The 57,671-nt window shown below is 50.0% G+C and carries 49 protein-coding genes and 1 pseudogene (2 of these 50 cut by a window edge); 45 read left to right on the top strand and 5 right to left on the bottom strand.

The genetic code is table 11. The features are described from left to right. The 11 genes from JFN88_RS23295 to JFN88_RS23250 all read left to right on the top strand — a co-directional run. Nucleotides 1–2,976, top strand: the 3' portion of a protein-coding gene (locus JFN88_RS23295) for a phage tail tape measure protein (protein WP_199021746.1). It extends 1,194 nt beyond the left edge of the window; only the last 2,976 of its 4,170 coding nucleotides appear in the window; the start codon falls outside the window, past its left edge; it ends in the stop codon at nt 2,974–2,976. After that, nucleotides 2,973–3,527, top strand: coding sequence for a distal tail protein Dit (locus JFN88_RS23290; RefSeq protein WP_199021745.1), 555 nt, complete (start codon nt 2,973–2,975; stop codon nt 3,525–3,527). The genes JFN88_RS23295 and JFN88_RS23290 overlap by 4 nt, the downstream gene beginning before the upstream one ends. 3 nt (nt 3,528–3,530) lie before the next feature. Next, complete coding sequence (locus tag JFN88_RS23285; RefSeq protein ID WP_199021744.1) at nt 3,531–3,929, top strand: phage tail fiber protein; 399 nt, start codon at nt 3,531–3,533, stop codon at nt 3,927–3,929. Nucleotides 3,930–3,942: 13 nt separating this feature from the next. Further along, nucleotides 3,943–7,188: a hypothetical protein gene (locus JFN88_RS23280; RefSeq protein ID WP_199021743.1), complete on the top strand. Its 3,246-nt coding sequence runs from the start codon at nt 3,943–3,945 to the stop codon at nt 7,186–7,188. Continuing rightward, entirely contained in the window at nt 7,188–7,505 is a 318-nt protein-coding gene (locus tag JFN88_RS23275; protein ID WP_199021742.1) for a hypothetical protein, read from the top strand. The genes JFN88_RS23280 and JFN88_RS23275 overlap by 1 nt, the downstream gene beginning before the upstream one ends. A 34-nt stretch (nt 7,506–7,539) precedes the next feature. After that, on the top strand, nt 7,540–8,052 hold the full coding sequence (locus tag JFN88_RS23270; protein ID WP_199021741.1) for a phage distal tail protein: 513 nt from the start codon (nt 7,540–7,542) through the stop codon (nt 8,050–8,052). A 17-nt stretch (nt 8,053–8,069) separates the two neighbouring features. Beyond that, a complete protein-coding gene (locus JFN88_RS23265) occupies nt 8,070–9,899 on the top strand; it encodes a phage tail protein (RefSeq protein ID WP_199021740.1) in 1,830 nt (609 codons plus the stop codon). Nucleotides 9,900–9,948: 49 nt separating this feature from the next. Further along, entirely contained in the window at nt 9,949–10,455 is a 507-nt protein-coding gene (locus tag JFN88_RS23260; RefSeq protein ID WP_199021739.1) for a hypothetical protein, read from the top strand. Nucleotides 10,456–10,537: 82 nt separating this feature from the next. After that, nucleotides 10,538–10,780, top strand: coding sequence for a hypothetical protein (locus JFN88_RS23255; protein ID WP_199021738.1), 243 nt, complete (start codon nt 10,538–10,540; stop codon nt 10,778–10,780). Nucleotides 10,781–10,782: 2 nt separating this feature from the next. Further along, on the top strand, nt 10,783–10,911 hold the full coding sequence (locus JFN88_RS24900) for a hypothetical protein (RefSeq protein ID WP_269846593.1): 129 nt from the start codon (nt 10,783–10,785) through the stop codon (nt 10,909–10,911). A 23-nt stretch (nt 10,912–10,934) separates the two neighbouring features. Next, entirely contained in the window at nt 10,935–11,222 is a 288-nt protein-coding gene (locus JFN88_RS23250; RefSeq protein ID WP_199021737.1) for a hypothetical protein, read from the top strand. Here the strand turns inward: JFN88_RS23250 and JFN88_RS23245 are convergent. Next, the gene (locus JFN88_RS23245) at nt 11,219–11,593 is read right to left on the bottom strand and encodes a DUF2513 domain-containing protein (RefSeq protein ID WP_199021736.1); all 375 of its coding nucleotides are present in this window, start codon (nt 11,591–11,593) and stop codon (nt 11,219–11,221) included. The genes JFN88_RS23250 and JFN88_RS23245 overlap by 4 nt on opposite strands. Nucleotides 11,594–11,701: 108 nt before the next feature. On the opposite strand from JFN88_RS23245, the gene JFN88_RS23240 reads away from it, so the two are divergent. Genes JFN88_RS23240 through JFN88_RS23230 form a run of 3 tightly spaced genes read left to right on the top strand, consistent with a single transcriptional unit; the run spans nt 11,702 to nt 13,001 of the window. After that, the gene (locus tag JFN88_RS23240; protein WP_199021735.1) at nt 11,702–11,893 is read left to right on the top strand and encodes a hypothetical protein; all 192 of its coding nucleotides are present in this window, start codon (nt 11,702–11,704) and stop codon (nt 11,891–11,893) included. Beyond that, nucleotides 11,893–12,306: a phage holin family protein gene (locus tag JFN88_RS23235; protein ID WP_199021734.1), complete on the top strand. Its 414-nt coding sequence runs from the start codon at nt 11,893–11,895 to the stop codon at nt 12,304–12,306. The genes JFN88_RS23240 and JFN88_RS23235 overlap by 1 nt, the downstream gene beginning before the upstream one ends. Next, entirely contained in the window at nt 12,303–13,001 is a 699-nt protein-coding gene (locus JFN88_RS23230) for an N-acetylmuramoyl-L-alanine amidase (protein ID WP_233168351.1), read from the top strand. The genes JFN88_RS23235 and JFN88_RS23230 overlap by 4 nt, the downstream gene beginning before the upstream one ends. Nucleotides 13,002–13,061: 60 nt before the next feature. On the opposite strand, the gene JFN88_RS23225 is transcribed toward JFN88_RS23230, so the two are convergent. Further along, nucleotides 13,062–14,096 carry a tyrosine-type recombinase/integrase gene (locus JFN88_RS23225; RefSeq protein ID WP_199021733.1) on the bottom strand — a complete coding sequence of 345 codons (1,035 nt, stop codon included), beginning with the start codon at nt 14,094–14,096 and terminating at the stop codon, nt 13,062–13,064. Nucleotides 14,097–14,221: 125 nt separating this feature from the next. Between JFN88_RS23225 and JFN88_RS23220 the strand changes: the two are divergent. After that, a pseudogene (locus JFN88_RS23220) lies at nt 14,222–14,389 on the top strand (sporulation initiation factor Spo0A C-terminal domain-containing protein); the annotation flags it as partial. Nucleotides 14,390–14,636: 247 nt separating this feature from the next. On the opposite strand, the gene JFN88_RS23215 reads toward JFN88_RS23220, so the two are convergent. Beyond that, entirely contained in the window at nt 14,637–14,936 is a 300-nt protein-coding gene (locus JFN88_RS23215; RefSeq protein ID WP_199021732.1) for a DUF2627 domain-containing protein, read from the bottom strand. Nucleotides 14,937–15,114: 178 nt separating this feature from the next. Between JFN88_RS23215 and lpdA the strand changes: the two genes are divergently transcribed. After that, a complete protein-coding gene (lpdA, locus tag JFN88_RS23210) occupies nt 15,115–16,539 on the top strand; it encodes a dihydrolipoyl dehydrogenase (RefSeq protein ID WP_199021731.1) in 1,425 nt (474 codons plus the stop codon). Nucleotides 16,540–16,696: 157 nt separating this feature from the next. On the opposite strand, the gene JFN88_RS23205 is transcribed toward lpdA, so the two are convergent. Further along, a complete protein-coding gene (locus JFN88_RS23205) occupies nt 16,697–16,870 on the bottom strand; it encodes a hypothetical protein (RefSeq protein WP_199021730.1) in 174 nt (57 codons plus the stop codon). Between the two features lie 184 nt (nt 16,871–17,054). Here JFN88_RS23205 and JFN88_RS23200 point away from each other — a divergent pair, with 184 nt between their 5' ends. The 4 genes from JFN88_RS23200 to lipB all read left to right on the top strand — a co-directional run bounded on the left by JFN88_RS23200 (nt 17,055) and on the right by lipB (nt 21,232). Further along, nucleotides 17,055–18,086: a thiamine pyrophosphate-dependent dehydrogenase E1 component subunit alpha gene (locus JFN88_RS23200; protein ID WP_199021729.1), complete on the top strand. Its 1,032-nt coding sequence runs from the start codon at nt 17,055–17,057 to the stop codon at nt 18,084–18,086. After that, nucleotides 18,087–19,073 (top strand): alpha-ketoacid dehydrogenase subunit beta, encoded by a 987-nt coding sequence (locus tag JFN88_RS23195; protein WP_199021728.1) that lies wholly within the window; start codon nt 18,087–18,089, stop codon nt 19,071–19,073. A gap of 158 nt (nt 19,074–19,231) precedes the next feature. After that, complete coding sequence (locus JFN88_RS23190; protein WP_199021928.1) at nt 19,232–20,512, top strand: dihydrolipoamide acetyltransferase family protein; 1,281 nt, start codon at nt 19,232–19,234, stop codon at nt 20,510–20,512. 27 nt (nt 20,513–20,539) lie between these two features. Continuing rightward, complete coding sequence (gene lipB, locus JFN88_RS23185) at nt 20,540–21,232, top strand: lipoyl(octanoyl) transferase LipB (RefSeq protein WP_199021727.1); 693 nt, start codon at nt 20,540–20,542, stop codon at nt 21,230–21,232. Nucleotides 21,233–21,241: 9 nt separating this feature from the next. On the opposite strand, the gene prli42 is transcribed toward lipB, so the two are convergent. After that, nucleotides 21,242–21,340, bottom strand: a complete 99-nt coding sequence (gene prli42 / locus JFN88_RS23180; protein ID WP_199021726.1) for a stressosome-associated protein Prli42 — start codon at nt 21,338–21,340, stop codon at nt 21,242–21,244. Between the two features lie 79 nt (nt 21,341–21,419). On the opposite strand from prli42, the gene JFN88_RS23175 reads away from it, so the two are divergent. From JFN88_RS23175 to JFN88_RS23055, 25 genes are all read left to right on the top strand, one after another. Then, nucleotides 21,420–22,553: a M20/M25/M40 family metallo-hydrolase gene (locus JFN88_RS23175; RefSeq protein WP_199021725.1), complete on the top strand. Its 1,134-nt coding sequence runs from the start codon at nt 21,420–21,422 to the stop codon at nt 22,551–22,553. Nucleotides 22,554–22,749: 196 nt separating this feature from the next. Continuing rightward, nucleotides 22,750–23,811, top strand: coding sequence for a recombinase RecA (gene recA / locus JFN88_RS23170; RefSeq protein ID WP_199021724.1), 1,062 nt, complete (start codon nt 22,750–22,752; stop codon nt 23,809–23,811). Between the two features lie 159 nt (nt 23,812–23,970). Beyond that, the gene (locus JFN88_RS23165) at nt 23,971–24,672 is read left to right on the top strand and encodes a RecX family transcriptional regulator (RefSeq protein WP_199021723.1); all 702 of its coding nucleotides are present in this window, start codon (nt 23,971–23,973) and stop codon (nt 24,670–24,672) included. Nucleotides 24,673–24,944: 272 nt separating this feature from the next. Then, the gene (rny, locus tag JFN88_RS23160) at nt 24,945–26,489 is read left to right on the top strand and encodes a ribonuclease Y (protein ID WP_199021722.1); all 1,545 of its coding nucleotides are present in this window, start codon (nt 24,945–24,947) and stop codon (nt 26,487–26,489) included. A 446-nt stretch (nt 26,490–26,935) separates the two neighbouring features. After that, the gene (locus JFN88_RS23155; protein ID WP_199021721.1) at nt 26,936–27,730 is read left to right on the top strand and encodes a TIGR00282 family metallophosphoesterase; all 795 of its coding nucleotides are present in this window, start codon (nt 26,936–26,938) and stop codon (nt 27,728–27,730) included. 232 nt (nt 27,731–27,962) lie between these two features. Then, entirely contained in the window at nt 27,963–28,223 is a 261-nt protein-coding gene (locus JFN88_RS23150; RefSeq protein WP_199021720.1) for a stage V sporulation protein S, read from the top strand. A 245-nt stretch (nt 28,224–28,468) separates the two neighbouring features. Next, the gene (locus JFN88_RS23145) at nt 28,469–29,434 is read left to right on the top strand and encodes a dipeptidase (RefSeq protein ID WP_199021719.1); all 966 of its coding nucleotides are present in this window, start codon (nt 28,469–28,471) and stop codon (nt 29,432–29,434) included. Nucleotides 29,435–29,759: 325 nt separating this feature from the next. After that, on the top strand, nt 29,760–31,493 hold the full coding sequence (locus tag JFN88_RS23140) for a 2-oxoacid:acceptor oxidoreductase subunit alpha (RefSeq protein WP_199021718.1): 1,734 nt from the start codon (nt 29,760–29,762) through the stop codon (nt 31,491–31,493). A gap of 1 nt (nt 31,494) precedes the next feature. Continuing rightward, complete coding sequence (locus JFN88_RS23135) at nt 31,495–32,361, top strand: 2-oxoacid:ferredoxin oxidoreductase subunit beta (protein WP_199021717.1); 867 nt, start codon at nt 31,495–31,497, stop codon at nt 32,359–32,361. Nucleotides 32,362–32,491: 130 nt separating this feature from the next. Next, the gene (gene pduL, locus JFN88_RS23130) at nt 32,492–33,061 is read left to right on the top strand and encodes a phosphate propanoyltransferase (protein ID WP_199021716.1); all 570 of its coding nucleotides are present in this window, start codon (nt 32,492–32,494) and stop codon (nt 33,059–33,061) included. A 399-nt stretch (nt 33,062–33,460) separates the two neighbouring features. Next, on the top strand, nt 33,461–35,050 hold the full coding sequence (gene miaB, locus JFN88_RS23125) for a tRNA (N6-isopentenyl adenosine(37)-C2)-methylthiotransferase MiaB (RefSeq protein WP_233168349.1): 1,590 nt from the start codon (nt 33,461–33,463) through the stop codon (nt 35,048–35,050). A gap of 17 nt (nt 35,051–35,067) precedes the next feature. Further along, a complete protein-coding gene (locus JFN88_RS23120; protein ID WP_199021715.1) occupies nt 35,068–35,580 on the top strand; it encodes a YlbF/YmcA family competence regulator in 513 nt (170 codons plus the stop codon). Between the two features lie 697 nt (nt 35,581–36,277). Continuing rightward, nucleotides 36,278–36,556 (top strand): acyl carrier protein, encoded by a 279-nt coding sequence (locus tag JFN88_RS23115; RefSeq protein ID WP_199021714.1) that lies wholly within the window; start codon nt 36,278–36,280, stop codon nt 36,554–36,556. Nucleotides 36,557–36,559: 3 nt separating this feature from the next. Then, nucleotides 36,560–37,756, top strand: a complete 1,197-nt coding sequence (locus JFN88_RS23110) for a beta-ketoacyl-[acyl-carrier-protein] synthase family protein (RefSeq protein WP_199021713.1) — start codon at nt 36,560–36,562, stop codon at nt 37,754–37,756. 75 nt (nt 37,757–37,831) lie between these two features. Then, nucleotides 37,832–38,260, top strand: coding sequence for a 3-hydroxyacyl-ACP dehydratase FabZ (gene fabZ / locus JFN88_RS23105; protein ID WP_199021712.1), 429 nt, complete (start codon nt 37,832–37,834; stop codon nt 38,258–38,260). Nucleotides 38,261–38,288: 28 nt separating this feature from the next. Continuing rightward, nucleotides 38,289–39,467: a beta-ketoacyl synthase N-terminal-like domain-containing protein gene (locus tag JFN88_RS23100; RefSeq protein ID WP_199021711.1), complete on the top strand. Its 1,179-nt coding sequence runs from the start codon at nt 38,289–38,291 to the stop codon at nt 39,465–39,467. Continuing rightward, nucleotides 39,464–40,204, top strand: coding sequence for a 3-oxoacyl-[acyl-carrier-protein] reductase (fabG, locus tag JFN88_RS23095; protein WP_199021710.1), 741 nt, complete (start codon nt 39,464–39,466; stop codon nt 40,202–40,204). Before JFN88_RS23100 ends, fabG begins: the two co-directional genes overlap by 4 nt. Nucleotides 40,205–40,221: 17 nt before the next feature. Beyond that, a complete protein-coding gene (locus tag JFN88_RS23090) occupies nt 40,222–40,491 on the top strand; it encodes a phosphopantetheine-binding protein (RefSeq protein ID WP_199021709.1) in 270 nt (89 codons plus the stop codon). A gap of 59 nt (nt 40,492–40,550) precedes the next feature. Next, entirely contained in the window at nt 40,551–42,335 is a 1,785-nt protein-coding gene (locus JFN88_RS23085) for an ABC transporter ATP-binding protein (RefSeq protein WP_199021708.1), read from the top strand. Nucleotides 42,336–42,338: 3 nt separating this feature from the next. After that, nucleotides 42,339–44,105 (top strand): ABC transporter ATP-binding protein, encoded by a 1,767-nt coding sequence (locus JFN88_RS23080; protein ID WP_199021707.1) that lies wholly within the window; start codon nt 42,339–42,341, stop codon nt 44,103–44,105. Between the two features lie 50 nt (nt 44,106–44,155). Further along, nucleotides 44,156–46,183, top strand: coding sequence for a carbamoyltransferase family protein (locus tag JFN88_RS23075; RefSeq protein WP_199021706.1), 2,028 nt, complete (start codon nt 44,156–44,158; stop codon nt 46,181–46,183). Nucleotides 46,184–46,245: 62 nt separating this feature from the next. Next, nucleotides 46,246–48,270, top strand: a complete 2,025-nt coding sequence (locus JFN88_RS23070; protein ID WP_199021705.1) for a carbamoyltransferase family protein — start codon at nt 46,246–46,248, stop codon at nt 48,268–48,270. Nucleotides 48,271–48,279: 9 nt separating this feature from the next. Beyond that, the gene (locus JFN88_RS23065; RefSeq protein WP_199021704.1) at nt 48,280–48,993 is read left to right on the top strand and encodes a thioesterase II family protein; all 714 of its coding nucleotides are present in this window, start codon (nt 48,280–48,282) and stop codon (nt 48,991–48,993) included. Between the two features lie 60 nt (nt 48,994–49,053). Continuing rightward, the gene (locus tag JFN88_RS23060; protein ID WP_199021703.1) at nt 49,054–51,591 is read left to right on the top strand and encodes a non-ribosomal peptide synthetase; all 2,538 of its coding nucleotides are present in this window, start codon (nt 49,054–49,056) and stop codon (nt 51,589–51,591) included. 21 nt (nt 51,592–51,612) lie between these two features. After that, nucleotides 51,613–57,671: the 5' portion of an SDR family NAD(P)-dependent oxidoreductase gene (locus JFN88_RS23055; protein ID WP_199021702.1), read on the top strand. 1,609 nt of this gene lie beyond the right edge of the window; only the first 6,059 of its 7,668 coding nucleotides appear in the window; its start codon is at nt 51,613–51,615; its stop codon lies off the right edge, out of view.

Raw genomic sequence — 57,671 nt, 5'->3', positions numbered from 1 at the left:
GCCGGATTGCTTACGTTGGTCAACGCGGGGTCCGACAACCTCAACGAATTTGCCGAACAACTCCGTAACGCAGGCGGTACGGCCGAGCAAATTGCGGAAACTCAGATGGATACGTTTAATGGCGCGGTGGTGCAGATGAAATCCGCACTCGAAGCCGTAGGCATTACGGTCGGCAACGATTTTATTCCGATACTTCGGCAGGCGGCGGAGGCCGTTACGCGGGCGCTGCTCGGGTTTAACGAGATGAGCGATGGATCGCGTACGTTTATCATTGCGCTTCTCGGCGTTACCGTTGGACTTGGGGCGTTGTCTACAGCAGCCGCGGGAGCGGTTATCGCGTTTAAAGCACTAGCGGTAGCGGGAGTATCGGCGCAGGCAGCGTTAGGATTTTTCGTCGCGATCCCTGCGGCTATAGGACTTGCGGCAGCCGCGTTTATCTCGTATAAAACCACAGCGGCAGCGGCGGCGGAAGCTCAGGCGGAGTTTAATGCACAACTTGCTAAGTCTCCGCTGGAAAATACGGCGGAGGATGTAGAAACCCTGCGAGGCCGCGTCGAAGAATTGGAAAAAGCGCTGACTCGTCGTAACGAAATCCTTGCAGAACTTAATAACATGTCTGCGCTTAGGGGCGGTTACGGTATGTCCGAAGGGCTTCAGGAGTTGGCGGACAAATCCCGTAAACTAGGCCAAGAGTTGGCGGACCTTAATAACAAACTCGAAGTGTTCGGCGTAAAGACACCCGATGATGCAGCCCGCAGATTAGATGAGATGAACGCGAAGATTGAGGCGTCCATCCCGGCTCTGAACGAGCTACTACGTGAGGAATTGGCGGAGGCGGCCGCGAAACAAGAGCAAATTACGCAATCCGAGAAGCTTCTCGACCGGTACCAGGAGCTGTCGCAGCAGACGTCACTTACGGCGGACGAGAAGTCCGAATTGACTCGCGTAATCCAGCAACTATCCGATCAATACCCGGAACTTAGCGCCAAGTTGGACGAAAACGGGCGGCTCATGATCATGAACGAGGGCAATGTCCGTAACTTGATTCAAGCGGAGAAGGATTCCGTGCAAGCCACGTTGGATAGCGCTACTTCGCGTTCCGATGCCTGGCGGCTGGAGACGGAAAAGAAGCTAGAGTACGCGAAAAAGCAACTCGAAGCTTTGCGAGCTGTTTCGCAGGCGGAATCGTTTGACGGTAGCGGCACGAATCCGTATGGATTTACGGGTTCCGGTGCTTTCGGACTTAGCGGCACTGTTAAGCAGATGCTCGAAGATGACCGTAAAAAGCTCGAAGCCGAGGTAGGTACGTATACCAAAACAATAAACGATATGGACCTGCAATTAGCTAAGATCAGAAACGGCACGTGGAGCGAGAGTGATACGGGCGGCGGTTTAAGTACCGGCACGGGAACACTTAACCTCAAAAAGGACAAAAAAGACAAGAAACCTAAAGATAAAAAGGATAAACCGGCCGAACGGTTGGCGCAGGAAGCGTACCGAGCCTCGTTACAATACATCGAAAAGATGCGTTTGCAGAATCGTATGTCCGAGGAGCAGGAATTGGCGAAGTTGGACGAACTTGCGAAAAAGTACGAAAAGTTCGATGACATTTGGATTGACGCTACGAAACGTCGTAATCAACTATCCGATCAGATGGCGGCAGCCGATAAGAAACGGACGGACGATGAGAAGAAGCAAGCGGAGGAATCGAAGCGGGTCGCGGAGAAACAGGCCCGTGATAAATTCGATGCTTCCGCGGAATGGATCGAAATGGAAACGCGGCGGCTGACGGAAAAAGGCGCATCCGAAAGGGAAATCACCAACATGCAGCTCGCGGCGTGGACGCGGGTCCGTAATCGCTACGAAAAGGATTCGGACTTCTACAAGCGGGCCGATAAGGAAATGTTCAACGCGCGTATGAGTCTCCGTAAACAGGACGAACAGGCCGCGAAAGAAGCCGCCCAAGCTGCTGAAAAGTCTACGAAAGAACTTACGAAGTCCATCGTAGATGCTATCGACAAGCAGCGGAAAGCCGAACTTGACGCGCTGGAGGAACGGAAGCAGGCAATCAAGAACCATTACGACGAGATGCTTCGGATTATCGACGATTTTGAGCGGGGTAAAGACCGTAAGAAAATCGAGGATGAAGCGGATAAATACCGCTACGCTACGTCCGAGAAGGGCCGGAAACGCTACGAAGAGCTTCAAGAGCAGCTTCGCAAAATGGACGTCGACGACAACAAGCGGGCGTTGCAGCAGGAGCGGGACGATAAACTCGCCGCGTTGGATAAACAGAAAGCGGATATCGACTCGTGGTATGCGGACTTAAAGTCGTCCATCGAGAATTTTAACGGGGACTTCATTTCGATTTATAAGCTGACGGACGATGAGCGGTTTAAATCTTTTGTCGATACCAATGAGCGAATAAAAGCGGAAATGGAACGGTTCAAGGCCGAAATGGCCGCAATAAACGCGGGGGCCGGGTCCGGAACCGACCCGTACCAACAATCGATTATCCGTCAAATGCGGGCAAATAGCGAAGCGTGGAAAAGCGCCGACGCAGCCGGGCGGAAACGCTTGGAAGACGAGAATAAGCGGCTCGGGTCGCAAGTTGGCGCAACGTATAACAGCGGAGAGGGCCGTTGGTACAAGGACGGCGCACCGCTTTATCATACGGGTGGAATTGCAGGTGAGCGGCCGTTTTCTTCCGGTCAGCGACTGATGCCGGATGAGTTGACCGCGATACTCCGTAAAGGTGAGGTCACGCTGACTCCGGAGCAGATTTCGCAACTTGTCGGCGGTAATGCGGGGTTGGCTCCGGTAGGCAATATGGTCCACATCGAAACACTTGTCGGCGTGCAGATGAACGAACCGGTTATCGAAGATAACGTAGATATAGCCGCATACAGACGTAACGGAGCCGATGAAGTAGCGGAGCTTTTACGTAAGAAATTAACGGGAGGGGATGGCGGTTGAGAGGTTACGGGTTTACGTATAAGGGGCGGCACAGCAGCACAATGGGCGTTAATCTGCTCAACTATACGCCGAACTCTCCCGAATTACGGGAGTATGAGGACGAAGTCGACGGGCTTCCTGGCGTGATCGATTACGGGACCGAGTACGGTAAGCGGGCCATTGACGTAACGATGGACCTCACCGTAAATGACGATCAGTTTAAGGTAAGACAAAGCCAAATATACCAATGGCTCAAGCCAACGCAGGCGGCCGGGATACTCGTTTTTGACGACGTGCCCGACCGTTTTTATTTTGCCAAATTAACGGGACTCCTTCGGCCGGAGCAGATCGGCCAATACGGGACATTTACGCTGACTTTTAAGTGTACGGACCCGTTTGCTTACGGACCGGAACGGATCGAAGAATACGTTATAACCAAATCACCGGGCACCAAGCGGATAGTTTCGGATGGCACGGAGCCTACGCCGCCAGAAATCATCTTTGTTAACACCGGGACCACTACGGTTCCTAAGATTATTCTCACGAACGAATATCGACTAGAAGGAGGATAAACGATGATTAGCGATTGGTTAGCACAGCAGTTATTAAACGCAACACTACGTAACACGGCGTTCACGACTCCCGCCACGGTATACATCGCTTTATATACGTCAAACCCTACGAAAGCCGATACGGGCACCGAAGTAACCGGAGGCGCGTATGTAAGGCAGGCCGTTACCATGTCGGCACCTACGGTCATTGACGGGAGTTATACAGTACGCAATACGAGTGACGTCCCATTCCCGGTAGCAACCGCAAATTGGGGGACGTTGACCCATTTTGGTATACGGACGGCGGCCACCGGAGGAAATCTCTTATACTTCGCGCCGCTCGAGAATTCACGGAGTATCGTCGCCAATGACCGATTTACTATGGGACAAAACAAGGCGCTTGTACGATTTATTCAACCGTAAGGAGGCGTAAAATTTGAATCTTAAACCGATGTACAAGGCCGTTGCAAATTCGCCCATAACGGAGCTGGCTGCGGCTATTAACGATACAGTGACAACTATTACGCTACTGACAAGTAATTCTTCCGTTATTCCGGACGCGCCAGGCATCGTAACAATTGGTACGGACAGCAACGCGGAAACGATCTATTACGCGGGTAAGTCCGGGAACAGTCTTACGGGAGTGACGCGGGGGTTCAGCGGGACTACGGCGAAAAGCTGGCCGATTAATACAAAAGTGGCGAGATTCGCGACGAGTTACGATCTGAATACGTTGAAGGAAAACGTTGAAGCGCTCGGGGCGCAGGCGACCGAATCCGCTACGCTCCAGGCGCAACTCGTTCGCGGCGTGAATAAAATCGAAACCGACCAAGCCAGCCCGCTCGACGGTACGGTATATGGGCGGACGATGCAAAATATAATTCCGCCGCAGCGCTTCGAAGCGAATAACTCTGCTTGGGCGTTATCAGGCGGTACCGTCCAATATGACAATACGGTCGGCAACTACGAAATCGGTTCTGCTGCCGCAAAGGTGACATTAAGCAGCGATAGTACATCTTTTTTTTATTCCACCGCTTTACCAGTGCTGCACGGCAATAAGTGTTTTATTGCCGTGGCGCGATACAAAAACGGGAACCTTGCTGGCGGTTTAACAATTGGAGTCGCTGGGGCAGGAGATTACTTAGTTACCGAATCAAATTCTCGAGTAAACTCGACATCCTTTACTACCGTTTCAAGGCGGTTTAAAACGTTAAAGGATGTTCCGGCCAACCTGATTCGGATCGGCCCGTACACAGATGGCGGGGAGACCGGGCAGTTCTGCTGGCTGGACGCTATGGCTATCTTCGAAATAAGCGAGGCCGAATACAACATTCCGCGCGCCCAATGGGATGATAACCGGTATCCCTACATCGACGGTATGCAATCCGTTCGGGGAGTGCTTATCGAGCATCCGGGGCGTAACCTTGTACCGCCGTTTTTAAATGGGATGTCGGGAGTTAATTATCGAAGCGGATATGAATTCGATCTTGCAATCAATGGCCTGGTTTATTTTTTACTGCCTGTAATTCCGAATGAGACGTACGCGATCCAATGTGATACGAATCATTCGGACGCTCAGTTTGCAGTGTATGAGGATGCAGCTAATCCAGCCTCTATTATTTCGTATACTCGATCTACGACAACCTTTAACGTAGGCAATAGATCGCTTGTACGCATTTATTTCCGATGCAGGAGTTCTGCGACGGAGGCAGCGTCATTCAAAAATCCTGTGATTGTTCTCGGCGGAATAAGCAAACTGCCACCATCGTTTGTGCCGCGTGAAGATCAGCGGATTATCATTGACGAGGTATTGCGGAGTGTCGGGGGTCTATCCGATCAGGTAAATTTGGCGCGGCATCAGGTTACGCGGCTTGTTGGCGTTTGGAGGCCGGATTCGTCAGGAACTTATACCCTTGACTCATACAGCGGAGTCTATGTACCCAGGATAGCCATTCCTGCCGATGCGAGCAAATCCACTTTACCCGTCATGGTTAGATATGATGGGCTAATGATCAGGATAGGCGCTCCTTCGACAGATGGGCCAAATGTAGTTAGTTCGTATAATTGGGGCCAAGGGACGTTGGCTTTTTCGGTGGCTAATGCTGATTCAGGTTGGTCAGGGACTTTGACGCCTAATCAAAATGCTATCAAGGCTTTGCTAAATGGTTGGCGTGCAGCGGGAAACAGCGGTACAGCCTACAACGCTTGGGTATCGATCCTGGACGGCAGCGCACCGCCGACCAATACGGAGGCTTACGTAGCAGCGAATAAAGCCCCCGGCTGGACAGCGTATGCAACGCTGCAATACCAACTGGTCAATCCTGTAACGTCGGCTGCTCGTATCGAGGGCGTAATTAGCCTCCATTCCGGCGTTAATTCGCTTGAGATGAAAGAGGCGGCGATGCTTCGCGAAAAGGCTAATCCGGCGCTTGACTCAGCTTCCGGGGTATACCGATTAAACTTTACGACTCTTCCGGCATCCGTCTTTAAACGCCCGGCTGAAACTATTTTGGCGATATACAAAGGTACGGATATCGATCGCAAATGGACAATCCTGACCAACGCGACATCAGCAAAAGGCATTACACGAGCGCACATACCAATTGCTGACTACGATTTGTCCGCCGAATACTTTGTCACCTACATCGTCCTTGACCGCTATGCCTACTCAGCCGCGATTAGCGCAGCTACTGCTTTTTACGCTGGCAATCTCGGCTCCGCTGTGTCAGCCAATACGCAGCAGCTTGCGCGTGAGTCGACGCGTAATGACATTCAAGATTGGCGGCAGACGGTAGACGGGGCACACATCGATAACCTACGGCTTGACCTTGACGAGCACAGAGGGAAAGGCGGCTCAACGCATCCATTAGCAACAAAGGACGACGCAGGATTCCTGTCGCCAGCAGGATTCGAGAAACTTCGCGATATTCAAGCAGGGGCACAGGTCAACGTAGTGACGAAAGTTGCCGGGAAGACCGGTGATGTGTCTCTCGTAAAGGCTGATGTCGGCCTTGGCAGCGTAGATAATAATTTAACGGCTACACAGGCAGAGGCAGAGGCGGGTACGGCAACTAACCGGTTTATGACGCCACAGCGGACTAAACAGGCGATTGACACACGGCTGCTCAATAATGTGAGCTTCCGAATGAATAACGGAATGCTTGAGTACAACGATGGAACGGGGTGGAAAAGCGTGGGGGATGTGGATTATACGCCTTATTCGGCCTTTCCCGAGATTACTCTATCGGGATCAGGCCAAGCGTGGCAAACACTTGTAGACATAACCGGAGAAGGAAATATTGAAAGAGCGCTATTAACATCAAATACTTCGGTAGAGCACGAATTCCGCATTACCGTTGACGGTATTGTGAAGCTTTATGTCACATCGTCTGCCTCCAATAGGGTCGTCGGTCAAGCATCGTTAAGTTCGGGGCCAAACCCTGTGGTCGCTGATGGCGTGCCATATTTCGTGGCAATGTCAATTGGCGGCTTTGGGTTTTCCTCGTTCTCTCAGACATTCAACGCCTCCGGCCCCCCTTTGTGGGGAACTACCACTCTGCAAAGTGGTGTATGCTTAACTGCCGCGCCCGTGAAGTTTAAGTCATCACTAAAAATTGAAGTAAGGGGCATAACCACTAGCTCCCTTAAGGTTCGTGCGACTGTCTTTGGAGGTGTAAAGTGATGGATTACATTGTAGATAATAGCCAAGTGTATACCCGTAAGGTAACCGATGGCGGTACGATTATCGTTGTATACCACGATGCGGAGTATCATTTCAAACTTGCGTTAGACGACGACACCGCTACCGCTCAAATCTACGATTACCTTGACGTTGCTCAGGACACTGACGGCGTAGAGGTGACGTTCACGGTAGACGGAGGGCAGCATAAGGTCCAGACGGAGAGGGGCGCTGTATCCATCGCTGTCCCGTCCGGCACAAAAGAGATAACCGTATCTGCTCCAGGATATAGGTCAGATACGATTAGTATAGGCTCCTAACGGGGCCTTTTTATTTTGGGGAGGGAGGCGTAATATGTTCGGACCATTTAACCGGCTGCCGCTCGACCGTGCGCCGGATATGACGTCGAGTATCTTCGGCGGCGGAGTTGTCGAAGTCCAAACGGAAGTGTCCGGTGGGTTTCTCCGGGATATCGTCGGCGGTGGATTGGCGTCCGTGGAGACACAAGCGTGGGCGGAATTCCTTCGTGACATCTTAGGCGGTGGGGCGGTATCCGTTGACACGGAGGTAAAGGCGTCCTTTATCCGGGAAATAAAAGGCGGCGGCCTGGTCGAGGTAAACGTCCAGGTATGGGCGGACGCATACCGTAACAGAGTCGAGCGAATTGAATTAACGGGGCCGTTTGCTCCGGGAGATAAGATCGTGATTGATTCGGCAAAATTGCGGGCTACGAAAAACGGAGCGTTCCTTAATTACGAGGGGGATTTTTTCAATTTCTGGCCGGGTCCGAATGATTTAACGTATACAGATACGGAGACCGGCCGAACGTGGTCTGTACGGGTCACTTATCGAGACCGGTTTATTTAACGTAGGGAGGCGGTACATTGTCAAAATGGCGGTCTAGGCTCGAACTCCATACGGCGGACGGCCGATCTATACTCGCAGCCGCGAAGGATGTCGCCGTAAACGAAACGCTTAACGGAGAGTATTATGTTACATTTACGTATCCTAAAGTCCTCGGCGATGCGGACCGTTACGACGGACTAGTAGAGGGCAACGAAGTCCGATTTCCACAGCGGATCGAGCGGGGCCAGCGGTTTACCATCCGTAAAGTGGACGAATTCCGCCGCGGGCAGCAGATGTATAAGACGGTGGAGGCGCATCACGTAGCGTTTAACCTCGGAAATTACTTTTACGACGGGTATATCGATTTCGCCGCGGCGGAGGACATAGCGGAGATGTTGGCGTTATTAGGCGCTGACACTCCGTTTTCTTTTACCGTGGAGGGCACGTTCGATAAGCAGGATATTTTCGAATGGGGCGAGGCACGGCGGATCGACCTACTGCACAGTTTACGGGATTTGTATGGAGCGGAACTATCATTCAACAATTACGAAATTACGCTGACCACTCGTAAAGGTAATAACTACGGGTCCGAAATCCGGTATCGGAAGAATAGCGCCGGGATCAAGCGGAATTCACATACGATGGAACGTATCACCCGGCTATACGGTTACGGCAAAAACGGATTGACCATCGAGGGGCTGCCGGGACATCCCGTAAAGTATATCGATAGCCAATATTACGATCATGCCGCTCCACTTGAAGGCAAAGTGGAATTCCCGGAAATAGACGATCAATCGAGACTACTGGCAGAAATGCAAAAGTACCTGGCAACCGTCGAGCTTCCGAAGGTGTCCTACGAGGTGGAGTTCGTGCAACTCGAAAAGGTTGACGATGACTTTTACGAAGAGCGAATTCGGGATGTCGGCGACACGGTTACGGTGATTGACGAGCCGATGGGCTATCGCTTTGACGCCCGTGTACACCAATACACGCGATACCCGTTCGAACCGAAGCGGGCGCGGATCGTGCTGGCGAATTTCCGCGAACTTACGGCGACCGACTACCTATTTAAAGCAACGGTAGGTAGCCGGAAAGCCATCGAGTATACGAGCCGTAACGCTGTACTCAAAGGCGTAAAATATGACGACTCGGTTACGGTGGCGGACGGATTCGGAATAACGGTGTCTGACGACTTTAACCGAAAGCGCGTGATTCTCGGACAATATGAGCCGGGCAAATACGGGCTACTCGTGCTAAACAAAGCCGGGACCCGTACGATATGGCTCGATGACTCCACGGGAAACGCCGTATTTGCCGGTACTCTACAGGCTGCGGGCGGTACGTTCAAAGGTACGGTGGAGGCCGGAAGAATCATAGCTTCGGAGATCAACGGGGGCACGATCAACGGTACGTACATCTCTGGAGTATCGGTATTCGGTAGCGTAGTGACCGGATCGCTGATTCAGACGGGGGTTTCGTATCCGCGGATTGAGTTGAATTCTAGTGGAAACCTTCTGAAAGCGGAATCAAGTTCGGGGAATTCATTGGCGATTAGTCCGAATAGAGACGGTGTTCCTGCGGTTTTTTTCACAAGTGGAGGGGCGACTACCGCTTACGTACAATACGTGCAAAATTACGGCATGGTTATGAACGTTTTTGGAGGCACACTAAGCTTACTTCCATCTCGTCACTTGTTCTTAACTCCGGGAAGCGGCTACAATATAAACGTACCTAGTTGGACCCGGTTGGTCGAAGAATTGACGGGTCGTTCGCTCCAACAGGAGTTGACCGGTTTAGGAAATGCATCGTACACACAGTCGGTTCAAATCGCCGATTTGCAACGAAGAGTAGCGGCGCTCGGCGGCTGATGGTATAATTTACGTAAATATACCAATTTAGAACGGAGAGTGCGTTGTTATGAAAAAATTCGTAGTAGGCGTAGTTGTAGGAGCAGCGTTAACATTATCAGTGACGGCCGCAGCCGATTCAATCAGTTTCGTAGGTAAGAAAGTTACCAGTCAAACGGAAGTTTATTTGGACGGAAAGCTTTTCGATTCAGCTCCAGTCATTGACGGAACAAGTCTCGCTCCTTTACGTAAAGCATACGAGACGGCCGGGTATAAAGTGACGTACAAGGACGGTAAGGTGTATTTGGAATCAGACGTAAGTACAACAGAGACAGAAGGTGAAGAATCCGTGAATGAGAATAATCATCCCACAACCCCCGAAGAGGCGGACTTGAAGATAATTGAGGGCCAAATTGACAAGACAGGGTTGGACATCCAAACACAACGAGTTATTTCGAATCCAGAGAACGGCTTCTCCAAAGAAGAACAGGAGGCGGCAAGAGCGAAAATTCCCGAACTCGAAGCGAAGTTAAAGGAACTGAACACAAAATTAACCGCTCTCAACTCGGCCCAATAAAATAGTATCGTATACCAGGTCGTCTACATTACGTAGGCGGCCTTTTTAATTTTACGAAATAAAAATATCGGAGGGATTACGTATGTTAAACGGAAATGACCGCAATTACTCTGTAGGGTTCGTAGATTACACGATCAATCAAGAGAGTTTGTATACCGGTAAACTTACGGTCACGTTCGGATTTGAGATGGAAAATTACGACCTTGACGTATTTACTCCGGAAAAATACGCGGACTTTATGGCGAAGCTGGTCGATGTCATCCGCGAATATAACGGAGAAAGTGTTCCTTACGCGATTCTACGAAATTCAGACGGGGTTTTGTGATCGTGGAGAAGGTAGCCGAGATGTTCCGTCATGTGATCGACCTCACTCCCGGCCAGTTCTTCGTAAAGTATGGTTGGATCGGACTGCTGGCTGCGGGGGTATCTGCGGCAATCTTAAAGTTTCGGAAGTAATCAAACAAACGGAGGGAATACGTGTGCACACTAATAACGAAACAATCGGGTCAATTAACTGGAAAAGCGGAGTTCTGGAAGACAAGGCGCTCGTGTCATTCTCCGGCTACGAGATTACCCAAAAAGGAACGGACGTTGCGCAGATGACAATTACGTTCGACTTTAACGCTTCGGCTCCAGAACTGTCCGCGAGCTTCCCTGCGGAAAAATATGCGGAGTTCCTTCGGGACATCGCGCAAGTAGTTCGAGCATGGTCCGGTTACGGCTCCGTGAGTGACGACGGTTTCGTCTTGACCGGAAAAGTTCGTTAAACTGATTCGGATAATTTGTTCGTAGCAACTTCTACAAGCGTGTTTACCGTAACAAGCCCGATTGCGGCCGCCTTGGTCTTTACTTTTTCCCAAACGGTATCTTTGCGGACTGCATCGATAAAGGCGTGGCCTTCTGGCGTCAGTCCTCTTACGGTGTAATAGTCTTGTCCGGATATCGTGGCAGGTAACTTATTCGTCCAGAGCAGCTTTGCGTCTCTTAATTGATGTATTGAGTAATTAACGTCATCCAATGAATACCCGCTTAAACGCTCATATCCGTGAAGGGTGCCGGTAGTTTTCGCATCTACTGGCCGGAAAGTCTCTTCAATAGTAATTAAAACATCCCGCATACACTCGTGATTCAGTTTCATTAATTAAACGCTCCCTCTGTCATAGTTTTAGTTCGTACGGACTACGTATTCGACGTAGTGGGAGTGTTTTCCTTTTTCAACTATATTTTACGAAAAGGTGGCGTAAACATGGCGCAAATCACGCATAAACTCGAAATCCTCGTCAACGCAGGCGAGCCGGTTTCCGAAATTAAGAACGTAATCAACGGGTTCCTCCAGCTTCATCCGGGCCGCGAATCCGAAATCCTATCCGAGTTGAAAGCGGAAATTGACGCGGCGCTCGCGGTTTTTAACGTAGATGAAACGGGGGCCGCCGAATAATGAATTTTCTTACGGTAAATTCCGGAACGGGCGTGGTGGCAGGCGGAATCGGCGCAGTGATCGGATTCGCTTTCGGCGGCTGGTCGGAGGCACTTACGTTTCTGTTAATCGCGATGGCCGTCGATATCATATCCGGAGTTACGGCGTCGCTTAAGGAGGGCCGCGGGATTAACTCGGCGGTGGCATCCGTGGGCCTGGCGAAAAAGGGGCTTATGCTGCTCGTAATTATCCTGGCGCACCGGATCGACGTATTGATGGAGCTTAACGCGGTGGTTATTACGGCGGCCGCGTATTTTTATATCGCAAATGAACTCGTAAGTATAACCGAGAACATCGGGAGGGCGGGCCTTACGCTGCCGGGAAAACTTACGGATATTATCGAGGTACTAAAGCGTAAAGGAGACGATAAATGATGACGTGCACATACGTAACGAATCATATTCCGAAATCCACCCCGGCAAATAGGCGGCCCGGCCTCGTAATGCAGCCGAATACCATTACGATTCACAACACGGGCAATGCCTCGTCTACGGCCACAAACGAAAGGGCCTGGCTGACCAATCCCGCGAATAGCCGGACGGCCTCATACCACATCGTAATAGATGAGCGAGAGGCCATTGAGTGTCTGCCGCTGGATGAAGCGGCTTGGCATGCTGGAGACGGCAGCGGGGGCAAGTCGGGAAATCGAACGAGCATCGGCATTGAAATCTGCGAGTCCGGTAATTACGCAAAAACGCTGGATAACGCGGCCGAACTCGTGGCCCGGCTGCTCAAGGAACGGGGATGGGGTATAACGCAGTTACGCCGACATTTCGACTGGTCCGGCAAAGTATGCCCGCGGCTCATGTATGATGGCGGTAAATGGACGGGATGGGCTGCGTTTAAGGAGGCGGTCGAAGCGAAAATGAAACCGAAGGAGGAACCGAAAGTGAATGAGAAGAACGGTAGGCTCGAAGCCATCGTAAAGGTGAACGGGAAAGAGTTGGCCGAAAAAGGCTACGTAGAAAAAGGCGTTACCTACGTACCAGTCCGGGCCGTAGCCGAGGCGTTGGGCGCGAAGGTGACGTGGGACGGCGGGACGAAGACGGTGGAGATTACGGTGAAATAGATTCGGATAAACGGAAAATCCCGCTTTGCCTGCGAGGGCTTGGCGGGATTACGCGTGACGTCATTTAAATTTAAGCTTACCGCGTTTCTTTTCGTTTCCTTTCTCGAAAAGGCGGACAACAGGCGATGCCTTGTCGTGCTGTTTACTTATATCTATGCCGGTGTACTTAACGTATATCTGTGTGATTTCTATTGAGGCGTGTCCCAGTATACGAGAAAGAGCAACTAAATCTCCGCCACCCCGAAGGAATGAAACGGCCATGTAATGACGGAAAGTATGCGGACTTACGCGTGCGCTTATCGTTCCCACTCTTTTGGCGTAAATTTTCAAATTTTTACTAAATGTTTCTCCGTAATATCTATGTCCGAATTGGGTTAGCCAAAGGTAATTATTATCATCATCGAGATTCATATACGATATTAGCTTCTCCAATTCTTTCGCGGTTCGTTTGGAGATTGGTACTACTCTAGTCATCTTAGACTTCGATGTCTCCGCACGTATCACTATTTGGAAAAGTCTAAAATCTATATCTGATATAAGTATATTGACTAACTCTCCAACCCGTACCCCAGTATCAAGTAACACCAACATCATACAAAAGTCTCGAAAACCGGTGTATACTCCCCTAACTGGACCCTCAAGGAGTTTCTCAACATCTTCATCAGTAAAGATTTCAAATGTATCTTTGTTTTCTTTTTGCTTTTTAACTCCCTTGAATGGTGATTCTGAGAGCACTCTTTCTGCCAGTAAGTAATTAGTGAAAACCTTTAGATTTCGCGTTATGTTATTTACCGAACGCGCAGTTATACCGACTTGTTCGCTGTTATTAGTGGGGTGGTCATCCCATTTGACCTTTTTGAAAGTCAGGTAATGTGTAAAATTTCGGATAGTCTCACTGGTAAGCCCGGGCTTACCATTTTCATTGTACCACTTAATAAATTGATTAATTGATTGCTTGTACGTCTTAATCGTTCTGTCTGACTTACGTTCAAGCCGTTTGTCCTCTAGAAACATAGATAGTTGCGTTTCCAAGTCGACGCTCCTGTTATATTTCGGCTTTGATGCGAATAAAAACTTAGGGGTTTCATTAGACATTTACCGGTACCCTCCATAGCGCTAAATTTACGCTGATTGCTCCAATAAACTACCGCGGAAAAATACAAAAACTTATAGGCATTGCGATAAACTGACCGTATGAAATTACGTAGGAAAGTGCAAACGAGCGTGCCATCCGTCATGCGATCGAGGTCGCGTGGACGCGCGGCAACATCGACAGCATTTCGCATTTGTTTGGTTACACAATCAATATCAGCAAGTCAAAGCCGACCAACAGTGAATTCATTGCGATGGTTGCGGATAAGTTGCGGATTGAGCACAAGGTGTCGTGAGAGAGTAAGAATTATGAAAAGTAAAAAAAATCGCAGCCAGCATTTTATACCTTATGTACTGGAATAGAGTACATCTTAGATCGCTTCTTTATTAGCCTTTCGCAAGGTGAGTAGAGAAGCGGTCTTTGTTTAATGAGGACTTGCAGGCATCGGTTTATAGATGGTCAATAGTCATACTATTAAAAAAAGATGGATAGCTCCATGAAACAGAAGCCGTCCATCTGTATGTAGCTCTCGGATATGATAATTACTGACTCTTTTGTCTCTCAGGTCTTGTTCTTTTTTTTCGGAAGCGCGGAGCCACATAATTTCGTTTCCGGTCACGAAAGAAAATCCAGCCTCCGATAAAGCTCACTCCAGCAAAAAACAGTATAAATCCAAGTAGAAATTGCCCCCATGCAAATGAATGAATCAGCTTGTCGTCATTCCCGAAACCTGAAAAATAATTAAAAACCGAATCTTTCATTTTCAAAAAGCCAACCGTTGCAGCTGCTCCGGGAATGACAAGCAACAGGACGGCTATAAATCGTGCAATAATAACTCCCATTTTCTACTTCCTCCACCGTAAACAACTTTTGCAATTATAATTATCCCTATGATACCTTGTTCCATTCCGTCTGTCCATGTTGCACATTCGGGATAGAGTTTACGATAGCCAGTAAAAACAGTTACAATAGCAATAAGGAACAGTAAGGAGCAAGGTTATACCAATTGGAGGTTTTCGGATGACGATTGAAGTAGATGTTGCCGTTTTAGGGGGCGGACCCGGGGGATATACTGCGGCGATTCGCGCTGCACAGCTCGGAAAGAAAGTCGCAATCATTGAAATGGACAAGCTTGGCGGAACTTGTCTGCATAAAGGGTGTATACCGAGCAAGGCGCTTTTGCGCAGTGCAGAGGTTTATCATACGGTAAAGGAAGCAGACGCTTATGGCATTACTGCGAGCGATGTTACCCTGCGGTACGAGGCGGTTCAGGAACGAAAACGTAAAACGGTTGAGGATTTGTTCAATGGTTTGCATTATTTAATGCGCAAGCACGGTATTCAAATTATTAATGGCAAAGGCCGGATTATCGGGCCGTCCATATTTTCGCCTCGTAGCGGCGCAGTGGCTGTAGAACTGGCTGATGGTGAAATGGAAACGGTGGTTTCGGCGAACCTTATTATTGCTACCGGCTCCAGAACACGTCATTTGCCTGGGCTTGCGCCGGACGGGAAATCCATTTTGTCAAGTGATGATGCGCTTGAACTGAATGAGCTTCCTGGTTCGCTGCTGATTGTGGGCGGAGGCGTCATCGGTGTGGAGTGGGCTTCGATGATGAACGATTTTGGAGTAGATGTAACGCTGGTGGAAGCCGCTTCGCGCTTACTGCCAGGGGAAGATTTGGACATCTCGGTTGAACTCGAGCGAATTCTCCGCAAGCGCGGGGTGAGAATATTGACGAGTGTCAAACTGGATACAAATTCTTGTCGTTATGCGGATAACGGGACTGTAAGTATTTCTGCCGAAACAGCGGATGGTCATGTTGTTCTTGAAGCGGAAAAAATGCTCGTATCGGTTGGACGGGAAGCAAATGCCGACCAGATCGGGCTTGAAAATACAGATATTCAGCTCGCCAATGGCTTTATCAAAATCAATGGCATGATGCAGACAACAGAGCCTCATATTTATGCGATCGGCGATGTTGTTGGCGGTCTGCAGTTGGCTCATGCGGCAGCACATGAAGGAATTATCGCAGCCGAGCATATATGTGGGCACAAGCCTGCGCCATTAGTAGCAAGCAGAGTGCCGCGTTGTGTATATTCGCGCCCGGAGATTGCCTCTGTCGGATTGACCGAGCACGAAGCCCGCAAGCAGGGACATCATGTCCGCATCGGTAAAATTCCTTTTTCAGCGCTTGGCAAAGCACGGGTGCTTGGTGCGACAGACGGATTCGTAAAGGTTGTGGCGGATGAGGTGACCTGCGATGTACTCGGTGTCCATATGATCGGCCCACATGCTACAGATCTGATAGCCGAGGCTGTGCTGGCTCAAGTGCTGGAAGCTACGCCATGGGAGATCGGGCAGACGATTCACCCGCATCCAACTTTGTCGGAAGCTTTAGGAGAAGCTGCGCTTGCTGTAAATGGCGATTCATTCGTTTTTTAAAAATATAAGCATTTATAAATTGGGCTCAAAAACCAAAATTAGTTTGACCTCTAGGGAGGCGAGGAACGCTACGGAGCAGAGGATTTTTCCGATCGCTGTTAAAGCCGGATTCCTATTTAATGAGGTTTGCAGGGGAATCGGGCTTTAAAGGCGAGCACTATCGTTTCTCCAGAATTCCTCTGCCCTTCGCTGCTTTCTCCTGTTTGTCAAGCACTGATTTTAAGGTTGAGCCATAAATTTGGTTATATTTCACCGAGAAACGAAGTTTTTGCTCGTCAAAGGCGGCAAAGCCGTTTACGCTTAGATCTGCTGGACAAATGGGATCGTTCAACAATATAGTCCTCTCCATGCCGTGCTTAAGTCTATAAAGGCGGCAACAGGCTATGTTTCTTTTTTCCGGCAAACGCGTTATAATTGATACAACCAAGTCTTAGTACCAGGTGATAAACTTGGCGTACAGGACGAATCAGAGACGGTCATGCTTTCGTCTCTTACTACGGATAGGAGGTTGCTCCATGACATATTCCGGATCAGTAGGTCAGACCTTTAAACATCATGAGCTTGGATTAAGCGATTCGCAAGTAATAGAAATGTATACCATGATGCAGATGGCCCGCGTATTCGATGAACGGTGCATGCTGCTGCAACGTGCAGGCAAAATCAATTTCCATGTTTCCGGGATTGGACAGGAAGCGACGCAGGTAGCCGCTGCGTTTGCGCTTGACCGGGAACAGGATTATTTCTTACCTTATTACCGCGATTACGGATTCGTACTTTCCGTTGGCATGACGCTGCGTGAGCTGATGCTCTCTGTATTTGCGAAGGCGGAGGACCCTAATAGCGGGGGACGCCAAATGCCGGGGCACTTTGGAAGCAAGAAGCTGCGTATCGTTACAGGTTCCAGTCCGGTTACGACTCAGGTTCCACATGCAGTGGGGCTGGCGCTTGCGGCGAAGATGAAAAATAAACCGTTTGTATCCTTTGTTACGTTTGGCGATGGTTCGAGCAACCAGGGAGATTTCCATGAAGGCTGTAACTTTGCTGGGGTACATAAGCTCCCGGTTATTTTCATGTGCGAAAATAATCGTTATGCGATCTCCACCCCGTTCCATCAGCAAAGCGCGGGCAAAATCAGCGATCGCGCGCTGGGATACGGCTTCCCTGGCATCGAAGTAGATGGTAACGATGTGCTGGAAGTATACCGTGTTGTCAAAGAAGCGCGCGAGCGCGCCGTTCGCGGTGAGGGTCCAACCTTGATCGATGCGCTGACGTACCGGATATCGCCACATTCTACTTCGGATAATGATTTGGCCTATCGGACGAAAGAGGAAGTGGATGAGCACCGCAACAAAGACGGTATTTTGTTCTTCCAGAATTATTTGATCGATTGCGGTCTGTGGGACGAAGAGAAAAATCAGGCATTATTAAAGCAGCTTCGGGAGCAGCTTGATGATGCCACCTCCTACGGCGATAAGGCCCCGTTTCCTGCTCCTGAGGACACTTTGCTCTATGTATATGCCGACTCTGAAGGCCAGGAGGGAAAGTAAATGCCGGTAATGGAATATATTGATGCCATTCGATTGGCAATGAAGGAAGAAATGCAGCGTGACGAAGACGTCTTTGTACTAGGCGAAGATGTCGGACGCAAAGGCGGCGTCTTCACGACGACCAAGGGTTTAATGGAGCAATTCGGCCAACACCGTGTTCTCGACACGCCACTGGCGGAGTCTGCTATTGCAGGGGTGGCTATCGGCGCGGCGATGTATGGGATGAAGCCGATTGCTGAAATGCAATATTCGGATTTCATGTTCCCGGCCACGAATCAAATCATTAGCGAAGCAGCCAAAATCCGCTATCGCTCCAACAATGACTGGAGCTGTCCGGTAGTCATCCGGGCGCCAATCGGCGGCGGGATTTTCGGTGGATTGTACCATTCGCAATGTCCGGAATCGGTCTTTTTCGGAACACCGGGGCTTAAAATTGTAGCTCCATATTCGGCTTATGATGCGAAGGGATTGTTGAAGGCTGCCGTCCGCGATCCCGACCCGGTTTTGTTTTTCGAGCATAAAAAATGCTATAAGCTGGTGACTGGCGAAGTTCCCGATGATGATTATATCGTTCCGATTGGCAAGGCAAATGTGCTGCGCGAGGGCGAGGATATTACCGTAATCGGCTACAGCCTGCCGCTGCATTATGTCATGGAGGCGGCTGCAGAACTGGAGCAGGAAGAAGGTATTCAGGCTCATGTGCTCGATTTGCGCACCCTCCAGCCGCTTGACAAGGATGCCATTCGCGCAGCTGTCACAAAGACCGGCAAGGTTTTGATCGTTCACGAGGATAACAAAACAGGCGGCGTCGGTGCGGAGGTAGCGGCTATAATTGCCGAGGAGTTGCTATACGAGCTGGATGCGCCAATCATGCGGCTTTGCGGACCGGATGTGCCGGCGATGCCGATTAACCCGCCGAGCGAGAAGTTTTTCATGCTTAACAAGGAAAAAGCAAAGGAAGCCATGCGCAATTTGGCAATGTACTAAACAGTCTAAGGCTGCGCCCTTCTCCCAGACGGAAATTCAGCATTGAATTTCCCTGCTTCGCGTTTTCCTTAGTGAAGCTTGGCCGCCGGAGCCGTGCGCATCTTTTCAGCTGAAGGTTAGGGGATGTGAAATTTTTGAGTAAAATAATAGAAATCATAATGCCGCAGCTTGCGGAATCACTTGTATCGGCCACAATTGACAAATGGCTCAAGCAGCCGGGCGATTCAGTGGAATTATACGAACCGATCTGCGAAATTTTAACCGACAAAGTCAACGCGGAGCTCCCGTCCACCGTGACGGGAAAGTTGGTCAAAATTTTAGCTGGAGACGGGGAAAAGGTAGATGTAGGCACCCCTATTTGCCTCATTGAAACTGCGGACAGCGATGAGAGTGTTTCGGATGCTGCTGTCAATCAGACGCAAACGTCCGGCAGCCGCAATGCTGCGGAGAGCAGCGAGGAGCAATCAACTGAACGCAGTATGCGCAGTCGACTGTCGCCGGCCGTACAGCAGTTGGCCGCTGAGCATGGAATAGACCTGGCTCAGGTTCAAGGCAGCGGATTGGGCGGGAGAATTACACGTAAGGACATTCTTTCCTATGTAGAATCCGGCAAAAAGTCGGGGACTGTACAGGCTCGGGCCGTAAATATGGATCCAAAGCTTGCCGTGCGGACGACTGGCTTGCATTTGGCTGAAACACCAAAAATACCACAAATCGAGATTGAAAAGGCGATTCCTGGCCGCGGTGAATATTTTATCGACGTTACCCCGATCCGCAATGCGATTGCGCGAAATATGCGCCAAAGCGTAACGGAAATTCCTCATGCCTGGACGATGATCGAAGTCGACGTCACGAACATAGTTATCCTGCGCAACAAGCTCAAGGATGAATTCGTGAAGCGCGAAGGCGTGAATTTGACTTACCTTGCTTTCTTGATGAAGGCGGTCGTCAATGCGATCAAGGACTTCCCGATTATGAACTCCGTCTGGGCAGTCGACAAGATCATTGTTAAGCGTGACATTAACATTTCGCTTGCGGTTGGTACCGAGGATTCCGTATTGACCCCAGTCATCAAAAATGCCGATCAGAAAAATATCGCGGGAATTGCCCGGGAGATTGACGATTTGGCACGCAAGACGCGCGATGGCAAGCTGACGCTCAACGATATGCAAGGAGGAACGTTTACGGTTAACAACACCGGTTCCTTCGGGTCTATTTTGTCTTATCCGATTATTAACTATCCGCAGGCAGCTATTTTAACCTTTGAATCGATTGTGAAGCGTCCTGTTGTGATTAACGATATGATTGCCGTACGCTCGATGGCCAATATTTGTCTTTCTCTGGACCACAGAATTCTGGATGGCGTCATCTGTGGACGCTTCCTGCAGCGTGTGAAAGATAATTTGGAAAGCTATAATTCGGAAACCACGTTGTACTAAACTTCAGGCAAAAAGGATGGGACAGCCATGGAAGAATCGAAATCGCTGGATGCACAGTTTATTCCGTTCCTCGATTACGGGGAGGCCTGGCAACTCCAAAAGGAAATTGTTAAGCGTATGGACAAAGGTGAAAGCGGGGACAGGCTGCTGCTGCTGGAGCATCCGCCGACCTATACGATCGGGTCGCAGCAACATCCCGAGCATCTTTTGTTAAGCAAGGAAGAGCTGGAGAGGCAAGGCATTGCCCTTTACCAGATAGACCGGGGCGGCGATATTACGTATCACGGCCCTGGCCAACTGGTTGGCTATCCGCTGCTCTATCTTGATGCAGTGGGATTGGATTTGCATGGCTATTTGCGTACGCTGGAGCAGGTCATTATCGATTGGTTGTCCGGTTACGGCATTGAAGGCGGCCGAAAGCAGGAGTTTACCGGAGTCTGGGTCGGAGATTTGAAAATCGCCGCCATCGGTGTCAAATTCAACAAGTGCAGACAGCGCCGCGGCTTTGTGACAAGCCATGGTTTTGCGCTTAACCTGAAGGCGGGCATCTCGTCAGAGGGATTTGCCGGTATTATTCCATGCGGCATTCAAACCTACGGTGTCACCTCGTTTGCTGATTTGACAGGGCAGGAGATGCCGCTGGACCGGGCCGCTAAAGAATTGCTCCCCCATTTTTGCCGCAACTTCGGCTATGCCTTACCGGAGCTTGTGAAAGCTTGAAGTCTGGGATTAGAAAAACAACATTCCCAGGCTCATGACCAGCGTAGATAGCAGCATGGAGGCAATAATCAGGTAGACCACTATTTTCACCCATTTGTTGTTTTGCATTACTGCGGTCTCCTTTCGGTTATAATAAGGACAACTATTTTACTATTGTATACGATTTATACGGACGGAGGGAAGTCAAATGATCATAGAAAAGCGTTTGGTAGAAGAATTCATGGAGCTGGTCCGTGTGGACAGCGAGACACTTCATGAACAGGAAATTTGCCGGGTGCTCAAAGAGAAATTTGGCGCGCTCGGACTTCAGGTCGAGGAAGACGACACCGCGGCAGTAACGGGCCATGGAGCAGGCAACCTGTTTATCAAGCTTCCGGCCAATGGCGTAGATGGAGCGCCGCCGATTTTCTTTACTTCCCATATGGATACCGTAACCCCAGGCAATGGCATTAAGCCTCAGCTGGATGCGGACGGCTATATTCGCAGCGACGGGACAACGATTCTTGGCAGTGACGACAAGGCCGGGATTGCAGCGATGCTGGAGGCTATCAGAGTCATTCAGGAGCAAAAGCTTCAGCATGGCGATGTGCAATTCGTCATAACCGTCGGAGAGGAAGCCGGGCTGTACGGCGCAAGAGCGATGGACCCTGCCCGGCTTGAGGCGGCATTTGGCTACGCGCTCGACTCTAATGGCAAAATTGGGGATATCGCTGTAGCTGCGCCAACCCAGGCGAAAATCACCATGCAGGTCATCGGCAAATCCGCTCATGCGGGCGTAAATCCGGAAGACGGCATCAGCGCGATTCAGGTTGCGGCAAGGGCGATATCCCGCATGTCCCTCGGCCGCATCGACAAGGAGACGACGGCGAATATCGGCCGCTTTGAGGGCGGCGGCGCAACGAATATCGTATGCGACCATGTCCGTCTCGACGCAGAGGCCCGGAGTATCGTCCAAGAGAAGCTGGATAAGCAGATCGATTCTATGAAGCAGGCGCTGGAGAGCGCTGCGAAGGACTATGGTGCAGAAGCGGTGTTCGAGAGTGAAATTATTTATCCGGCATTTAACTTTACCGACGGGGATCTGGTGGTAGAGGTCGCCAAAAGAGCCATTTCACAAATCGGTGGAACGCCTCGACTGTTCCCGTCCGGCGGCGGCAGCGACGCGAATATTTTTAACGGTCTCGGGGTGCCGACGGTAAACCTGGCGGTTGGCTACGAGCATATTCATACGACCAAGGAACAAATCAAGGTGGAGGATTTGGTTAAAACCTCCCGTCTTGTTGTCGAGCTTATTACAGAGGCTGGCAAGCTGAAGGCATAAATGAATTGCGCCAGCCCTCCGATCTGGGGTATAATTGAACCATCCGGAAGAACCGTAGCGAAGCCAAGCTTTGCTGCGGTTTTTTACGTTCTATGGGAGGGGGAATAAAAAAACGAATGTATGTTCGAAAAAAAGCTTGGCAAAGGGGAACAAACAAGGTAAAATTAGATTATAAATCGTGAAGGGTGTGAGTTGTTTGTCAGATCGTCGCGCAGCTCTTGAGATGGCATTACGCCAAATAGAGAAACAATTCGGTAAAGGCTCCATAATGAAACTAGGCGAGAACGCCGGCATGCAGGTCGAGACTGTTCCAAGCGGTTCGCTCGCTTTAGATATTGCACTAGGAATCGGCGGATATCCTCGAGGAAGAATTATTGAAGTATATGGTCCGGAATCGTCAGGTAAGACAACCGTAGCGCTTCATGCGATTGCGGAGGTTCAGCGTATTGGCGGACAAGCTGCTTTCATCGACGCAGAGCATGCGCTTGATCCGCTTTATGCAAGAAAGCTTGGCATCAATATCGATGAGTTGCTGCTATCGCAGCCGGACACGGGGGAGCAGGCGCTGGAGATTGCCGAGGCGCTTGTACGCAGCGGCGCGGTTGACATCATTGTCATTGACTCGGTAGCCGCACTCGTTCCGAAGGCGGAAATTGAAGGCGAGATGGGAGACTCTCACGTTGGTCTGCAGGCTCGTCTGATGTCCCAGGCGCTCCGCAAGCTGTCAGGGGCGATCAACAAGTCCAAGACAATCGCGATCTTCATCAACCAGCTTCGCGAGAAAGTCGGCGTTATGTTCGGGAATCCGGAGACGACGCCGGGCGGGCGCGCGCTTAAGTTCTATTCCAGCGTCAGACTGGATGTACGGCGTGTGGAGACGCTTAAACAGGGCAATGATATGGTAGGCAACCGCACACGCATCAAGGTCGTGAAAAACAAAGTGGCGCCTCCGTTCAAGCAGGCGGAAATTGACATCATGTACGGGGAAGGCATTTCCCGCGAGGGGAGCCTGATTGATATCGGGACCGATATGGATATCGTACAGAAGAGCGGCGCATGGTTCTCTTATAATGGCGAGCGTCTTGGACAGGGCCGCGAGAATGCGAAGCAGTATTTGAAGGATCATCCGGAGGTCGCTGAAGTGATTGAGCGTGAAGTACGCAATGCAAGCTCATTGTCGGAGCAGGCGGTCGCGGCCGCATCGCTTGGCAATGGACAAAACGAGGATGAGGGAGATTTGGAAGAAGAATTGTTCTAAATTCCGAATTTTGTTGACAGCCATGTATAATATAATTTAATTGTATAGGAGAAAAGCACCTTAGCCGGGTGCTTTTCTCTTCATCAGGGGAATTTCAGAGCTATATTTGTTTTCATCCCAATTTTAGAAGCAATTTTGTACATCGCAAGGGGGAGCATTGTGGAGCCGAGAGGACGAAATGGGCAGGAGGTCTATCAAATTGATGCCATTGCCAAGGATGTCCTTCAGAAAGGACGTTTCCTGATTTGCACAGAGAGCCGGCAGGAGCCTCTGCTTTCTGTTCACGAGGATATTCTTGTTCAGTACCGCCTGATCAAGGGACGCATGCTCACAGGAGTCGAACTCGAAGAGATCAAGCGGGAAGACCGGAGGCAAAGCGCCTATGCGCTGGCGATAACCTATCTGGGCACGAAGCCCCGGACACGCAAGGAAATCGAACGTTACCTCAGTCGCAAGCAGTTGGAGCCAGAGCTGATTGAACAGATTGCGGACCGGCTGGAGGCGGAAAAGACGATTGATGACCGGGAATATGCCCGCATGTATGCGCGACAGCGTCTGCGCAACCATGCCAAAGGCAGGCTGGCCATCAAGCAGGAGCTTCAGCAGCGCGGTGTCTCCAAGACAGCAGCGGCACAGGCTGTATCCGAACTGGATGAGGAAGCTGAGCTGGCTGCGGCAATAAGGGCAGCTAGCAGAAAGTGGGGCTTTCTCAAGGGAGAGATGCGGGACAGAAAGAGGAAGCTGGCTATGTTCCTTATGCGCAAGGGATACCCGTCAGGCGTCGTCAGGGAAGCTGTCAAAGCAGCCGCTATAGCTTCTCCGGATGAAGGAGATAGTTATGATGAAGAATGGATGGATTGATCCATAGATTTGCAATTCCACCATTCTTGAAGGAAGTATCAGGTCAGACCCGATTCCAAGTCGGGGCTAATGCTTGACAATTGAATTTATCAAAAGATAAAATAAGTTTGTATTCCTTTCTATTTTAAATCAGTTTTCCTTCCAAAAATTGATTTGAATGGATGATTTCGTCAATACCTACGTATGTCGATGAACGGTTTGAAAACCGGCTTTGAAAACCCAATAACATCCCAAGCGTTTGCCTTGGTGAATGCAACGAGGAGGTGAGAAAGATGGATGATATCTGGATCACGATCGTTCTCGTTGTTGGCGCGATATTCTTAGGGGTTGCGATTGGTTATTTTATTCGAAAGTCGATTGCCGAGGCCAAGATTTCAAGTGCCGAGCAAGCTGCTGTCCAAATCGTTGAAAACGCGAAGAAAGAAGCGGAGGCGCAAAAGAAAGAGACGGTTCTTGAGGCAAAAGACGAGGTCCACAAACTCCGGTCCGAAGCTGAAAAAGACATTCGTGAGCGTCGTAATGAAATACAACGTTTAGAAAGACGACTGTTGCAGAAAGAGGAGTCGCTGGATAAGAAAATAGAAGCGCTGGAACGCAAGGAAGAACAAGTTGCCAACAAGGAGAAGCGAATCGAGGAAACCCAAGATCAGATTGACTCGATTTACAAGCAGCAAATTTCTGAATTAGAGCGTATTTCCAGCCTCACAATGGAGGATGCCAAACACTTAATTCTGACGAATGTGGAGCAGGAAGTGCGGCATGAAACAGCGCAATTGATTAAGGAAATTGAGCAGCAAGCCAAAGAGGAAGCTGACAAGAAGGCGCGTGACATTATCTCGTTGGCCATTCAGCGGTGTGCGGCTGACCATGTTGCAGAGACGACTGTCTCCGTCGTTTCTCTGCCGAATGAGGAAATGAAAGGCCGGATTATCGGCCGTGAAGGACGCAACATCCGAGCATTGGAAACATTGACCGGTATCGATCTGATAATTGACGATACGCCGGAAGCGGTCATTTTGTCTGGTTTCGACCCGATCCGCCGTGAAATTGCCCGTACCTCACTGGAGAAGCTGGTTGCCGACGGTCGGATTCATCCGGCGCGCATTGAAGAGATGGTTGAGAAATCCCGCAGAGAAGTGGACGAGCGTATCCGTGAATACGGTGAGCAGGCTACTTTTGAAGTGGGCGTACACGGACTGCACCCGGATCTGATCAAGATTCTGGGCCGCCTGAAGTACCGTACAAGCTATGGTCAGAATGTGTTGAAGCACTCCATGGAGGTTGCTTACCTGGCAGGACTTATGGCAGCTGAGCTGGGAGAAGATATTACGCTTGCCAGACGTGCTGGTTTGCTGCATGATATCGGTAAAGCTCTTGACCATGAAGTTGAAGGCTCCCATGTTGAGATTGGCGTGGAGCTTGCGAAGAAGTATAAGGAGCATCCTGTTGTCATCAATAGTATTGCTTCCCACCATGGGGACTGCGAAGCTACCTCCGTTATTGCAATGCTGGTTGGCGCGGCTGACGCCTTGTCTGCTGCCCGTCCTGGGGCAAGAAGAGAGACGCTGGAGACGTATATCAAGCGTCTGGAGAAGCTGGAAGAAATTTCGGAATCATTTGAAGGTGTGGAAAAATCCTACGCGATTCAAGCCGGACGCGAAGTTCGCGTCATGGTTCAGCCTGAGAAAATTGATGATACGGAAGCTTTCCGATTGGCTCGTGATATTACGAAAAAAATCGAAGGCGAACTGGATTATCCAGGTCACATCAAAGTAACGGTTATCCGGGAAACTCGAGCTGTTGAATACGCCAAATAGTGAACATGCTGACAGGTGGTTGAACGGTCGTTTCAACATGATACAGAATGTACGAGCTGTTGCCGCCATCGCGGCGACAGCCAAATCTAACCAGGAAATACAAGTAGTGCAGAAGGCAAAAGCAATAGCCTATAAACGTATATTTTGAGAAAGTGGCTGATTATCAGCCACTTTTTAAATTTCTTTACTAAGCTGAACTAAAGAAACGGAAGTAGATAGCCGGAGTGTGAAGGGATTCTGGAGAAGCGAAGCGCTCGCCCTTGTTCCCGGATTTCCCCTTTATGTCCTGTTCGTTCAAGAAATCCGAACAACAGCGATCGGAAGAATCTTTCACACGCAGGCCCTGCCTGATATTCTTTCGTTCAACTTATATAGATAGGCTAGGGTGGCTGCAATGGGCTGCAAAGCTGTAAATCGTCAAGGGACGGATAGAGGGAAGGTACCGAATGAAGGTTTTGTTTATTGGAGATATTGTTGGCAATGTCGGAAGAAATGCGATGAAACAGGTTCTTCCAGCATTGAAGTCCAAATATCATCCCGACATTATTATAGCCAACGGTGAAAATGCCGCAGGCGGCCGCGGGATTACCGGAGCCATTGCCCGGGATTTTTTTAGCTGGGGCGTTCATGGGATTACGATGGGCAATCATACGTGGGATAACAAGGATATTTTCGAATGGATTGATGATGAGCCCCGTCTGATCCGTCCGGCCAACTATGCGCCGGAGGCGCCTGGGCTGGGATACACGATTATTAAGGCAGGCAATAAGGAGCTTGGCCTCATCAATTTACAAGGCCGCGTATTTCTGCCGCCAATTGACTGCCCGTTCCGCAAGGCGGATGAGATTTTGGATGAGTTGAAATCGAAGACGAAACATATTCTTGTAGATTTTCATGCTGAGGCTACCTCGGAGAAGATTGCTATGGGATGGTATCTGGACGGCAGAGCGTCTGTTGTAGTCGGTACACATACTCATGTTCAGACGAATGATGATACCATATTGCCGCAAGGAACCGCTTATTTAACCGATGTGGGGATGGTAGGCTCCCGGGAGGGCGTGCTGGGAATGGAGCGGAAAGCGGTAGAGTACAAGTTTCTCACCCAGATGCCCAGCAGATTTGTTGCCGATGAGGGTGAATGGCATTTCCACGCCATATTAACCGATCTCGATGATGCGACAGGCAAAGCCAAATCCATTAGCAAAATCAGATGGGTGCAAGAAGATCTGCTTATGCTGTAGTTCAGAAATCCGTATGTGCATACAATATTGGAATATACGGTCCATCTTCCACAGGCTTTGCCTTGGGAGGTGGGCTTTTGTGCATAAGTCGGGCGCTGGGAGCATATCATCAGAATCGTCCGACAATTCAGAACAGTTTGAAAGGTTACCTTAAAAAGAAGGAATTTTTATTCCTCTCTCGAATAGAAATAAGTAGTGGAATTCATTCATCATTCCCGAGGAGGTACTTTTCATGGAGGTATTAAAAGTTTCAGCAAAGTCCAATCCAAATTCTGTTGCTGGTGCGCTGGCTGGCGTATTACGTGAACGCGGCGCTGCTGAATTGCAGGCAATCGGGGCTGGTGCATTGAATCAAGCGATTAAAGCAGTAGCAATTGCCCGTGGATTTGTGGCCCCAAGCGGGGTAGACCTGATTTGTGTTCCTGCATTTACAGATATTGTGATAGACGGGGAAAATCGTACCGCCATCAAGCTGATTGTTGAGCCAAGATAAGGTTGGATTGTAGCTTGACAGGCACTACAACATAAAATAATTCTGAATAGACAAGACCGCTTATTTTCTGCGCCTATCGAGGCGGCTATGCAATAATGGCTGCAATCGTTTGGCCGAGAGTGCCAACCTGTTTACACATACGTAGGCAGGTTTTTTTGTGTGGATGGATAACTGTAGCGCGTGGATGAGTCATCTGCCGCTGCTATTGTTTGTTTAATTAAACTGACTTCGGGGGGCTGATCGGTATGAAACATGATCCGCTTGTAGATTTTCACTGCGATGTGCTAAGCAAGCTGCTGGGTGACGAGAGCTTATCCTTTGACAATGACCCGACAGGGAAACTGGACGTTACATATGAACGTCTGGCGCAGGCTGGCGGGTGCATACAAGCCTTCGCCATTTATATACCGGAGCATATGGAGCGGGGACTGCGGCCTGTGCTGCGCAGTGTCGATTTATTTTACCGCAGCATCCTCTCACACCCAGGAATCAAGCTGATCTGCAGTGCCCGGGATATCAATGAGGCCCAGCAAGCAGGACGAATTGGCGCTTTGCTTACGCTTGAAGGGGTGGACGGCCTGCAAGAAGACTTCAGTGCGCTGCGGGTGTTGTTCCATCTGGGTGTCCGCTCGATCGGACTAACGTGGAACCATGCGAATTGGGCTGCTGATGGCGTGCTGGAACCGAGACAGGGAGGGTTGACCGGAAAAGGACGACGCTTGGTCAAGCTGTGCAATGAGCTTGGAATATTGCTTGATGTTTCCCACCTCACGGATAAAGGCTTCTGGGAGCTTGCTGATTTGAGCAGCAAGCCGTTCATTGCCTCGCATTCCAATTCACGCGCGATATGCGACCACCCTCGCAACTTGACGGATGACCAGATCAGAGCGATCATTGCAGTGGACGGACGGATCGGAATTACATTTGTGCCGTGGTTTGTGCGCAAGTCAGGAGAGGCAACGGTAACAGATGTTATTCGCCATATCGAGAACGTATGCGAGCTTGGCGGCGCGTCACATCTGATGCTGGGTTCTGATTATGATGGAATTGACTCCCATATTGCCGGACTTTCTCATCCAGGAGAGACGCCGCGGCTGGCCGAAGCGATGCAGCCGTATTATACAGATGAGCAGATAGCCGGATTTTTTGGGAAAAATGCGATTCAATTTCTGGAGAGCCATCTGCCATCCAATTCTTCTCATTCGATATAAGTTGGATGAAAGAATGTTCAATTCATATAGAAGCCAAACGCTGATTTCGGCTTTAATCAAGGAAATCATTTAAAAACCTTGCATTTTACAGGCAAGGGACATAAAATTTTATGTGACCGTTATTTAGATAGGATTATGCGAAACGCGAACTTTTTTAAACGTAAAGTACATTTCGACAAATCCGGTTCATGATGGTATGAACGAATGCATTCGACTGGGCTGATGGAATTCAGGCTGGAGAGGTTCGCCTCTTCCAAATCAATAGATTTATAAAACGAATGACACAATTTCAGAGAATGTCGACCAAAAAGAGGAGATGGGCGTTTTGATTAGTCAATTGTCTTGGAAAATCGGGGGACAACAAGGGGAGGGCGTTGAAAGTACGGATCGTATTTTCTCAACAGCATTGAATCGGCTGGGCTATTATTTGTATGGCTACCGCCATTTTTCTTCCCGCATTAAAGGAGGCCATACGAATAATAAAATTCGGATCAGCACCAAGCCCCACAGGGCGATATCCGATGATCTGGATATTCTCGTTGCTTTCGACCAGGAAAGCATTGATTTGAATGCTCATGAGCTTCGTGCGGGCGGCGTCGTTGTTGCGGATGCCAAATTCAATCCGGTGCTGCCGGAAGGTGTGGAAGCGAGGTTGTTCCCGGTACCGATCACCTCAATCGCAGAAGAGCTTGGAACATCCTTAATGAAAAACATGGTCGCTTCAGGGGCTTCCTGGGCATTGCTCGGATTGCCGCTTGAGGTGTTCAATAAAGCGGTGGAGGAAGAATTCGGACGCAAAGGCCCTGCGATTGTAGAGAAGAATGTGGAGGCCGTCAAGCGTGGATCGGAATTTGTGCTGGAACTGGCCGGAGGACCGCTGGAAGAGTTCAGGCTGGAAGCAGCGGACGGCAAGCAGAAGCTGTTCATGATCGGCAATGAAGCGATTGGGCTTGGCTCTGTTGCCGCAGGCTGCCGCCTCATGTCGGCTTATCCGATCACCCCGGCTTCAGAGATCATGGAGTATTTGATCAAGAAGCTGCCGAAGTTCGGCGGTACTGTTGTTCAAACGGAAGATGAAATTGCTGCGGTTACGATGGCAATCGGCGCAAATTACGCGGGTGTCCGCACGATGACGGCATCGGCAGGCCCGGGCCTGTCCCTGATGATGGAGGCCATCGGCCTGGCGGGCATGACCGAGACGCCGCTTGTCATTGTCGACACCCAGCGTGGAGGCCCGTCTACAGGACTTCCGACCAAGCAGGAGCAGTCTGATCTGAATGCGATGGTCTACGGGACACACGGCGAAATTCCGAAGGTCGTTATTGCTCCGGCGACGATTGAAGATTGTTTCTATGACACTGTGGAAGCGTTCAACGTTTCCGAGCAGTATCAAGTGCCCGTCATTGTCATGACTGACCTTCAACTATCGCTTGGCAAGCAATCCTGCGAGCCGCTGGACTACGAGTCGATCAAGATTGAGCGCGGAAAGCTCGTCCACGATGCGCTGGAATTGGAGCCGAACGAGCTGTTCAAACGGTACGAGTTTACAGAAGACGGCGTATCCTCGCGCGTGTTGCCGGGCGAGAAATACGGATTGCACCATGTGACCGGCGTTGAGCATGATGAGAGCGGTCGCCCGTCCGAGAATGCAGTCAACCGCCAAAAAATGATGGATAAGCGACTTGGCAAGATCAAGGGTCTTCAGATTCGCGACGCTATCCGTGTAGAGGCACACCATGAGGAGCTGGATTTGCTGCTGATTGGCATGGGCTCAACCGGAGGCACGATTGATGAGGCAAGAGCCAGACTTGAGCAGGATGGCGTTGCGACTGGGCAAGTGACAATCCGCCAGATTCATCCGTTTCCGACAGACCTGCTTGCTCCGTATCTGGAGAGAGCGAAGAAAGTCATCGTCGTTGAAAATAACGCAACTGCCCAGCTTGCTTCCCAAATTAAAATGAATGCGGGCTACGGGAATAAAATTCATCATTTGCTCAAATATGACGGGAATCCGTTCCTGCCTCTCGAAGTCTATACAGCCTGCAAGGAGTTGAACTAAGATGGCCACATTCAAGGAATTCAGAAATAATGTCAAGCCCAACTGGTGTCCGGGCTGCGGGGATTTTTCCATTCAGGCCGCGATTCAGCGTGCGGCTGCGAATGTCGGGTTGGAGCCGGAGAATCTGGCCGTCATCTCCGGCATTGGCTGCTCGGGGCGAATTTCCGGGTATATCAATGCGTACGGTCTGCACGGCATCCATGGCCGCGCCCTGCCAATCGCCCAAGGGGTCAAACTCGCCAATCGTGAATTGACAGTTATCGCATCGGGCGGTGACGGCGACGGATTCGCTATCGGGATGGGCCATACCGTACATGCCATCCGGCGCAACATTGACATTACGTATATAGTTATGGATAATCAGATTTATGGCCTGACAAAAGGCCAAACATCGCCGCGCAGCGCAGAGGGCTTCAAGACGAAATCGACGCCGGAAGGCTCGATTGAATCCGTTCTCTCGCCGCTTGAGATTGCGCTCTCAGCAGGGGCGACCTTTGTAGCCCAATCGTTCTCCAGTGATCTGAAGCAGCTTACGGCACTGATTGAGGCGGGTCTTAATCATAAAGGCTTCTCGCTGATTAATGTTTTCAGCCCATGTGTGACTTTCAATAAAGTCAATACGTACGACTGGTTTAAGGAAAATATCGTGAATCTGAGCCAGTTCCCAGACTATGATCCGACTAACCGCATTGCTGCCATGAATAAGATTATGGAGACGAACGGACTGCTCACAGGACTTATTTATCAAAATACCGCGCGCAAACCTTACGAGGACCTGATTGCCGGATTCCAACCGGAGGGACTCGCCCGCCAAGATTTGAAGCTGACCAGCGACGAGTTTGACAAGCTTCTGTCTGAATTCAAATAAGGCGTTTCGTTTCAGTCATCCCGGAGGTATACAGCTATATAAGCCTGTATGCCTTTTTCCGCGGATTTGCAAGACCATCAAGATCCATACTGTACATTTACTTTTAGAGAAAAAAAGGAGAAAATTAGCAATGAAAACTGTACCTGTAGGTGTCTCAGCCCGCCATATTCATTTGTCCCAGGAGCACGTAGAGCAACTATTCGGAGCTGGATACCAGTTGACAGAGATGAAGCCTCTTTCCCAGCCCGGACAATACGCCGCGAATGAAACCGTTGCAGTTGTCGGTCCCAAAGGCAGCTTCGGCAAGGTGCGCATTCTAGGACCTGCGCGCAAGCAGACACAGCTTGAGGTTTCCCGTACCGATGCGTTTGCGCTTGGTGTGAATCCTCCGGTTAGAGAATCCGGTTCAATTGCAGGGACACCCGGCATTACCATCCAGGGGCCAGCTGGCGAGGTTGTGCTGGAGGAGGGCGTGATTGTAGCTGCGCGCCATATTCACTTTCACACCTCTGATGCCGAGAAATGGGGCATTGTCGACAAGCAGCTTCTCCGAGTCAAGCTTGAGGGAGAGCGCGGTCTGATTTTGGACAATGTCATCGCCCGTGTGTCTTCGGATTTTGCTCTGGATATGCATATTGATACGGATGAGGCTAACGCTGCAGGAGCGAAAACAGGAGATACTGCAATTATTCTCGATTAGCGTTTGTCGAACATGCAAATGCAATGCCTATATTCCACACGAAAAACCATGCTTTGCCCTTTGGGGCAGGGTATGGTTTTTTAAACGTGAAATGAATCTTTTACCCGTCCATAGACAGCCAGTCGTTCAACTTTTACTCGAATTGCTTTATTGCTATAATGGATAAGATATAGGCAACTATGTTATAATTTTTTAAAATATAAGAATTTATAAAGTTCCTTCTATAAATGAGCTTATATTTCACCACGAAACGAAGTTTTGCCCGTCAAAGGACGGCAAAGCCGTTTACGCTTGATGATATATTGAAATATAATGGGTTCGCTATGTCAGACAGGAACTGCTCTGTCTTGCAGTGGCAACGTTTACGCTTAAGGCTTAAAAGGGGATGTGTAATAGACAATGTCAAAGGAGACCCAAAATCCTGATGTGATGGCGCCGGCCAAGACAGAGAAGGATTATTCCAAATATTTCGATTTCTCAAACGCTAAAGTGCTGAGCGAGGATGAGAACGGCAAGCGCGTACGCATTAACGGCAGAGAGATTCAAATCAAGTCCCAGCCGGATTACAAGGAAGGCAAACGCCGCGGTAAAGAGGAGATTCAGGTCCATTCCGATTTTTCCATTCCGGAAGATATGAAAACCTTCGGTGTCGGCAAGTATTATACGATCTATACCTACGGCTGCCAGATGAATGAGCATGACACGGAGGTCATGCGCGGCATGTTCGAACAGATGGGGTATACGGCAACCGAGGACCGGACAAAGTCTGATGTAATTCTGCTTAATACCTGTGCAATCCGGGAAAATGCCGAGGACAAAGTATTCGGGGAACTGGGCCATTTAAAGACGCTCAAGACCGAGAAGCCGGGGCTATTGCTTGGGGTATGCGGTTGTATGTCCCAGGAGGAGTCCGTTGTAAATCGCATTTTGAATAAGCATGGCTTTGTTGACATGATCTTTGGAACTCACAATATCCACCGTCTGCCGCATCTGCTGAAGGAAGCGGTGTTTGGCAGGGAGATGGTTGTTGAGGTCTGGTCCAAGGAAGGCGACATTATCGAGAACCTGCCGAAGAAACGGGAAGGCTTGCGCGCATGGGTCAACATTATGTACGGCTGCGACAAGTTCTGCACCTATTGCATTGTTCCGTATACACGGGGCAAGGAGCGCAGCCGTAGACCGGAGGATGTCATTGCCGAGGTCCGAGAGCTGGCGCGCCAAGGCTTCCAGGAAATCACGCTGCTTGGGCAAAATGTGAACGCCTACGGCAAAGACTTCGAGGATATCGAGTACCGTTTCGGGGATCTGATGCATGACATCTCGAAAATTGATATTCCACGGGTCCGCTTTACGACGTCGCATCCGCGTGATTTTGATGACCATCTGATTCAGGTGCTCGCAGGCCGTGGCAATCTCGTCGAGCATATCCACCTTCCGGTGCAGTCGGGCAGCACGGAGGTGCTCAAGAAGATGAGCCGCAAATACAGCCGTGAGCAGTTCCTCGAGCTGGTGCGGAAAATCAAACAGGCGATTCCTGATGTCGTGTTGACCACCGACATGATTGTCGGTTTCCCAGGTGAGACGGATGAACAATTTGAGGACACGCTGTCTCTTGTGCGCGAAGTCGGTTTCCATTCCGGGTTTACGTTTATTTACTCGCCGCGTGCAGGCACGCCGGCTGCCGTAATGGAGGACAATGTGCCTGCCGAGGTCAAGAAGGAGCGCTTGCAGCGATTGAATGATCTGCTGGGGGATGTCGCCAAGAAGGCCAACGATCAAATGAAGGATCAAATTGTTGAAGTGCTGGTTGAGGGCGAGAGCAAAACCCGCTCCGATGTGCTTTCCGGCCGCACACGCACGAATAAGTTGATCCTCTTTGAAGGTCCGAAATCGCTAATCGGGAAAATGGTCAATGTGAAGATTACCGGACCACAGACCTGGCTATTGAAAGCAGAACTTGTGAATGAAGAGAATGTCAAAGCGGTATAGTGAGGGAGAAGATACAGATGACAACAAATCAGCAATCGATTCAAGCCGATGGCCATAACCATGCGAATGAACATGATCATGGCCATTCGCATGGCAGTATTTCCGGGTGCGGCGTGCCTACGTTTAATACGCGCGACCTGATTGTAAAAGAGGATATTATGGCCAAAGCAAAGGAATTGGCCCAGATGCTCTTCCAATCGGAGGAAATCCAGCATTATCAGCGAGCTGAAAAGCAAATCCAGGACCATGAACGCGTACAGGGGCTAATTAGCCAGATGAAGAAGAAGCAAAAGGAAATTGTGGCGTTCCAATCGTTCAACAATCCGTCTATGGTAACCAAAATTGAAGGCGAGATTGAAGCGTTGCAAGATGAACTGGACGGTATCCCGATTGTTACCGAGTTCCAGCAAAGCCAGACCGATATTAACTATTTGCTTCAACTGGTCATTTCGGTCATCCGCGATACCGTAGCCGAGAAGATTAATGTAGAAGATGCCGCGGAGAATGAGCCGGAGGAATGCATCGAATAGTAGAATAGAAGAACTTCTTGATATGCGTGTCTTTGGGGAGACTACTGCAAAAGTAGACTTTTGCGGTGCTCTCCTTGGGGAGCGCTTTTTTAGGTTGCCGGGCTCATTACTGGATTACAAAATCAGACAGCTATTTGAATAATTGAAGGTTCTAACGGAAGCGAATCATAATGGCGACGAATGGATCAGGGGGCTGATCGTGAATCTTCTACGCGGGAACAAACGGCATATGATAATTTGTGCAATCCGAATTATGTGTCCTTTTGCCGGTATGAGAAGTATAATGTTGAATAAAAACACTGAATTATGATAAAACTTGTATTTTTGCGAATAAAATAAATATTGAAATAATTTTTTCTTTTATGGTACAATATGTCTAAAGGAACTTTGCTTTGTATGCGAAATTTGTACAGAGTTAAAGCCCGGGAACTGCCACACGCTGTTCATACAGCTAACGCTATGCAATAGCCTTCAACTAATTCCACACACGCTATACCTTTTTCACCTCCTACTTTTCCACCTAGATGAGCCCATTCTTAGAATACCGTCTCCAAGTCAGGCATATGCATATTAATTCAATTAAGGAGTGAGCGCCTACAAGACACCATATAACAATAATGAAAGCGTTTGTATTTTAGTTCTAATAATAACACTTTCTGAATTCAGTACAATTTTCTATCCCAACCAAGGAGCTGAAATGATGGAAAACGTACAATTGTCAATTGAAAACCAAATCAAGAGCATGATCGTTGCAAAGCTGGGTTTGGACATTTCACCTGAAGAAATTCATGATGACGCCCCGCTTTTTGATGTGAATGACAGCGGTGACGGTCTTGATCTCGATTCAGTGGATGCATTGGAACTTGCAGTCGGACTGAAGGAGCTATTCGGAATCAAACCTCAAAGCAGCGAGATGTCGGTGTTTAAAAATGTCCGTTCCATAGCGGATACCATCCGTAGCCAAGTTGGTTCGTAGCCGATGGAGAGACGTCAAGCCGTAGTTACCGGAATAGGAATCCTTGCACCAGGGGGGACAGATCGAGAGGCGTTCTTCCAGTCCATCGTGAACGGTGCAAGCGGACTTCGATCACATGAAAAGCTCAAGAAGCTTGGCGTGCGGAGCGAAGTTGCGGGCAGCGTAGACAAGCCATGCCTGGAGATTGACGAGGATCAACGGATTGTGGAAATGGCTTTTTGCGCCCTGGATGAAGCACTGGGAGATAGCGGACTTACGAGAGCGGATATCGGCAAGCTCGGCGTAAGAGCAGGCTTGTCATTATCCGAGTCGGCCCCAGGCCATATCAAAACCATGCAATACATCCGTAAGCTCGGGGAAGGGAGCGTGGATTCCGACCGATTAATCGGAATTCCATCTTTGCTCTCCAATCTTGTTTCTTACTTGGGCATTAAAGGCCAGGCTTTCACTACGATGTCGGCGTGTGCAGCAGGAACTGCCGGAGCGGGTATTGCGCTCGATTCGATACGTTACGGGAGAACTGACCTTATGGTCGTCGTCGGGGCAGAGCCTCTATCCGACAATTATATCGCGGGATTTCACAGCCTACAATCGATGAGTATTAAAGGTTGCGTACCGTTCGACAAAGACCGGGACGGGATGTCGCTTGGCGAGGGGGTTGCTGTCTTAATCGTAGAAACCCTTGACAGAGCAAGGCAAAGAGGGGCTCACATATATGGCGAATTGCTAGGTTACGGGCTGGGGAATGATGCCCACCATATTACAAGCCCTGATCCAGAAGGAGAAGGGGCTGCCAGGACGATATGGATGGCGCTGGATGACGCAGGGCTGCAGCCCTGCGATATTGATTATGTCAACGCCCACGGCACCGCAACTGAGCTAAATGACCTTATGGAAATGAGCGCGCTAGCCAAAGTTTTCCATACGGAGAAGGAAAGGTCGCAGGTAACGATTTCTTCAACGAAAGCGGTTTCCGGCCATTGTCTAGGCGCCGCTGGAAGCGTGGAGTTGGTAGCGACTTTACTGGCAGTAGATCGTGGCATTGTCCCTCCGACTGCCGGCCTGCAAGAGACGCCGGAACAATTTCAAGGCCTTCATATTCTGAAGGGCTACTCTGAAAAACGGGATATTAAATATGCAATATCCAACTCTTACGCCTTCTTCGGAAATTCGGCTAGCATTGTTGTCGGGAAGGTTTGATTGGAGTACTGCCAAGTGAATGTGTCGGCATGCCAAAGCCTGTGAATATGTTTTGAAACCAGGGAGTTGTCTTGCATGGAATCTATTGAAATCGAGAAAGGTTTGCCTCATCGGCATCCGTTTATTATGGTAGACCGAATACTGGAAGTTGAGTATATGAAACGTTCCAAAGGCTACAAGAATGTCAGCATTAACGAACAATGGGCTGTTGGACATTTTCCGGATGAACCGCTGTACCCGGGGGTTCTGATGATCGAAACGATGGCTCAAGTTGGCGGATTTATATTTTACAAGGCGGGTATCCCGCCTGCAAGCAAGTTCTATTTGGGCGCGGTGAAAAATATTAAATTTATTCATCCGGTCAAGCCTGGGGATACCTTTATGGTAGAGACGGAATTAATCGAATCCCTCCATATATACCATCAAATCAAATGCACGGCCACAGTTGGCGATAAACTCGTCGCAACCGGGGTGCTGACTTTGGTGAATCCAAATCAATTGTGAAAGTTACTATTAACTCTGGGAGAGTCCTATGCATACTATATTTGTTACGGCAGTAGGAGCGATAAGTGTTGCAGGTTCCGGTTCGGAGGAATATTGGAGAGGAATAAACGAGCCTAGCGGAATCCCTCCGAATCAAATCAAGCTGCCGCTTGATATTCCACAGAACATTGACAACAAGTCTGCAAGACGAATGGACCGGTTTTCACGGCTAACCTTGAGCGCATCGAAACAGGTGCTTGACGATGAATTGATTGAGCGGGAGAAGATGGATCGTACCCGTATCGGCACCGTTTTCACGACAGGATACGGTCCGGTCACATCCAACCTTACACTGAGCAATCAAATCGTCTCGGGGGGTGTTGATACCGTCAGTCCGACGGTGTTTGCCAGTACCTTATACAACTCGGGTATTGGGCATACATGCATGAATTTGAAGTTGAAGGGTGCAAGCACCATTCTAATGGGCAGCAATGCGATTGCTTATGCAGCTGATCTGCTCAAAAGCGGCAAAGCGGATGCTGTCCTGTGCGGCGGGGTAGAAGAGTATTGTCCCGAGCTGTACGAAGCATTTCAACAGCAGGACTACGTAACCAAAGACGAGCATTATTTATGCAGACCGCTGGATGAAAACCGAAGTGGGGCGAGAATGACGGAGGGCGTTGCTGCACTTTTGCTCGAGACCGAAAGCGTATTGAGTCGCAGCCCGGAACGCATTTTGTGCGAGGTTGCCGGTTATGCGAGCTTAACGGGCTCAAACAATCCCGGTGCAGAGGTGGGGGATAAAGAAGCATTTGAGCAGGTCATGGGCCTGGCCCTTATGAATGCCTCGCTCTCCCCGGACGATATCGATGGAATATTGATGGCGGCAGGAGGAGGGCAATTGGCCGACAGAGTGGAGGCGCAAGCGATTCACGAGGTATTTGGCCCAAGATCGGCTTCAATTCCTGTCACTTCAATTAAAGGGGCGGTCGGAGAAGTGCTGGGCGCGTCCTTTTCATTGAACGTAGCTGCGGGCGCATTGGCCATTACGAAAGGCTGCTTGCCTTTAACAGCAGGCTGTATCACTCCGGATCCGGCCTTGGAACTGGAGATTGTGCATCAGCAGCCACGCCCTGGCTGTTACCGTTACCTGCTGGTGAACGGGCATGATGTCAGCGGATGTTTGCATAGTGTCGTACTCGCCAGCTATGCAGGGGTGAACCATTGAGGTTCGACGGCCAAGTCGTTTTTGTTACCGGAGGGGCGCGAGGTATTGGGAATGCTATCGTACGGCGGTTTGCAGATGAAGGGGCAGTAGTTTTGTTTACATATAAAAGCAACGAGTCTGCGGCTTTACGACTGGAAGCTGAACTCCTCGCTCAAGGGAAAAGGGCGAAGGCTGTCGCGCTGGATGTATGCAGCCATGTCCAAACGCTTGCTGCAATCGATGCTGCTGCCCGGGAGTTTGGTCCAATCGATGTACTGATCAACAATGCAGGTGTGACCGAAGACGGCTTCCTGATGTTCATGGAAGAGCCTTCCTGGGACAAGGTAATCGATACTAACTTAAAAGGCGCTTACAACTGCTGCAAGGCGGTACTGCCTTCGATGATCAGCAAGAGAAGAGGAGTCATTATTAATATTTCCTCCATATCTGCACTCGCAGGCGCTTTGGGCCAAACGAATTATTGTGCTTCCAAGGCTGGACTTATTGGCCTGACCCGCGCGCTGTCCAGAGAAGTTGCGGGCAAAAATATCCGGGTAAACGCTATCGCGCCAGGCTATATTGTCACGGATATGCTGGAGAAGGTGCCTGAGCGCGTTCGGCAGCAATTTGTCGAGAAAATTTCCTGCGGCCGGCTGGGAGAGACGGATGAAGTAGCCAAGGTAGTCATTTTTCTTGCCTCTAGCGATGCAAGCTATATCTATGGACAAACGATTATTGTTGATGGCGGTATCATTTAAAATAAGGAGGCTCAATAATGAGCGAGCAAGTACAAACGATTGATTTTGATGTGAGATTTGACGAAGTGTTACAGAAAAATTTGGAGCAGTCTGTCGACGAGGAACTGCTTAAATCTGATCTGGAATCCGCAGGACTTAATTCGATTTCCTTCGTGAAATTGATTGTAGCGCTGGAACATGAATTTGATGTTGAATTTGAAGATGAGGTATTAATACCAGATAACTTTTCTACCTTAGAGCAGTTTAAAGAAAGCGTGAAAAGATTTATTGAGCAGCGGAGCGCTTGAACCTCTTTACTCGCATCTCATCAAAGTATAGCTAACTCAGAATAAAGAGGAGGGTTATTATGCAAGCTGCAACCCGTCATTCAGCCTTCTCTTCCATCAGCAGGCTGCTTGTATTTCTTAGTCCCTATCGGTTTTGGCTGTCGGTTAAGCTTCTTAGCACACTGGTCTTGGCTGCCAATGACATCTTGCTCGTATACATTATCAACCTGTTATTCTCGTCCACTTTGTCCGGTGATAAAGCGGGCCTGACGCAAGCGGTATATTTGATCCTCGCGTTCATTTTAATCGGCGTCGTGGTCAATTTCTTCAACGTTTATTCTTCAGGGCGGTACAGTGCCGCAGTAACGCGGGATATTAAAAATACCGTAGGCGAGCATATTAACAAGCTGCCAATCTCGTATATGGATTCGCGCCATTCCGGTGATTTCAGCTCCAGAATGACAAATAGCATGAATGAAATCGAAGGATTTATCAACAACGATTTCGCCGCGCTTATTTTTCATATCTTCCGTGTAACGGTCTGTATTGTGTTCATGTTCTACATGAATTGGCAGCTTACCTTATTCGGCTTCGGCGTGGTGCTGCTCATGACTTTCCTGAGCGGAGCGATCAGTCGTCCGTTAAGCAAGTATGCGGCTGATGTGCAGCAGGAAATGGCGCGGATGAATACGGTCGTTCAAGATACGATCGGCGGTATCCATATCATCAAGTCTTACAATTTGGTAGAGATCATGTATAAGAAGTTCCAAGACTTGCTGGGCAAGCTGATGGTGAACTTTCTGCGGATTGAGAAACGCATTGCGGCAATTGGCTCAGTGAGCATATTTGTCCGGACAGCTCCCCTGGTAGGCTTCTTTCTTTTCGGTGGTTACCTGGTAAGTCAAGGACAACTGGAGATCGGCGCCCTGCTGGCATTTGTCCAGTTCATTAATTATCTGGTTCAGGGCATGGGAGAAATCCCGAACCAGATTAGCCGTTTCAAAATAGCAGCCGGCATATCAGATTATCTCTTTGAATTGCTGGATCAGAAGACCGAACGGACGGAAGGGAAGCAGCCGCAGAACCTTTCGACAGAGGCTCCTACGATTGAATTCCAGGACGTCAGCTTCTCCTACGATGGCAAATCACAGATTCTGGATGAGGTCAGCTTCTCGCTGGAGCAAGGGAAAACAATCGCCTTGGTTGGGCCAAGCGGCTCGGGCAAATCAACCGTCTTTAAGCTTATTACAGGCTTTTACGATTACCAGGGCGGTTGTATCAATCTGTACGGCGAGCCGCTGACAGAATGGAAGCTTTCGGCTGCACGCACGTTAATTTCGCATGTTTCGCAGGATACTTTCCTTTTCCCCGGCTCCATCGCCGAGAATATTGCTTGCACGGAAGACGGTTACAAGATGGAGGATGTGGAACGGGCTGCAAAAATGGCTAACATTCACGAATTTATCCGTGTGCTTCCAGAGGGCTACCAGACACTTGTCGGAGAACGCGGCGTGAAGCTGTCGGGAGGCCAAAAACAACGCCTTGCGATTGCCCGGGCAATTATGAAGGATGCCCCCATCTTGCTGCTGGATGAGGCAACCTCGGCGCTCGATACGGAGTCCGAAAAGCTTGTTCAGGAAGCGATTAACCGCATGACGCGAAACAGAACGGTTCTTGTGGTCGCGCATCGTCTATCGACAGTCATGAATGCTGACCGCATTCTGGTGCTGAATAATGGATACATTGCGGAGAGCGGCACGCATGCCGAATTGATTGCACAGAACGGCATCTATCGTCGCTTGTATCACAATCAGGCGGGCTCGCACGCAGAACAGCCCGGACAGATTGCTCAAGAGGGGGCATAAGCGGTGATCCAACAAATTGTAAAACTTGCCCGCGCGCTGGACCGGCACAAGACATCGTATTTTCTCGGTCTGGTGACCTATAGCATCTTGAGCTCCAGCGTATCCATTATTACAGCACTGATGATTTCGACGATTCTGAATGCATTGGATGGTAAGGACATGAACACCGTTATCCTGCTTTGCTTGCAGTTCATGCTTATCATTATTGCCTTATGTACGATTACGCCAATTACCCAGTATTGGTACGGCAAATCGGTGAAGACGGTCATGAACAGTATACGGCTGCGGGTATTCCGCCATATGGAGAAGCTGCCGGTGACCTATTACGAGAACAACCATAGCGGGGATAGCCTGTCCCGCATTACGAACGATCTTCAGACGATGGAGAACGCCTATGCTGGTGAAGCGCAGACGCTCGTTTCCTTGCTGGCGAACGGCACCATCTCGGCTATCATTATGTTCTACCTGGACTGGAGATTTGCCATCGCGATGATTGCGCTCGGATTTGCGTCCACCTATGTCAATACACGATACGCCAAACCGATGCGGAAGATCAGTGCTGAAATTCAAGAGAAATCCAGCGTTCAACTGGAGAGACTGTCCAATCTTGTCGCCGGCACACAGGTCAGCAGAACCTTTCAGATGGTGGATGGAATGAACGGTAAATATCAGGAGACGACGGGTATGCTTGCCCAGCTTTCCATGTTGCGGGCGAAGAAGAACGCCTATCTGACGGGTACCAACTACTTGCTCCTGTGGATCAACAATGGCGGTGCCTTCATTATCGGAGCTTTTATGATGTTTAACGGTCAAATCTCCATTGGCAGCTTGCTTGGAGTAATCTTGTTGCTGGAAAATGTCACGAATTTATTCCGGAATTTGGGCATGTTCTGGTCGAATGTACAAACTGCGCTTGCCGGAGCTGACCGCGTATTTGAACTGCTTGCTCACGATCCGGAGTCAGACCGCTACCCTGCAAATGTCAGGGAAGAGGCAGCCAGCAGCGCAACTAAAGATAGTATGATTGAGCTAAGAGACGTGTCGTTTGCTTACCAGCAGGGTAAAAATACGCTCGACCGGGTGAATCTTCTCGTAGGAAGAGGGCAGGTTGTTGCGCTTGTCGGCCCTAGCGGCGGCGGCAAAAGCACGATTATGAAGCTGCTGCTTGGCTTCTACCCCTTTGCAGCCGGGGACATCCGCGTGGAGGGCCGAAGCTTTGCCGACTATACCCTTGAGGAGCTTCGCGAAAAAATGGCGTATGTGTCTCAGGAGCCTTATTTATTCGATGGGACAATTGAGAGCAACATCCGGTACGGAAAAATGGACGCTACCGATGAAGAAGTAATGGAAGCGGCGCGTGCTGCGTATGCCCATGATTTTATTATGGAGCAGCCGGAAGGCTATGAGACATTGGTAGGCGAACGGGGAGTAAGATTGTCGGGCGGGCAGAAGCAGCGAATTGCGATTGCCAGGGCCATATTGAAGAACGCGCCGATTCTGCTGCTCGACGAGGCAACATCAGCGCTGGATACCGATTCCGAGATTGCGGTTCAGCGGGGGATTGAGCGGCTGATGGAAGGGAAGACAACTATCGCAATTGCGCACCGCCTGTCCACAATTGAAAAAGCAGACCTGATCGTAGTTATTGACCGCGGAACGATTGTGGAGCAGGGCAAGCATGAGGAACTGTTGGCAGCAGGGAAAGTCTATAGCGGTCTGCATCAAATTCAGAAGCAAGCCTTGGACGAGCTTATTCAAGGCACAGCATGAGGTGCATGAGAGCTTGAGATACAAAATTTATGAAAAAGGCAGGTGTGCATATGAAGATTCTTGGAATTAGCGGAGGTTTGGAATTGCCGCATGAAGAAGGATTCACCTCCCTCAATCTTAAAACAGATACGATTCATGATTCCGCGGCAGTATTAATTGTGGATGGCCAGGTAGTTGCAGCCTATGAGGAGGAGCGGCTCAATCGGATTAAGCATTCGGGGAAGTTCCCTGTTCAAGCCATACGCAGATGCCTGGAAATCGGGGGAATCCGCTTGGATGAAGTGGATCGAATTATTTTTTACTGTGCTGAAAGCCATTTGAAATTCGAAACGATTGGCCATCGCCAGCGTTATCGAGACTATCCCTACACCGATCCCAAGGCATTTCTGGCCGAACTGCTGGGGCGTTACTTCCAAGTAGGTTTAAGTAAAGACCAAGTGGTGTTGGAAGATCATCATCACTGCCACGCGGCAAGCGCTTATTACATGTCCGGCTTTGATGAAGCGCTTATCGTGACAATTGACGGAGCTTCTCCGGAAGGCAATGCAGGCCTCATCCTTAGCGCGAAGGGGGGTTCGTTGAAGTCGCTGGGCAGCATATCCAATGGTGATAGCGTGGGCTCCTTTTACGATGTAGTAATCGAATTTCTGGGCTACACTACGCATGATGAATACAAGGTCATGGGGCTTGCTCCATATGGAAATCCCGCAACTTTCAGAAGGCTGTTCAAGAAAGCGTTCACCCTGCTGCCGGAAGGGAAGTATCGGCTTAATCAAGGCTGGTACTACGTACTGATGGAGTCCTTCGAGCCACGGCTCAAAGGTGAGCCGTTCACACAGGAGCACAAGGATATTGCGGCTGCCCTTCAGGAAACGCTTGAAATCGTCGTGATGCATATTCTTGAACACTATCAACAGGCTACGGGGCACAAAAAGCTTTGCATGGCAGGCGGCGTTGCGCACAATTGCACGATGAACGGGAAAATTTTATATGCCGGCCTATTTGACGAAGTATTCATTCAGCCTGCTGCCCACGATGCGGGCAATGCGCTGGGAGGAGCCTTGATAGCATCCCGCAAGGTGGCTCCTCAGGTACAGACAGAGACGCTCCGTCATCTGTATTGGGGAACAGCCATTCAGAGCGAAGACGGTGTGCTTCAAACGTTGCAGCAGTGGGAGCGATTCGTTTCCTATCGCAAAACAGATCACGTTGTGGAGGACGCGGCAAAACTGATCGCAGGTGGAGCGGTTATCGGCTGGGTTCAAGGGAGATCGGAGTTCGGCCCAAGAGCGCTCGGCAACCGTAGCATTCTGGCTGATCCGCGTCCGGCTGAAAATAAAAGGATTATTAACTCGATGGTGAAGAAGAGAGAAGGCTATCGGCCTTTTGCTCCTTCCATATTGGAAGAATATGTTGCGGATTATTATGTTTTACCGCAAACGAAAGCTCCGTATTCGTATATGAATTTTGTATTGAAAACGCAAGAGGACAAGCAGGAGCTGCTCGGAGCGGTGACTCATGTTGATGGTACGGCACGGATTCAGACCGTATCACGGGAAACGAATGAGAAATACTGGCGTTTGATTGATGAATTCCGGAAGTTGACGGATGTCCCGGTGCTGCTTAATACCTCCTTCAATAACAATGCCGAGCCAATTGTTGATTCCATAGAGGATGCGATTGTCAGCTTCCTGACGACCAATATTAACACCTTGATCATTGGGGACTACATCATAGATAAGAAGCCGGTCAGTAAAGAGGAGTTCCTTCATTTCGTTCCTAGACGACCGGACAGTTCGGAGCTGAAGATGGCAATCGGCTACACAGCGGAAGGTTATACGCATAAGGCCTACGAGATTCGGCTTCATTTCAGAGATAAATACAAGACGGCTCTATCCGAAGAAGTCTTCAAGTTACTAGAGCAATCCGACGGAAAGAAAACGGTGGCAGAGCTGCTGGAGCTTACAGGCAGCGGCACAAAGGCGGAAGTTGATATTATTGATGAAATCATCGATCTATGGTCTTTGCGTCTAATCAGTTTGAGGCCTTATGAATCTGTTGCAGTGGCTACAGTTTAGAAGAAAAGCAGCAGGCAACTGCAAGGCAGAATGAGAATGCAAAATAAGATGGGAGGATGATTATGCTAGTACTAGGTTTGACGGGTGGTATGGATTTGCCCCACGAGGATTTGAAGGTGTTTGATTTTGGCAGAATTCCGCATGACTCTGCTGCTGTTCTTGTCCAGGATGGCAAAGTGATTGCAGCGGTGGAGGAAGAAAGATTAAATCGGGTTAAACATACGGGCAAAGCGCCGTTGCACTCGATTCGTCTATGCTTGAGCGAGCTGAATCTTACATTTGCGGACATTGATAAAGTTGTGATTACGACGAGAGAGCAGGAGTCCGATATGTACGCCCGGGATGATTTTTTTTACCGGGAGTCGTTGTTCAAAAATGCGAAGGAGATGTTGCTAGACTTTTTCTACAAGATTGACGGAACGAATTACGACCCGAACAATATCGTCTTCGTTGATCATCACATCTGCCATGCAGCCAGCGCGCATTTTATGTCCGGCTTTGACCGAAGTCTGACTGTTACCATTGATGGACAGTCGCAGGAAGGCTACGCCGGTTATATTATCAGCGCTGAAGGAACAAATTTCAAAATTATTGATCGCATCACCAATGATAACAGCCTTGGCTCCTTCTATATTTCTGTCATCCGTATGCTGGGTTATCATCAGCATGATGAATATAAAGTGATGGGTCTCGCGCCATACGGTGATCCTAGCAAATTCAGAAGGATGCTTAAGAAAGCATATGTCCTCCTTCCCGAAGGCAAATTCAAATTAAATTTGGCCTGGTCAACGGCACTTTTTGATTTTATGACGCCGCGTAAGAAGGGCGGTCCGATCACCCAGGAGCATAAGGACGTGGCAGCGGCACTGCAGGAAGCGCTCGAAACGATTGTTATGCATATCCTCACCCACTATCAGCAGGCAACCGGACATACGAAGCTCAGTATGGCAGGGGGCGTGGCGCATAACTGCTCCATGAACGGCAAAGTGTTGTATTCAGGTCTATTTGACGAAGTTTTCGTACAGCCCGCAGCACATGATGCAGGCAATGCGCTTGGCGGCGCTTTATACATTTCCAATAAATTCCAATCTGACGATGCACCAGAAAAGCTGGAGCATCTGTACTGGGGAAGCAGAATTCAAGACAACGACGGCCTGGGTGAACTATTGAAGCGATGGGAGCGATTTGTCGGCTTCCGCAAAGTGGACAATATCGAGGAAGAGACCGCAAAACGCATTGCCGAAGGATCGGTATTCGGCTGGGTGCAAGGTCGTGCGGAATTCGGACCGCGAGCTTTGGGAAATCGCAGTATTCTCGCTGACCCAAGACCTGCTGAGAATAAGAACGTTATTAACCAGATGGTGAAGAAGCGGGAGGGATATCGGCCCTTTGCGCCATCCGTTCTGGAAGAATACGTTGCCGATTACTATGAAATGCCAAGTACAAAAGCACCATACTCTTACATGAATTTTGTACTGAGAACGAAGGAGGACAAGCAACAACTGCTTGGCGCAGTGACACATGTCGATGGCACGGCACGGATTCAAACTGTTTCCAGAGCTACCAATGATAAGTACTGGAGGTTAATTGATGAATTCAGGCAATTGACCGGGGTGCCCATTCTGCTGAACACCTCGTTCAATAATAACGTCGAGCCGATCGTAGACTCAGAGGAAGATGCCATTGTAAGCTTCCTGACGACAAATATTCACTATTTGGCTATAGGAGACTATATGGTGGAAAAGAAGAATGTCGGCACAGACGATTATTTGCATATGGCGCCGACCCGGCTTGTAAACTCCGAATTGAAAAAATCGATTGGATATTCTGCCGATGGGACGAAACATACGTCCCACGAAGTCCGGCTTCATTTTGGAAACAAGTACAAAAAGGTGATCCCGGAGGAAGTATTCCTAATCCTGGAGCATTCGGACGGGGAGAAATCGCTTGGCGAACTGGCGGCTGATCTCGGCTTCTCTGAGCAGTCCAAGGGAGAAATTGTCGATTGTTTTATCGAGTTGTGGTCGCTCCGGCTTGTGAATTTGAAGCCGTCTGAGCGCGTAGCAGCTCTGTCTGCCAGGAGTTGAGGGCTAACGGTGAAGAAGCTGAAGCTGTTTGCCTTTCCTTACGCCGGCGCCTCCTCTATGTACTATTATAAGTGGAAAAAGCATGTAACTGACGAAATCGACTTTGTTCCTGTCGAACTCGCCGGAAGAGGAACACGATCAAGAGATCCCTTGTACCGGACCTTCGATGAAGTAGTCAACGACGTCTACAGGCAAATTGCCCATCTAATCGATGATGGCCCGTATTCCTTCTTCGGCCATAGCATGGGAAGTCTCCTCGCCTTCGAATTGGCGCATAAGCTAAGGGAGAACGGCCGACATGAGCCAAATGCAATGTTCTTGTCCGGACGCTGGGCTCCCCATATCGCAAGAACGGATTTGGTTAATCCCAGTACCCCTGACGAGCAGTTGAAGGAACGGCTGCTTGAGCTTGGCGGGACATCGCCTGAGCTGTTTGAGAACCCGCAACTGGCGGATACGTTTATTCCGATTCTCAAGGCGGATTTCTATGCGATGGAATCCTATGAATATGCCAATGACCGACAGCCCCTGTCAGCAATCTTTAACGTAATGACAGGCGTTCAGGATTGGGATGTCAACAAGCGCGATCTTGCCGAATGGGGCAATCACACGACAGGACCATTCTCGCTTCACAAGTTTAAAGGCGGACATTTCTATTTGAATGACAGCTTCGACACGGTCATTCAGCATATTAATCGCTCATTGCTTAACACGGTGCAATAAGCGGGTTTATCAGGTCTGCATCAAGGAATTATATGACGATTTGGGGTTGAGTCATTGGCTATGAACAAGCATTTGCTTATGCAAGATATTGTCGCAGCGAACCATGAGATCGACGAGCGGGGAATTACGTTTATCGAAGACACGGAACAAGAGGAATTTGTGTCCTACCGACAGCTGTACGCCCGTTCGATCCGTCTTCTGAAAGATTTGCAGGATAGCGGGGTAGAAGCAGGGGATGAGCTGTTGATTCAGATTCAGGATAACCGCCTGTTCCTTGAGATTTTCTGGGCATGTGTACTGGGGCGAATTGTCGCAGTTCCGTTAACGATTGGAAGCAATGAGGAAACCAGACTGAAGGTATGCAAAGTGTGGGGAAAATTAACTCGTCCCCATCTGATTGGAAATGAATCCGTCATAAGCGGCTTGACGCAATTTGCAGCTGAGCAATCGGAATGGAATGAGCACGTAGATGCCATGCAGGGCAGCTTTATAGACAGCGATTTGTTAAAGGGACTGGCTACTGGTGAAGTCCAGCCGGCCCAGCCGGATGACATAGCTTTCATCCAGTTTTCCTCCGGCTCGACAGGGGATCCCAAGGGCGTTATTTTAACCCATAGCAATGTCATGTCCAACGTGGCCGCAATGAAGAAAATTTGGGGAATCAAGGCCAGCGAGCGCGTGTTAAGCTGGATGCCACTGACGCATGATATGGGCTTGATTGCGATGCATCTATTGCACGCTTTCACTCAATCCTCGCAGTTCATTATGCGGACCAAGCTGTTTATCCTGAACCCGATTTTGTGGATTGAGAAGACGAATCAATACAGGATCAACAGATTGTACAGTCCGAATTTTGGCTACAAGTATTTCCTCGCTTTCTATGAACAGGAGCATGATTACGGCTGGGATTTATCGTGCCTGACCTGCCTGTGCAACGGCGCAGAGCCGATATCAACGGAAATCAGTGAGCGTTTTATGGAACAACTGGTCTCGTATAATCTGTCGCAGACGGCCATGCGACCAGCCTATGGGCTTGCGGAGGGTACCGTCGGCGTCAGCTTCACCTCGCTTGGCGAGCCGCTTAAGTATGCTTCGTTGGATCGGAGATTTCTCCAGGTCGGGCAAGCTGCACGCTTGCTTGAACGCGGGGACCCCAACAGCCTGCTGTATGTGGATGTAGGCTATCCGCTGGACAGCTGTGAGGTTCGTATTGCCGATGCAACGGACACTGCGCTGCCGATGTCCACCATTGGTTACATACAAATCAAAGGGCCGAGTGTCACCTGTGGCTACTATAACGATTCTAAGGAAGCGCGGAATGCTGAAGGATGGCTCAATACCACAGACATTGGTTTTGTCCAGGACGGGCGTCTTGTTGTTGTCGGGAGGGCGAAGGACATTTTGTTTGTGAACGGTCAAAATGTATTTGCTCACGATATTGAGCGCGTCGCAGAGGAAGTCGACGGAGTTGAGCTATGGAATGTCGCAGCTTGCGGATCGGCAGGGTTGTCGGCAGGTATGGAGAAGATATTGCTGTTCCTGTTGTTCAGGCGCCGAAATCTTGAGGCGTTTGCAACGCTCTCCAATCGGGTCAAACAGCATATTCACCGGAAGATGGGTATTTTTATCGATCATGTAATTCCGGTGAAATCGATTCCAAAAACAACGAGCGGGAAAATTCAGCGGTATAAGCTGGGCGAGCAGTACGCCACCGGGATGTTCGATGACGTAATTCATGAACTGGAGAGCATCAAGGATATACAGGCGGCAGGCGAAAGTACAGAGGAGATGCTGCTCCGGCTGTGCCAGGACTTGTTGGGGCGTCAGTTGGAAATTCATGATCATTTTAATGAGAGCGGGGGCAATTCCCTCGTCCTTACCCAGTTGTCGGATGAACTGGAGAAATGGCATGGCATTCAGGTATCTGTTCCGGATTTGTATAAGTATCCAACGATCGCCAAGCTGACAGGGTTTATTGACCGAGGCGGCAGTTTGATCCTGCCGGGTGTCAGGATGGAAGAGACCTATTTTAACCGGAATGGGGGTCCTCCAGTTTCAGCATTTGAGGCTATGCTCGACCCGGATACATTCAGAAGGCTGCAAGAGATTGCCGACGATGCACAGACAGATTCCAAACTTGTCCTGTTGTCCGGCTTGCTCTTTTTACTGAAACTCGCATCCGGCGAAAATACGGTAACCGTCCAGGTTGCTGCAGAGGATTATGAATTTATCTCATTGACGGTGGATTTTGCTGAGGTGGATACGGTCGACACGCTGCTAGAGCTAGTGTCCGCGAAGCTCGGACCTGATTCGGAGCGACATGCCTATTCGGCCAATGACCTCGATCGTATCCAGCAGCATGATGAACTGCGAATTTTACCGCTCTTCGTGATCAATCCCGATGCAAAGCCGGTCCATGTTCAGTGGAATGAAGGGTTCGACATTGTTATCGAGCCTGTGGAGTATGACAACCAAATTGAGGTGCTGTGCTCTTTAAACTGCCACAGGCTAAAAGAGGCCAAAATAAAGGAGCTTTTTACCCAGTATATGATGCTTCTTTCGGACATCGTAAAAAACAGCGACAAGGTTTCGGTCTAACGGAAGAACGGGGGGATGAAGTTGAAAACGAATTCGCCGGATCTGACTCAATTACGTCTTAGAAGTCAGGACGAACTGTCGACGGCTGCAATAAAAGAAGTCGACCATCAGGAGATTGCCATTATCGGCGTGTATACCCGCTTTCCGATGGCCCGAAATACGGACATATTCTGGGAAAATATTAAGAACGGGGTAAGCTGTGTCTCAAAGCTCCAGAAAAAGCGCCAAGAGGATGCGGACCGGTTTATTCAATTCGCGGGCAAACCCGAAATGCCTTATGCCGACGGTGCTTTTCTCGAGGATATTGACGCATTCGATTATTCATTTTTCAACATTCCGCCTAAAGAAGCTGAATTAATGAATCCCCGACAACGGCTTTTTTTGGAGGCGGCATGGAATGTGCTTGAAGATGCCGGGTATGGGCCTCAGCAGCTGACCGGAAGCAACATCGGTGTATATGTCGGCAATATCGGAGATGTTGAAAGCTATATGTACCGGGAGATGGTCGAAACGGTCAATCCCTCCCTGCTGTCTGCGGCCATGCCGGGAAATTTGTCTTCCATCATTCCGAGCCGGATTTCCTATTTGCTGAACTTTAAAGGGCCGAGCTTGACCGTAGATACGGCTTGTTCCTCCTCGCTAATCGCGGTCGATCTGGCCTGCCACGCGCTTCGCCGGGGCGACTGCGAGATGGCGATGGTCGGCGCAGTGAGGCTTAATCTGCTTCCGCAAAATAAAGATCATGCGAAGCTCGGAATTGAGTCTACGGATGATGAGACGCGCGCCTTTGATAACTTGGCCGACGGTTCGGGCATGGGTGAGGGGGCTGCAACTGTACTGCTGAAGCCTCTTAACAAGGCAAGACGGGACGGCGATCCGATCTATTGTGTCATAAAGGGAAGCGCATCGAATCAGGATGGCGCTTCAATGGGAATTACCGCCCCCAATCCGGAAGCCCAGACGGCCGTGTTGATAAAGGCATGGAAGGACGCGGGCATCGACCCTGCAACACTCGGCTACATCGAAACCCATGGTACGGGAACAAGGCTCGGCGACCCGATTGAGATCGAGGGTATTAGCAAGGCATTTGCCAAATTTACAGATAAGAAGCAGTTCTGCGCAATCGGATCGGTGAAGAGCAATATCGGTCATCTCTATGATTGTGCAGGATTGGCAGGGCTGATCAAGGCGGCATTGTCATTGAAGCACCAAATTCTTCCGCCGAGCATTCATTTCAAGTCCCCGAACAGGCAGATCCCGTTTATCGATTCACCGGTATACATAAACACGGCCCAGCAGCCATGGGCGGCATCGGATACTCCAAGGCGCTGCGGTGTCAGCTCGTTCGGTTTGTCCGGGACGAACTGTCATGTTGTTCTGGAGGAATATGCCCCACAGCCTACTCAATCCATGCGGGGAACTGACGAGCAGCAGCACTATATCATTCCGTTCTCGGCGAAGAGTGAGGGAGCGTTAGGCTCTCTGATGCTGCATATGTACGAATATCTGGACGGAGAGAGCCCGGCCGAAATGAAGGATATCGCCTATACGCTTTCGGCAGGGCGCGACCATCATCCGCTGCGTCTTGCTATTGTCGCGGAAGACAACAGGGATTTGAAACGGAAGCTGGGGCAGGTTATCGACTACTGGCAACGGTTGGCCCGTTTTGATGACGCTCCCTGGTGTGTGTACGGTTCTGCCAAGTCTGTCGATGACAATGGAGCGACAACCCGGCAGGCGGGTCAACTCGTAAAGCAATTGAGAACGTCTCCCGTACATGAGCTGCCCGAGCTTCTTCAGCAGCTTGCTCAATTATACATTGCCGGCGCTGCGATCGGCTGGTTGGCCCTCCATCGGGGAATGAAGGCCAAAAAGGTTTCAATCCCGACCTATCCGTTCGAGCGGAAGCGGAGTTGGTTGCAAATTCCGAATCGTTCGCCGGCCGAGAGTCCAGGTTCGCTCTATTATGCGATGACGTGGATGGAGGAGCCAGCCGGTCGTTCCACACGCAGCCTGCAAGGAGAGACAGTCATCATTGTTGGAGAATGGGAAGAACTTACGCAACAGCTGGAGAAGGAAGGTGTTCACTGCATTCATGTAAAATGGGGCGCGCAATACAAGGCGTTAAGCCCTCAATCCTACACCATAAGTGAGAAAGAGGAAGATTATTATAAACTGGTGGAAGCCATTAAACATGTAAAATTCACAAAAATCATCCACCTGCTTTCTTGCAACCGTCCGTATGGGATTTCGACGATTGAACAACTGGCCGAAAGCCAAGCTATGGGTGTATACAGTCTATTCGACCTGACAAAAGCGCTCCTTCAGACGGGTATCGGCCATAAGCAGGAACTGATTATCGTCGCCGATTATGTCAGCCGGGTCACCGGGGAGGAAGGAATCTTAAAGCCCGAGAATGCGCCGTTATTTGGTCTTGGGAAAGTAATTGGAATAGAATATCCGCATATCGTCTGCAGAGCAATTGATCTGGATGCGACGACGACGGCTGGCGAGGTTGTGAAGGAGCTATGCACGGATAGAACGACTTACCAGATCGCTTATCGGGGCGGCAAACGGTATGCCGAGATGATGATCGAGACTGATGTGGAGCAAGCGCCGGATCGACCTGTTGCGGTGAAAGAAGAAGGGGTTTACGTCATTACAGGCGGTGCGGGCAATCTGGGTCTGCATACGGCCAGACATTTGGCTTCCAAGGGCAACATTAACATCGTCTTATTGAACCGCAGTCCGCTGCCAAAGCAGGAAGACTGGGAGGCGATTCTGGAACAGGCGGATGGTTCGCCTCTTCATGCCACCGTCCGCAAGCTGCACGAACTCGCAGCCACTGGTTCAAAGGTGGAGTGCATCGCGGTCGATGTCAGTTCCCTGGATGAAATGGATCGGACGATGGAGCAGCTCAGGCAAAAATACGGCAAAATAAACGGCATTATTCATGCAGCGGGCGTGGCTGGCCGAGGATTTCTTATCCGTAAGGATAAAGCCGACTTCCAAAAGGTAATGAGTCCAAAAGTTTTCGGAACCTGGGTTCTGGATCAAGTAACGAAGCAGGATGGACTGGATTTCTTTATGTTCTTTTCGTCAGGAGTGTCGCTCGTAGGCGAGATGGGACAAAGCGATTATACGGCAGCGAATTGTTACTTGGATGCCTTCGCGGATTATAGGCGAAAGCTCAATAAACCCATACATTCGATCAATTGGGTGGTATGGGAAGGGGCCCGTATGGGAGAAGGCAAAAGCGAGACCATTGACGGCATATTTAAGGCGTTGCCCACTCCACTAGCGCTTCATGCGTTCGAAAGGGTACTGAACAAGGACATTGGCCGTGTCCTGGTCGGCGAAGTGAATACCGCCAACCCGAGCGGGTTGGAGCTGTTCAGCAAAGATGTGTTCCATCTCCCCGAGAAGCTGCGTGCTGTCATGTTCAGCCCCTCTGACTACGCCAGCGATCAGGCTGCGCCTGTCCGGCTGAAGCCTGGAGCAGCAACGAAGGCGAAGCCTGGCAGTAGCCCTGTCGCCTATTCGGAAGTCGTAGAAATCATTGAAGACTTGTACCGGGAAGTACTGGGCTATGAGGATTTGAGCATCCACGACACCTTTTTTGAGCTAGGCGGCGATTCCCTTCAGCTGCACCGTCTTCATAGACTCGTAGAACAGCAATTTCCGGGGCAAACCGCAATCACCGATTTGTTCGCCTATGCGTCCATATCCAAACTGGCTTCATTCCTGAGCCGGGAAGACAAGGATACTAAAGCGGGCAAGCGTACAGTAGGACCTAAGCCGTCGCCTGCATCCTCACCGGATGAGGACATTGCCATCATCGGCATGGCTGCGTTGTTCCCGGGGGCTGGCTCGGTGGATCAATACTGGACTAATATCAGCAATGCTGTCGATTGTACGGGACCGATCCCGCCGGAGCGTCGCGTCTATGTGGAAGATTATTTGGCAGCAATCGGGCAGGACCCTGGCGAGCATCCGGGGTATATGGATATCGCCTACCTGGATGGCATCGACGAGTTCGATTATCGGTTCTTCCGGCTATCGCCCAAGGAAGCCAATCTGACCGATCCGTGCCAACGGCTGTTTATGCAGACGGCCTGGCAGGCCATGGAGGATGCAGGTTATGGCGGAGACAAGCTGCGTGGCAGCCGGACCGGCGTCTATGTAGGGTATGCCAACGTCATCCGGGATTCTTATCAAAAGATACTGACGGATGTCGATCCTGTCATGATGTCCGAAGCCATTGTTGGCAATGTTTCCGCAATGATTCCAAGCCGCATTTCGCATTTGCTTGATTTGAAGGGGCCGACCATGGTATTGGATACCGCTTGTTCCTCCTCCCTTGTGGCTATGCATATGGCGAGCAATGCCATAAGGAACGGCGATTGCGAAATGGCGCTTGTTGGCGGGATCAAGCTTTTTCTGATTCCGCTCAACCATGACCACAACAAGATCGGAATTGAATCCAAAGACGGCAAAACAAGAGCTTTTGACGCCCATGCAGACGGCTCCGGCAACGGCGAAGGGACAGCGGTCATTGTCATCAAGCCGCTTGCGAAAGCCAAGGCAGACGGAGATCACATTCATGCGGTTATTAAAGGGAGCGCGATCAATCAGGACGGAACGTCAATGGGCATTACCGCGCCTAATCCGGCTGCACAGACCGATGTGATCAAACGAGCGTGGGAGAAAGCGGGCATCCATCCGGAATCGATCGCTTTCTTCGAAGCGCATGGCACGGGGACAGCGCTTGGCGATCCGATCGAGATCAGCGGGTTGAAGCATGCGCTTGAAGACTACACAGACAAGAAGCAATTTATTCCGATCGGATCGGTCAAGTCGAATATCAGCCACCTGAATGAAGGGGCCGGAATGGCCTCCCTGATTAAAGCGGTTATGGCGCTTAAAAATCGGGAGATCCCCCCGACGCTGTACTTTCAGGAGCCGAATTCAAAGCTCGATCTGTATGACTCGCCTCTGTTCATCAACACCCAGAGCAAGAAATGGGAAGGTGACGGTCAGCCGATGCGATGCGCCATCAGTTCCTTTGGTCTGAGCGGAACGAACTGCCATCTCATTGTGGAGGAGTATCGGCCCGAAGCTGAGACGAAGCATACAGTTGCAGCAAATCAGGCGCCACATGTATTAACGCTATCCGCAGCCAGCAGCGGTTCGCTCGAGAGGCTTGTTAAGCGCTACGCAAACCATTTCAGGGCTGGAGTTGACGGTGCGCTTGAAGCCATATGCTTTACTGCCAATACAGGGAGAGGCCATTATGCGCACCGCCTGGCGCTCATCGTGAACGATTCAGCAGACCTGTGCGTCAAGCTGAAGCTGCTCTCAGAACAAGAGCAATTTGAGCAGATTTCTGTGGAGGGTATTTACTACGGAGTTCATCGGACGGTAAGCGACCAGCGCAGCATCCGTCATCCTGGTGACATTACCGAGGCGAGAAAAAGCGAGCTTCGGCGGGATGGGGAACAAGCCCTCTCGATGCTGGGCGACTCGCATGCCCGTTTCGAATGGCTGGAGCAGTTATGTCTGCTGTATGTGCAGGGCGCGGACATACCATGGGAACTGCACTACGAAGGACGGCTCCATGCAAAAGTGCAGCTGCCGGTATACCCGTTCGAGCGGACGAAGTGCTGGGTGGAACTGCCGAAGCGTGCGCAGCATAGCAAGCCTGTGATCGCTAGTCCGAATCCCCTTCCGGCCACTTTTACGATGGGTTGGAGACAGCTGGATCGAGTGGAGGCTTCGCCACTCCCGGCTCCGTCAGGCGTAACCATGATTGTCAAGGACGAAGATGGCTTTGCTAACCTTTTGGCCCATGCATTAAGGAGAACGGGCAGAGAGGTGGTCCTGTTCGAACCGCCGCTGTTTCCGGGGCCGGCAATCAAGCAGAATTCCGATTCGGAGGAAGCGAGATTAATAAGCTATTATAGGGAGCAATTGCTGCAGGCAGGCACAAGTCAACGGATTGTCCAGATTATTCATTGCGCCGGCTTGTCGAGAACCCATGTAACGGGCCTGAATGATTTAGAGGGAATTTTTTCCAAAAG

This window comes from Paenibacillus roseus, from assembly GCF_016424485.1.
Taxonomy (GTDB): domain Bacteria; phylum Bacillota; class Bacilli; order Paenibacillales; family Paenibacillaceae; genus Paenibacillus_D; species Paenibacillus_D roseus.
Note: the sequence above shows the minus strand (reverse complement) of the source record. Positions and strands in the feature narration are given on the sequence as shown.

Excerpts from the sequence above, each read along its gene's own strand:
- JFN88_RS23285 (WP_199021744.1), top strand. The coding sequence starts at position 3,531 with ATGATTAGCGATTGGTTAGCACAGCAGTTATTAAACGCAACACTACGT.
- JFN88_RS23275 (WP_199021742.1), top strand. The coding sequence starts at position 7,188 with ATGGATTACATTGTAGATAATAGCCAAGTGTATACCCGTAAGGTAACC.
- JFN88_RS23270 (WP_199021741.1), top strand. The coding sequence starts at position 7,540 with ATGTTCGGACCATTTAACCGGCTGCCGCTCGACCGTGCGCCGGATATG.
- JFN88_RS23260 (WP_199021739.1), top strand. The coding sequence starts at position 9,949 with ATGAAAAAATTCGTAGTAGGCGTAGTTGTAGGAGCAGCGTTAACATTA.
- JFN88_RS23255 (WP_199021738.1), top strand. The coding sequence starts at position 10,538 with ATGTTAAACGGAAATGACCGCAATTACTCTGTAGGGTTCGTAGATTAC.
- JFN88_RS23245 (WP_199021736.1), bottom strand. The coding sequence starts at position 11,593 with ATGAAACTGAATCACGAGTGTATGCGGGATGTTTTAATTACTATTGAA.
- JFN88_RS23240 (WP_199021735.1), top strand. The coding sequence starts at position 11,702 with ATGGCGCAAATCACGCATAAACTCGAAATCCTCGTCAACGCAGGCGAG.
- JFN88_RS23235 (WP_199021734.1), top strand. The coding sequence starts at position 11,893 with ATGAATTTTCTTACGGTAAATTCCGGAACGGGCGTGGTGGCAGGCGGA.
- JFN88_RS23230 (WP_233168351.1), top strand. The coding sequence starts at position 12,303 with ATGATGACGTGCACATACGTAACGAATCATATTCCGAAATCCACCCCG.
- JFN88_RS23225 (WP_199021733.1), bottom strand. The coding sequence starts at position 14,096 with ATGTCTAATGAAACCCCTAAGTTTTTATTCGCATCAAAGCCGAAATAT.
- JFN88_RS23215 (WP_199021732.1), bottom strand. The coding sequence starts at position 14,936 with ATGGGAGTTATTATTGCACGATTTATAGCCGTCCTGTTGCTTGTCATT.
- lpdA (WP_199021731.1), top strand. The coding sequence starts at position 15,115 with ATGACGATTGAAGTAGATGTTGCCGTTTTAGGGGGCGGACCCGGGGGA.
- JFN88_RS23200 (WP_199021729.1), top strand. The coding sequence starts at position 17,055 with ATGACATATTCCGGATCAGTAGGTCAGACCTTTAAACATCATGAGCTT.
- JFN88_RS23195 (WP_199021728.1), top strand. The coding sequence starts at position 18,087 with ATGCCGGTAATGGAATATATTGATGCCATTCGATTGGCAATGAAGGAA.
- JFN88_RS23190 (WP_199021928.1), top strand. The coding sequence starts at position 19,232 with ATGCCGCAGCTTGCGGAATCACTTGTATCGGCCACAATTGACAAATGG.
- lipB (WP_199021727.1), top strand. The coding sequence starts at position 20,540 with ATGGAAGAATCGAAATCGCTGGATGCACAGTTTATTCCGTTCCTCGAT.
- prli42 (WP_199021726.1), bottom strand. The coding sequence starts at position 21,340 with ATGCAAAACAACAAATGGGTGAAAATAGTGGTCTACCTGATTATTGCC.
- JFN88_RS23175 (WP_199021725.1), top strand. The coding sequence starts at position 21,420 with ATGATCATAGAAAAGCGTTTGGTAGAAGAATTCATGGAGCTGGTCCGT.
- rny (WP_199021722.1), top strand. The coding sequence starts at position 24,945 with ATGGATGATATCTGGATCACGATCGTTCTCGTTGTTGGCGCGATATTC.
- JFN88_RS23155 (WP_199021721.1), top strand. The coding sequence starts at position 26,936 with ATGAAGGTTTTGTTTATTGGAGATATTGTTGGCAATGTCGGAAGAAAT.
- JFN88_RS23150 (WP_199021720.1), top strand. The coding sequence starts at position 27,963 with ATGGAGGTATTAAAAGTTTCAGCAAAGTCCAATCCAAATTCTGTTGCT.
- JFN88_RS23145 (WP_199021719.1), top strand. The coding sequence starts at position 28,469 with ATGAAACATGATCCGCTTGTAGATTTTCACTGCGATGTGCTAAGCAAG.
- JFN88_RS23135 (WP_199021717.1), top strand. The coding sequence starts at position 31,495 with ATGGCCACATTCAAGGAATTCAGAAATAATGTCAAGCCCAACTGGTGT.
- pduL (WP_199021716.1), top strand. The coding sequence starts at position 32,492 with ATGAAAACTGTACCTGTAGGTGTCTCAGCCCGCCATATTCATTTGTCC.
- miaB (WP_233168349.1), top strand. The coding sequence starts at position 33,461 with ATGTCAAAGGAGACCCAAAATCCTGATGTGATGGCGCCGGCCAAGACA.
- JFN88_RS23120 (WP_199021715.1), top strand. The coding sequence starts at position 35,068 with ATGACAACAAATCAGCAATCGATTCAAGCCGATGGCCATAACCATGCG.
- JFN88_RS23115 (WP_199021714.1), top strand. The coding sequence starts at position 36,278 with ATGATGGAAAACGTACAATTGTCAATTGAAAACCAAATCAAGAGCATG.
- JFN88_RS23110 (WP_199021713.1), top strand. The coding sequence starts at position 36,560 with ATGGAGAGACGTCAAGCCGTAGTTACCGGAATAGGAATCCTTGCACCA.
- fabZ (WP_199021712.1), top strand. The coding sequence starts at position 37,832 with ATGGAATCTATTGAAATCGAGAAAGGTTTGCCTCATCGGCATCCGTTT.
- JFN88_RS23100 (WP_199021711.1), top strand. The coding sequence starts at position 38,289 with ATGCATACTATATTTGTTACGGCAGTAGGAGCGATAAGTGTTGCAGGT.
- JFN88_RS23090 (WP_199021709.1), top strand. The coding sequence starts at position 40,222 with ATGAGCGAGCAAGTACAAACGATTGATTTTGATGTGAGATTTGACGAA.
- JFN88_RS23085 (WP_199021708.1), top strand. The coding sequence starts at position 40,551 with ATGCAAGCTGCAACCCGTCATTCAGCCTTCTCTTCCATCAGCAGGCTG.
- JFN88_RS23075 (WP_199021706.1), top strand. The coding sequence starts at position 44,156 with ATGAAGATTCTTGGAATTAGCGGAGGTTTGGAATTGCCGCATGAAGAA.
- JFN88_RS23070 (WP_199021705.1), top strand. The coding sequence starts at position 46,246 with ATGCTAGTACTAGGTTTGACGGGTGGTATGGATTTGCCCCACGAGGAT.
- JFN88_RS23060 (WP_199021703.1), top strand. The coding sequence starts at position 49,054 with ATGAACAAGCATTTGCTTATGCAAGATATTGTCGCAGCGAACCATGAG.